Annotated in this window: 44 protein-coding genes, 1 pseudogene and 1 riboswitch; of the genes and pseudogenes, 8 read left to right on the plus strand and 37 right to left on the minus strand. The window is 67.7% G+C overall.

What is annotated here, in order from left to right:
* Window positions 1-76: 76 nt before the first annotated feature.
* From D9C15_RS30655 to D9C15_RS30700, 10 genes are read right to left on the minus strand one after another with little or no spacing between them, the layout of a single operon-like run.
* On the minus strand, window positions 77-934 hold the full coding sequence (locus D9C15_RS30655; RefSeq protein WP_128003300.1) for a 3-hydroxybutyryl-CoA dehydrogenase: 858 nt from the start codon (window positions 932-934) through the stop codon (window positions 77-79).
* Window positions 935-985: 51 nt separating this feature from the next.
* Complete coding sequence (locus tag D9C15_RS30660; RefSeq protein WP_011831869.1) at window positions 986-1,543, minus strand: cob(I)yrinic acid a,c-diamide adenosyltransferase; 558 nt, start codon at window positions 1,541-1,543, stop codon at window positions 986-988.
* 34 nt (window positions 1,544-1,577) lie between these two features.
* The gene (locus D9C15_RS30665; RefSeq protein WP_128003301.1) at window positions 1,578-2,600 is read right to left on the minus strand and encodes a gamma carbonic anhydrase family protein; all 1,023 of its coding nucleotides are present in this window, start codon (window positions 2,598-2,600) and stop codon (window positions 1,578-1,580) included.
* Window positions 2,597-4,357, minus strand: a complete 1,761-nt coding sequence (locus D9C15_RS30670; protein WP_128003302.1) for a 2-hydroxyacyl-CoA lyase — start codon at window positions 4,355-4,357, stop codon at window positions 2,597-2,599. Before D9C15_RS30670 ends, D9C15_RS30665 begins: the two co-directional genes overlap by 4 nt.
* A gap of 25 nt (window positions 4,358-4,382) precedes the next feature.
* Window positions 4,383-4,964, minus strand: coding sequence for a cob(I)yrinic acid a,c-diamide adenosyltransferase (locus tag D9C15_RS30675; RefSeq protein ID WP_011831866.1), 582 nt, complete (start codon window positions 4,962-4,964; stop codon window positions 4,383-4,385).
* Between the two features lie 30 nt (window positions 4,965-4,994).
* Entirely contained in the window at window positions 4,995-5,249 is a 255-nt protein-coding gene (locus tag D9C15_RS30680) for a hypothetical protein (protein ID WP_128003303.1), read from the minus strand.
* 28 nt (window positions 5,250-5,277) lie between these two features.
* Window positions 5,278-6,966 carry a methylmalonyl-CoA mutase family protein gene (locus D9C15_RS30685; protein ID WP_128003304.1) on the minus strand — a complete coding sequence of 563 codons (1,689 nt, stop codon included), beginning with the start codon at window positions 6,964-6,966 and terminating at the stop codon, window positions 5,278-5,280.
* Window positions 6,953-7,912, minus strand: a complete 960-nt coding sequence (meaB, locus tag D9C15_RS30690) for a methylmalonyl Co-A mutase-associated GTPase MeaB (RefSeq protein WP_240668660.1) — start codon at window positions 7,910-7,912, stop codon at window positions 6,953-6,955. Before meaB ends, D9C15_RS30685 begins: the two co-directional genes overlap by 14 nt.
* Window positions 7,913-7,952: 40 nt before the next feature.
* A complete protein-coding gene (locus D9C15_RS30695) occupies window positions 7,953-9,386 on the minus strand; it encodes a phenylacetate--CoA ligase family protein (RefSeq protein ID WP_128003306.1) in 1,434 nt (477 codons plus the stop codon).
* Window positions 9,387-9,407: 21 nt separating this feature from the next.
* Window positions 9,408-9,818 carry a cobalamin B12-binding domain-containing protein gene (locus D9C15_RS30700; protein WP_011831861.1) on the minus strand — a complete coding sequence of 137 codons (411 nt, stop codon included), beginning with the start codon at window positions 9,816-9,818 and terminating at the stop codon, window positions 9,408-9,410.
* Between the two features lie 119 nt (window positions 9,819-9,937).
* Between D9C15_RS30700 and D9C15_RS30705 the strand changes: the two genes are divergently transcribed.
* Window positions 9,938-10,609 (plus strand): GntR family transcriptional regulator, encoded by a 672-nt coding sequence (locus D9C15_RS30705; RefSeq protein ID WP_240668661.1) that lies wholly within the window; start codon window positions 9,938-9,940, stop codon window positions 10,607-10,609.
* 108 nt (window positions 10,610-10,717) lie between these two features.
* Here D9C15_RS30705 and D9C15_RS30710 read toward each other — a convergent pair whose 3' ends face one another.
* The 6 genes from D9C15_RS30710 to D9C15_RS30740 form a co-directional block, all read right to left on the minus strand.
* A complete protein-coding gene (locus D9C15_RS30710; protein WP_240668664.1) occupies window positions 10,718-13,000 on the minus strand; it encodes a helix-turn-helix domain-containing protein in 2,283 nt (760 codons plus the stop codon).
* A gap of 290 nt (window positions 13,001-13,290) precedes the next feature.
* Window positions 13,291-13,863 carry a hypothetical protein gene (locus D9C15_RS30715; protein WP_128003308.1) on the minus strand — a complete coding sequence of 191 codons (573 nt, stop codon included), beginning with the start codon at window positions 13,861-13,863 and terminating at the stop codon, window positions 13,291-13,293.
* A gap of 100 nt (window positions 13,864-13,963) precedes the next feature.
* Window positions 13,964-14,413 carry a PEP-utilizing enzyme gene (locus tag D9C15_RS30720; protein ID WP_128003309.1) on the minus strand — a complete coding sequence of 150 codons (450 nt, stop codon included), beginning with the start codon at window positions 14,411-14,413 and terminating at the stop codon, window positions 13,964-13,966.
* Between the two features lie 21 nt (window positions 14,414-14,434).
* Window positions 14,435-14,896, minus strand: coding sequence for a hypothetical protein (locus D9C15_RS30725; RefSeq protein WP_128003310.1), 462 nt, complete (start codon window positions 14,894-14,896; stop codon window positions 14,435-14,437).
* 36 nt (window positions 14,897-14,932) lie between these two features.
* Window positions 14,933-16,180 carry a hypothetical protein gene (locus D9C15_RS30730; RefSeq protein ID WP_011831855.1) on the minus strand — a complete coding sequence of 416 codons (1,248 nt, stop codon included), beginning with the start codon at window positions 16,178-16,180 and terminating at the stop codon, window positions 14,933-14,935.
* 500 nt (window positions 16,181-16,680) lie between these two features.
* A complete protein-coding gene (locus tag D9C15_RS30740) occupies window positions 16,681-17,805 on the minus strand; it encodes a DUF7064 domain-containing protein (RefSeq protein ID WP_240668662.1) in 1,125 nt (374 codons plus the stop codon).
* Window positions 17,806-17,996: 191 nt separating this feature from the next.
* Between D9C15_RS30740 and D9C15_RS30745 the strand changes: the two genes are divergently transcribed.
* Entirely contained in the window at window positions 17,997-18,473 is a 477-nt protein-coding gene (locus D9C15_RS30745) for a hypothetical protein (protein WP_128003312.1), read from the plus strand.
* On the opposite strand, the gene D9C15_RS30750 is transcribed toward D9C15_RS30745, so the two are convergent.
* The 21 genes and pseudogenes from D9C15_RS30750 to D9C15_RS33785 form a co-directional block, all read right to left on the minus strand.
* The gene (locus D9C15_RS30750) at window positions 18,439-19,155 is read right to left on the minus strand and encodes a hypothetical protein (RefSeq protein ID WP_205854956.1); all 717 of its coding nucleotides are present in this window, start codon (window positions 19,153-19,155) and stop codon (window positions 18,439-18,441) included. The genes D9C15_RS30745 and D9C15_RS30750 overlap by 35 nt on opposite strands.
* The gene (locus D9C15_RS30755) at window positions 19,143-19,898 is read right to left on the minus strand and encodes a 2'-5' RNA ligase family protein (RefSeq protein WP_128003313.1); all 756 of its coding nucleotides are present in this window, start codon (window positions 19,896-19,898) and stop codon (window positions 19,143-19,145) included. Before D9C15_RS30755 ends, D9C15_RS30750 begins: the two co-directional genes overlap by 13 nt.
* On the minus strand, window positions 19,877-20,431 hold the full coding sequence (locus tag D9C15_RS30760; RefSeq protein ID WP_128003314.1) for a histidine phosphatase family protein: 555 nt from the start codon (window positions 20,429-20,431) through the stop codon (window positions 19,877-19,879). The genes D9C15_RS30755 and D9C15_RS30760 overlap by 22 nt, the downstream gene beginning before the upstream one ends.
* The gene (gene cobS, locus D9C15_RS30765; RefSeq protein WP_128003315.1) at window positions 20,428-21,231 is read right to left on the minus strand and encodes an adenosylcobinamide-GDP ribazoletransferase; all 804 of its coding nucleotides are present in this window, start codon (window positions 21,229-21,231) and stop codon (window positions 20,428-20,430) included. Before cobS ends, D9C15_RS30760 begins: the two co-directional genes overlap by 4 nt.
* Window positions 21,228-22,286: a nicotinate-nucleotide--dimethylbenzimidazole phosphoribosyltransferase gene (gene cobT, locus D9C15_RS30770; protein WP_128003316.1), complete on the minus strand. Its 1,059-nt coding sequence runs from the start codon at window positions 22,284-22,286 to the stop codon at window positions 21,228-21,230. The genes cobS and cobT overlap by 4 nt, the downstream gene beginning before the upstream one ends.
* A gap of 3 nt (window positions 22,287-22,289) precedes the next feature.
* Window positions 22,290-23,801 carry a cobyric acid synthase gene (locus D9C15_RS30775; protein ID WP_128003317.1) on the minus strand — a complete coding sequence of 504 codons (1,512 nt, stop codon included), beginning with the start codon at window positions 23,799-23,801 and terminating at the stop codon, window positions 22,290-22,292.
* Window positions 23,798-24,829 (minus strand): aminotransferase class I/II-fold pyridoxal phosphate-dependent enzyme, encoded by a 1,032-nt coding sequence (locus tag D9C15_RS30780; protein ID WP_310734536.1) that lies wholly within the window; start codon window positions 24,827-24,829, stop codon window positions 23,798-23,800. The genes D9C15_RS30775 and D9C15_RS30780 overlap by 4 nt, the downstream gene beginning before the upstream one ends.
* Entirely contained in the window at window positions 24,826-25,728 is a 903-nt protein-coding gene (cbiB, locus tag D9C15_RS30785; RefSeq protein ID WP_128003319.1) for an adenosylcobinamide-phosphate synthase CbiB, read from the minus strand. The genes D9C15_RS30780 and cbiB overlap by 4 nt, the downstream gene beginning before the upstream one ends.
* Entirely contained in the window at window positions 25,728-26,294 is a 567-nt protein-coding gene (gene cobO, locus D9C15_RS30790; RefSeq protein ID WP_128003320.1) for a cob(I)yrinic acid a,c-diamide adenosyltransferase, read from the minus strand. Before cobO ends, cbiB begins: the two co-directional genes overlap by 1 nt.
* A gap of 20 nt (window positions 26,295-26,314) precedes the next feature.
* Window positions 26,315-27,118: an ABC transporter ATP-binding protein gene (locus D9C15_RS30795; protein WP_128003321.1), complete on the minus strand. Its 804-nt coding sequence runs from the start codon at window positions 27,116-27,118 to the stop codon at window positions 26,315-26,317.
* On the minus strand, window positions 27,115-28,176 hold the full coding sequence (locus D9C15_RS30800; protein ID WP_128003322.1) for a FecCD family ABC transporter permease: 1,062 nt from the start codon (window positions 28,174-28,176) through the stop codon (window positions 27,115-27,117). The genes D9C15_RS30795 and D9C15_RS30800 overlap by 4 nt, the downstream gene beginning before the upstream one ends.
* Entirely contained in the window at window positions 28,173-29,033 is an 861-nt protein-coding gene (locus D9C15_RS30805; protein ID WP_240668663.1) for an ABC transporter substrate-binding protein, read from the minus strand. The genes D9C15_RS30800 and D9C15_RS30805 overlap by 4 nt, the downstream gene beginning before the upstream one ends.
* A 92-nt stretch (window positions 29,034-29,125) precedes the next feature.
* A complete protein-coding gene (locus tag D9C15_RS30810; protein ID WP_128003324.1) occupies window positions 29,126-29,707 on the minus strand; it encodes a bifunctional adenosylcobinamide kinase/adenosylcobinamide-phosphate guanylyltransferase in 582 nt (193 codons plus the stop codon).
* Window positions 29,704-31,044, minus strand: coding sequence for a cobyrinic acid a,c-diamide synthase CobB (locus D9C15_RS30815; RefSeq protein ID WP_128003325.1), 1,341 nt, complete (start codon window positions 31,042-31,044; stop codon window positions 29,704-29,706). Before D9C15_RS30815 ends, D9C15_RS30810 begins: the two co-directional genes overlap by 4 nt.
* A gap of 46 nt (window positions 31,045-31,090) precedes the next feature.
* Window positions 31,091-32,482, minus strand: coding sequence for a TonB-dependent receptor domain-containing protein (locus D9C15_RS30820; protein WP_375138832.1), 1,392 nt, complete (start codon window positions 32,480-32,482; stop codon window positions 31,091-31,093).
* Window positions 32,483-32,530: 48 nt separating this feature from the next.
* Window positions 32,531-32,935: pseudogene (locus D9C15_RS34630) on the minus strand (TonB-dependent receptor); the annotation flags it as partial.
* A gap of 70 nt (window positions 32,936-33,005) precedes the next feature.
* A riboswitch (cobalamin riboswitch) is annotated at window positions 33,006-33,271 on the minus strand.
* A 513-nt stretch (window positions 33,272-33,784) separates the two neighbouring features.
* Window positions 33,785-34,093, minus strand: coding sequence for a BMC domain-containing protein (locus D9C15_RS30825; RefSeq protein WP_310734537.1), 309 nt, complete (start codon window positions 34,091-34,093; stop codon window positions 33,785-33,787).
* Window positions 34,090-36,618: a pyruvate, phosphate dikinase gene (locus D9C15_RS30830; RefSeq protein ID WP_128003327.1), complete on the minus strand. Its 2,529-nt coding sequence runs from the start codon at window positions 36,616-36,618 to the stop codon at window positions 34,090-34,092. Before D9C15_RS30830 ends, D9C15_RS30825 begins: the two co-directional genes overlap by 4 nt.
* Window positions 36,615-36,935, minus strand: a complete 321-nt coding sequence (locus tag D9C15_RS30835) for a hypothetical protein (RefSeq protein ID WP_128003328.1) — start codon at window positions 36,933-36,935, stop codon at window positions 36,615-36,617. Before D9C15_RS30835 ends, D9C15_RS30830 begins: the two co-directional genes overlap by 4 nt.
* A 390-nt stretch (window positions 36,936-37,325) precedes the next feature.
* A complete protein-coding gene (locus D9C15_RS30840; RefSeq protein WP_128003329.1) occupies window positions 37,326-38,300 on the minus strand; it encodes an HAD family hydrolase in 975 nt (324 codons plus the stop codon).
* Window positions 38,297-38,605 carry a hypothetical protein gene (locus tag D9C15_RS33785; RefSeq protein ID WP_205854957.1) on the minus strand — a complete coding sequence of 103 codons (309 nt, stop codon included), beginning with the start codon at window positions 38,603-38,605 and terminating at the stop codon, window positions 38,297-38,299. The genes D9C15_RS30840 and D9C15_RS33785 overlap by 4 nt, the downstream gene beginning before the upstream one ends.
* A gap of 200 nt (window positions 38,606-38,805) precedes the next feature.
* Here D9C15_RS33785 and D9C15_RS30850 point away from each other — a divergent pair, with 200 nt between their 5' ends.
* The 6 genes from D9C15_RS30850 to D9C15_RS30875 all read left to right on the plus strand — a co-directional run.
* Window positions 38,806-39,117, plus strand: a complete 312-nt coding sequence (locus tag D9C15_RS30850) for a EutN/CcmL family microcompartment protein (protein ID WP_128003330.1) — start codon at window positions 38,806-38,808, stop codon at window positions 39,115-39,117.
* A gap of 39 nt (window positions 39,118-39,156) precedes the next feature.
* Window positions 39,157-39,474, plus strand: coding sequence for an ethanolamine utilization microcompartment protein EutM (gene eutM, locus D9C15_RS30855; RefSeq protein WP_128003331.1), 318 nt, complete (start codon window positions 39,157-39,159; stop codon window positions 39,472-39,474).
* 175 nt (window positions 39,475-39,649) lie between these two features.
* Window positions 39,650-41,047 (plus strand): aldehyde dehydrogenase family protein, encoded by a 1,398-nt coding sequence (locus D9C15_RS30860; RefSeq protein ID WP_128003332.1) that lies wholly within the window; start codon window positions 39,650-39,652, stop codon window positions 41,045-41,047.
* The gene (eutJ, locus tag D9C15_RS30865; protein WP_128003333.1) at window positions 41,048-41,872 is read left to right on the plus strand and encodes an ethanolamine utilization protein EutJ; all 825 of its coding nucleotides are present in this window, start codon (window positions 41,048-41,050) and stop codon (window positions 41,870-41,872) included.
* Between the two features lie 3 nt (window positions 41,873-41,875).
* A complete protein-coding gene (locus tag D9C15_RS30870) occupies window positions 41,876-42,493 on the plus strand; it encodes a BMC domain-containing protein (RefSeq protein WP_128003334.1) in 618 nt (205 codons plus the stop codon).
* A partial coding sequence (locus D9C15_RS30875; RefSeq protein ID WP_128003335.1) for a malate dehydrogenase occupies window positions 42,493-43,752 on the plus strand: 1,260 nt, incomplete at its 3' end. The genes D9C15_RS30870 and D9C15_RS30875, both read left to right, overlap by 1 nt.

Here is a 43,752-nt window from a genome sequence, read left to right on the forward strand (position 1 = left end):
CTGAAGGCGTTCTGAGGCCCCTGAGCCACAATGAAACCCGGCGTTTTCGAATCGCCGGGATCTCCGCTGTCGTGCGTCAGGAGTAGCTGTAGAACCCTTGCTTGGTCTTCCGGCCGAGGCGGCCGGCGGCGACCATCTCCTTCAGCAGCAGCGCTGGGCGGTACTTGGGATCGTTGAACTCGTCGTAAAGCACGCCCATGATCGACAACAAGGTGTCGAGGCCGATCATGTCGGCCAGTGCTAGCGGACCGATCGGATGGTTGCATCCCAGGCGCATGCCGGCATCAATGCCTTCGGCAGACGCCAGGCCTTCCTGCAGCACGAAGATGGCCTCGTTGATCATCGGGCACAGGATGCGATTGACCACGAAGCCGGGGCTGTTGCGGACCGTGATCGGCACCTTGCCCACCGTCTTGGCAAACGCCATCGTGGCAGCATGGGTTGCGTCCGACGTCTGCACGCCGCGGATGACCTCCAGCAGCAACATCACCGGCACGGGGTTGAAGAAGTGGATGCCAATGAAGCACTCCGGCGCGTCGAGCACAGCGCCCAGCTGGGTGATCGAGATCGACGAGGTGTTCGTCGCAATGATCGCGTCCTTGCCGACGCAGTTGGCGACTTGCCGCAGGATCTTCAGCTTGAGTCCCAGGTTCTCCGTCGCAGCCTCGATCACCATATCGGCGGACTGCAGCGCGCCATAGTCCAGACCGGTACTGATCTTCGCCAGCGCGGCATCGCGGGCGCTGGCCGTCAGCTTCTCTTTCGCCACCATGCGGTCGAGATTGCGGATGATGGTGTCCATGCCGCGCTTCAACGCGGCGTCGTCGACGTCCAACATCGTCACGTTGAGGCCGGCCACCGCGCAGACCTGCGCGATTCCGTTGCCCATGGTGCCGGCGCCGATGACGCCGATGGAGCCTGGAGGGTTTGCCATGCGAAGGAGCCTGTATGGATAGAGGAGAACGTTCGGCGTGCGCGGGCGCACTCAGCGACTTCGGTTCCACTGCTCGTCGACGCCGCCCGCTACCCGGTTCACCAGGCGCGCCAGCACGAACAGCAGATCGGAGAGGCGGTTGAGGAACTGAAGGACAGTCGCATTGACGGGATGCTGTTCGGCCAGCGCGACGACGGAGCGCTCGGCGCGACGACATACCGTGCGCGCCACATGTGCCTGCGCAGCGGCCAGAGAGCCACCGGGCAGGATGAACTCCTCCAGGCGCGGCAGCCTCGCATTGGCTTGACGCAGCCACTCGTCCAGGGCCACGACCCGCTCCGCCTTCAGCAGCGTGTAGCCAGGGATGCTGAGTTCACCGCCCAGGTCGAACAGATCCTGCTGGACGGTGCGCAGCAAGGTCGAGGTCTTCAGGTCCTCGTCGACATTCACGCCGAGGGACAGCAGCATTCCCACGGCGGAGTTGAGTTCGTCGACGTCGCCCATGGCCATCACGCGAGGCGCCGTCTTGCTCAGTCGGCTGCCGTCGCCCAGGCCCGTGGTGCCGTTGTCGCCCGTGCGGGTGACGATGCTCGTGAGTCGCTTGCCCATGCTTTCTCGCTTCCGTGCCGGTCCGTTCCTGCAGTCAGCCTAGTACGCTGGCATGCAACGCTCGCGCATAACTTTCGTAAACGATCGCGATGTTCGAGATCGCCGTCCGCTTGGCCTCGTTCATCTCGCCGATAGGCCGTGCAGGATCGCCGCCCCAAACCCGTCCGCCCGTCAGGTGCTGGCCGGGTTCGGTGACGCTGCCGCCAGCGACGAAGGTGTCGTCGTCGATGCGCGTGCCGGGCGCGATGCGACTGCCGATGCCGACGAGGCAGCGCGCACCGACGTTGCAGCCCACCAACTGCACGTTGTGTCCGATCGTGGTTTGATCCCCCAACGACATCCCCAGGGATCCAGCCCGAAGCACCGAGTTGTCCTGCACGTTGCAGAGTCTGCCGATCGAAATCGGCCCCTCGCGACCATCCAGCCTGCAGCCGAACCACACGCTGGCGCCCTCGGCCAAGTGAACGCTGCCCGAGAGATCGCAGGTGCCGGCGACGAATGAATCGGGCGCAGCTCCGGTCGGAATCGGTTGGCACGTCCAGCGGACGTCGCATGCCTCATTGCGCGCTCGCTGCAGTTCGGCTCGGCTCTGCACTTCATGCAGGCCAAGCGCCCGTAACAGCTTGGCGGGCCGACCCGCGTACAACATGCCAGGCTCCAGCGTGCTTCGCGGATAGACGATGCTCCCAGCCTCGACGACGGCACCGTCACCGACCTTCGCACCGTCAAGGATCACGGATCCCCGCTCGACGACGACATCGTTACCCACGGTGCAGGCATGCACGACCGCATCAGCGCCGATGGACACCCTAGCGCCAACCAAGGTTGGATAGACCTCGTGGGCGATATGGATTGTCGCGCCTCGGCCCATGTGCAAGTCGTCACCGATCCGCACGAAGTGTCCGTCGGCACGGATGACCGCGCCAGCGCCCAGCCATGCGTTGCGACCCAGCGAGACGCGGCCTACGACGGCGTGACCAGGGAGCGCCGCCGCGGGCTGAGAGGCGAACGCGGGGAGCGTACCCTGGTACGCAATCAGGTTGAGCCCAAGAGTCATTTCACGATGCCGATTCGCCCAGTCCCTGCGCGCCACCGACGCTCGGCGTCATCCCAGGCAGCCAACGCCTGCAGGTCCGGCACCCATGCGAGCCCGGACCTCGCATCCGACGACATGGGCTCGCCACTCACCAGCACGTCCAACAGCGCGGGCTGTCCTGACTTGATCGCCGCCATCGCCCGTTCAATCGCGAGCGGCAGTTGCTCCGCACTCTCCACGCGCTCGCCATGCGCGCCGAACGCGCGTGCCATCGCGGCATGGTCGGCGTGCTGCAGCCGCGTGCCAACCACCTTGCCATGCGTGGTCGTCTGGTCGTGCACCTCGATTTGCCAAGCTCCATTGTTCGCCACCACCACGAGCACCGGTACGCCGTGGCGCACGGCAGTATCGATCTCCATGGCGTTGAAACCGAAGGCGCCATCGCCGGTCAGCACGGCGACCGTGCGTTGCGGGCAGGCCAGCGCGGCGCCGATGCCGAAGGACGTTCCCACGCCGATGCAGCCCAAGGGCCCTGGGTCGAGATAGGTGCCGCAACGAATGCCCACGCGCGCGAAGGCCAGGAAGTCACCCCCGTCGGCAACCACCACGGCGTCGTCACCGATCGCGCGCTGCACTTCGGCGAGCAGGCGGTTCGGGTGCATCCGGCCGTCCGACCCATCGCCGGCTGTGGCCATGTCCTTAGCGAGCTTCGCCGATCGTTCCGCATGTCCGGTGCAAAGGCGATCCCGCCAAGCTCGGTCCACCGATGACGCGCGTCCTCGTCCGGCTGCAGTCAGCGCGCGCAGCGCCAGGCGTGGCGAAGCCAGGAGCTCCACCGCTCCGCGTCGGTTGTCCTGTAGTTCCGCGACGTTGTCGGCGATCCGCAACCAGCGCGCCGCACTAAACACGGCGGGAGAGCCGTAGGCCAGTTGGAAGTCGAGCTTGCGGCCGAGGGTGATCACGAGGTCGGCTTCGCCCATGGCCGTGGCGCGCATGGCGTTCACCAGTCCAGGGTGGTCGTCGGCCAGGACGCCCTTGCATTCCCCGGTATCGAGAAACACCGCGCCACTGGCCGCGAGGAACTCCTCGAGTTCGGCTTTCGCCGCGCGCGCCCCTCGGCCACCGATCACGAGCGGCCGCCGTGCGTGCAAGATCAGGTCCGCCGCCTCTGACACAAGGGTTGGATCGGCATGAATCTCGCCGCGCGCAATTGGGCGCGCATGTTCGTCCCCCTGCTCGGCCGGCGAAATATCGACGCGGAGCGTGTCCGTGGGAAAGTCTAGGAACACGGGACCAGGCTCGCCGCCTGAGTCACCGAGGGCCATAGCCCACGCCTGGTTCATGGCGCGTGGCACCTGCGTTGCCTCGTGCACGGTGAGGGCAAAGCGCGTGATGCCCTTGACCATGCCAACGTGGTCGAGATCCTGCAGGGCGCCGCGGCTGAGTTGCGGCCTGGGGGGAACGCCCGAAAGGATCATCACTGGAGCACGCGAGACATGCGCGTTGGCAATACCTGTCATGGCGTTGGTGACGCCTGGTCCGGCCGTCACGAGCGCCACCCCGGGCTTGCCACTGAGTTCGCCATAGGCGTGCGCCATGTAGACCGCAGCGCGCTCGTCGCGCACATCGATGATCCGGATGCCTTCCGCATCCAGCCGCATCCAGATCGGCATGATGTGGCCGCCGCACAGGCCGAAGACGCGATCAACCTCAAGCGCCTTGAGCTTGCGTGCGATCACGGCAGCGGCGCTGTTCACACCAACGGTGGCCGGGCTCATCGCCGCTCCTTTCGAGGTCGAAGTATCAGTCGCTCCGACTTGCCGATCCAGCCTGGACACCGGCGGCCCTGACGATCGCCTCGGCGTCGGCACGTCGATTCACAGTTCGGGCGAGCGCATGCAGAAGATCGGACAGCCGGTTGACATACGGCAGGCGCAACGAATCCGCGCAAGACTCGCGATCCGCCTCCTCGAGACCGACGAGTTCGCGCTCTAGCGTGCGACATGTCGCTCGTGCCTTGAAGCACAGCGCCGCGGCCATCGTTCCGCGCGGCAGGACGATGCCGGCCGCCGGAGGCAAGTCCGCAAGCCACCTGGTCAGCTCCTTGTCGACACGCTGCAGCGCCGCAAGCGTCAAGACGATGCTGCCCGGCGACGAGAGCTCGGAGGACAGCGCCACCAGTTCGTCCTGCGTTTCCGACAGCACCACGCGGAGATCGGAGCCGCACTCCGAAGCGATTGCCATGCCGATCAGGCTGTTCAATTCATCTACGACGCCGATAGCCTGCATGTACGGGCTGTTCTTCTCGACCCGTGTACCGCCGGCCAATGACGTCGTACCGTCGTCGCCACGACGGGGGTCGTGTGATATGCCATCGCTGTTCATGCCACCACTCCTTGCGCCGTGCTCAGCGTCTCAGCCGATCCAGCCTGCGTGACGGAGGACCCGACGCAGCGACTCGCCTGGCAAACGGCCGGCCACCTGACAGCAGTAATCCTCGTAGGGGGCGCACCGCGCCGCGTCAATTCTGTGCAGTGCCAAGTATCGATGCAGCGCCAGCTTGTCGTGTCCCTTTCGCACGCTGTCGGCCAGCAGCCGCTCGGCCGCAGCCGGGTTCGCCTCGCGGCGCACCGCCGACTTCAGTTGGCGCACCTCGGCACGAGACAGCATGCTGGATCCCGACATGGCCGGCCGACGCTCAGAAGACCGGCGTCTCGCGGTAGGTACCCCAGATCCCCTTCAGCTTCTCGACGATGTCCCCCATCGTTGCGCCGGCCTTCACCAGTTCGATGGTCAGCGGCATCAGGTTCTGGGACTCGTCCTTGGCGACAGCCACCAGTTGGTCGAGCATCGCTTGCACCTTGGCCTCGTCGCGCTCGGCGCGAACGCGGCGCGTGCGGGAAATCTGGCGTTCGGCCGTCGTGTTGTCGTACGGGTGGATCTCGATCTTGACGTCCTCTTCGTTCTCGACGAAGCGGTTCACCCCGATCACCGGCTTCTGGCCGGACTGCTTGCGCAGCGCGGTCTCGTAAGCGAAGTCCGCAATCTGCTTCTGGAACCAGCCCTGCTCGATCAGCTTGATGGTGCCACCGCGCTTCTCGACTTCCTCGAGGATCTCGAAGATCTTCTTCTCGTACTCGGTGGTCAGCGCCTCGACGTAGTAGCTGCCACCCAGCGGGTCGATCACGTCGGCGACACCACTCTCCTCGGCAATGATCTGCTGCGTGCGCAGCGCCATCTTCATCGCATCCTCGGTCGGGATCGCGAAGGCTTCGTCGTAGCCGTTGGTGTGCAGCGACTGCGCGCCGCCGAGCACGGCCGACAGCGCCTGCAGCGACGTACGCACGACGTTGACCATGTACTGCGGCTTGGTCAAAGTCGCCGCCGCGGTCTGACAGTGAAAGCGCAGCCGCATCGACTCGGGGTTCTTCGCGCCGAAGCGCTCCTTCATGATCTTCGCGTAGCAGCGACGTAGGGCGCGGAACTTCGCGACCTCCTCGAAGAAGTCACCTTGCGACACGAAGAAGAAGGCGAGGCGCGGCGCGAACTCGTCGACGTGCATGCCGGTCTCCGTCACCTCGTTCACGTAGGTGATCAGGTTGGCCAGCGTGAAGGCCGCCTCCTGCAGCGGCGACGAGCCGGCCTCGCTGATGTGGTAGCCCGAGATGTTGATCGGGTTGTAGCGCTTCAGGTTCTTCGCGCTGTAGGTGATGATGTCGCGCACGATGCGCACCGACGGCGCGATCGGGTAGATGTACTCCTTCTGCGCCATGTACTCCTTCAGGATGTCGGCCTGCACCGTGCCCGACAGCTTGTTCAGGTCGTAGCCGCGCTTCTCGCCGAGCGCCACGTACATCGCGAGCAGGATCCAGGCCGTCGGGTTGATCGTCAGAGACACCGAGATCCTCTCGAGATCGATGTCGGCGAGCAAGGCCTCCATGTCAGCCAGCGTGTCGATCGCGACGCCCTCGCGGCCGACCTCGCCGTCACTCATCGGGTGGTCGGAGTCGTAGCCCATCAGCGTGGGCATGTCGAAGTCGGTGGAGATGCCGGTCTGGCCCTGCGCGATCAGATACTTGAAGCGCTTGTTGGTGTCCTCGCCGGTGCCGAAGCCGGCGATCTGGCGCATCGTCCAGGTGCGGCTGCGGTACATCGTCGGGTAGGGCCCGCGCGTGAACGGGTAGCGCCCCGGAAGACCGATGTCCTCCAGCGGCGTGTCGGCGATGTCGGCAGCGGTGTAGGTGCGCTGGACCGGGAAGTCCCCGATCGTGTGGAACTGCTCCTTGCGCTCGGGCGCCTTCTTCAAGAAGGCGCCGACTTCGTTCGCTTCCCAGTCCTTGCGCTCCGATTGGAGTTGGGACTTTATCTGCGGCTCAAGCCAGGTCATTCGAGTACTCCTTGCGGATCGTTCGGGCGATGAGTTCGCGTGCTGCGGCGTAGGGATCCGACGCACGGTTGCTGAGGCTGTCTGCGAGCGCAGGCGAGAAGGGCTGCGCTCCGGTGGTGAATCGCTCCAGGAGCAGCGTCTCGGCGGTCTTCTGAAGGCGGAATTCGGCTACGCGACGGCGCCGTTCGCGGCCGAGTTCGGTGTCGGCCGTCGCCTGGCGGTGGGCGGCGATGCGACCGAGCAGGTCGTCGACGCCTTCGCCTGTGTACGAACTGACACCCACGACCGGGATCGCCCATGCGCGCTTGGGCCCGACCATGGTGCCGAGCGTCAGCATCTGCTTGAGATCGGTGAGCGTGCGATTCGCGTCGTCGCGGTCGCACTTGCTGACAACATGGATGTCGGCGATTTCCAGGACGCCGGCTTTGATGGCCTGGATCTCGTCTCCAAGGCCTGGCGCCGATACGACGACTGTCGTGTCCGATGCGTGCGCCACCTCCACCTCGTCCTGACCGACTCCGACAGTCTCCAGGATGATGGTGTGATAGCCGGCGACATCCAGCAGGTCCACGGCGTCGAGGGCGGCACGCGCCATGCCCCCCGTCGCGCCGCGCGTGGCCATGCTGCGGATGAATACGCCGGAATCGTTGGCGAGTTCGGTCATTCGGATACGGTCGCCGAGGATCGCACCGCCCGAGTACGGGCTCGACGGATCGATTGCGACGATGCCGACCTTTTCACCACGCTTGCGCAGGGCGGCCGTGAGCTTCGCCACGAGAGTCGACTTGCCACTCCCCGGCACCCCGGTGAGACCGATCACATGCGCCGAGCCGGCGTGCCGATAGACCTCGGCCAATGCTGGCCGCGCCTCGGCCACACCGGCCTCGGCGCGCGAGATCAGGCGGCCAAGCGCCCAGGTATTGCCGGCTCGGAGTTGCTCGAGCAAGGCGGATGAGGGAACGTAAGTCATTCCGGTCCCTGCCTGCTCAGGCGCTCGATTGCAGTTGCTGGTTCAGCGCCCGGAACACTTCGCGGTCGTCGATCACGCGCCGCGCCTTGAAGTCGGTGCGCGCGATCGAGTTCGGCGCGACCAGTTCCACCTTGGCACGGACGCCGAGCACGGTCTGAACCCGGTGCGATGCTTCTGTGCGGAACGTCTCCAGTGCAGCAGCCCCCGCCGCGTGAACGCTCTCGCTGGGTTCGACGCGCAGCAAGAGCTCGTCCATCGCCGACTCGCGCGTGATGACGATCCGGTGCTCACCGCCGTAGCCCGACATCTGGTTCAGTGCTGCGTCGATCTCGCTCGGGTAAATGTTCTCGCCGCGGATGGTGAACATGTCGTCGATGCGGCCAAAGATTCCTTGCGGCAGCCGGGGATAGGTGCGGCCGCAGGGATTCTCGTCGTTCGTCCACAGCGTGAGGTCGCCCGAGAGCAGCCGGATCATCGGCTGGCTGGTGCGCTCCAAGTGGGTGTACACCGGCGTGCCGCGCTGGCCGTAGGGCACGCGCCGCATATTGGCCGGGTCACAGACCTCGGTGTAGATGATGTCCTGCCAGCACAGCATGCCGTCGTTGCTCTGTTCGGTGCCGGCGACGTTCATGAAAGGGGACATCTCGGCCATCGAACCGCAGTCGTAGACCTTGGCGCCATAGGCTTCCTCGATTCGGTCCTTGACGCCAGGCACCGAAGCGCCCGGCTCACCGCTGAAGAACAGGCACTTCAGACCGAAGTCGCGCGGACTCAGCTTCTCCTCGCGCGCTACCTCAGCGAGATGGATCGCGTAGCTTGGCGTGCCGTAGAAGGCGGCCGGCTTCATGGTGTCGAGCCATTGCACCAGGCGGGCACTCATGCCGGGCGCGCCGGCGCCGAAGGGAAAAGCCTTGGCGCGCAACCGCTCTGCGCCAGCCAGCGCACCCCAGCTACCCATATAGAGGCTGAAGACGGCTGCGACGCAGACCAGGTCGCCCGGGCGGATGCCCATGCCCCACATGATCCGCGCATGCGCGTTGGCGATGGCGCGCCAGTCGGCCCGACCGATGCCGAAAGCGGTCGGGCGCCCGGTGGTGCCGCTCGTTCCGTGGACGTGGAAGATCTCGGAATCCGGCACGCACACGTAGTCGCCGAACGGCGGGTGCGCGGCCTGCGATTCACGCAGGTCTGTCTTCTTCACCACCGGTACGCGAGCCTCGAAGTCCTCCAATGACTTCAGCTGACGGGGGTGGAAGCCGGCCTCCTCCCATTTGCGGCGATAGAACGGTGCGTGCTCCCAGGCGTACTGACATACCTGCTGCAGGCGACCGAGGATGGCCTTGTCACGCTCCGGCGCCGGCATCGTCTCGCGTCGCGGAAACCAGTACCGGCTGTCGGCCGGCGGCAAGTAATTTTCATCGTACTCGACGGGAAACTTCCACTCTTCCATCGCATGCCTCCTGCGCTGACTTCAGCGGGCGCCGCGCGCGGCGACCAAGGCGCGGATCGAGTCGATGATGGCCTGCGGCGGCGTGTCCTGCAGGAGCACCTCGCGCACGCCCAGTTTGCGGATGGCCGCGGCGTCTTCGTCCGGCATCACGCCACCGGCGATCACGATCAAGTCGCCGGCGCCTCTCTCTTCCAGGAGCTTGAAGATCTTGGGGAAGACCGTGAGCTGCACGCCGGACAGGAGGCTCACACCCAGCACGTCCACGTCTTCCTGGATGGCGGTGTTGACCACTTCTTCGGGCGTGCGATGAAGGCCGGAGTAGATGACGTCCATGCCGGCGTCGCGCAGCGCGCGAGCGACCACCTTGACGCCTCTGTCATGGCCGTCGAGGCCGACTTTGGCGAGAAGAACGCGGATCGGGATTTGGTCCATGGCGAGCTATTGATTCCGGTGAAGAAGGTTGCAAGTCGCTGAGAATGCATCTATCGTATGCGACATGCGACATGCGACATGCGGTATTTACCCTAGGCCGCAGCGATAATGCAGACACCATGAGCATCGAATCCCTTCAGCGAACCAAGCCGCTCGTCGAACAGGTCTACGAGAAGATCCTGGACGCGATCTGCGAGGGGGTTCTGGCGCCAGGAGACCCGGTGCGGCAGGATGAACTCGCGGAGAAGCTGCAGGTGTCTCGCCAGCCGGTGTTGACTGCGCTGAGTCAGCTCAAAGTGCAAGGCTTCTTGGTAGACCGCGGAAGGCGTGGGCTTCAAGTGGCGCCCGTCGACCGCGCCCGCTTTGACGCGATCTTCGAACTGCGCTCGGCCCTGGAGCCGCTGGCGGCCTCGCTGGCTGCAGTACGCGCGACGAAGGGGCAGGTCGCTGCGGGCGAGGCTATCGTTCAGCTCGGCCGGAAGGTTGCAGCCGCAGGCGACGCGCACGCCGCACTACTGGCGGACGTGGACTTTCACGAGTGGATCTACCAGGCCAGCGGGAATCCGCTCGTGGTTCAGTCAATGCAGGCCCACTGGCAGCACCTGCGGCGGTCCATGGGTGAAGTGTTGCAGCACCCTGAGTTGGCACGCGATGTGTGGAATGAACATGCCGCGGTGCTGGAAGCCATCGCTCGAGGTGACGCCGATGGCGCGGCGCGTGCCATCATTGCCCATGTCACCGCGGCACACGACCGCGTCGGGTGCATGGAGCGGCAAGTCGCGCATAGTTGAACGCGGTGCGGCCGACGGGCTGGCTTCGGGCTGGTGTCGCCATCTTTGTGGCCATCTCGCGGCCCTGCGAAGTCGCCAGCAACGCAACGCCGCGTTCGCCGCGCGTGGTCAGCCGGCCCGCTCGCCTGCTACGCCGGTCGACCGGGTCGCGAAGTCGTGCATCAGCAGCGCTAGATCGACCGACATCCGTTCGCGGTGGCGGCGAAGGTCGACGCCCGTCAACTCCTCGAACTGGGCGAGACGGTAGCGGACGGTCTTCTCGTGGACGAAAAGCTGCAGCGCCGTCAGCTTCAGTGAACAATCGTTGTCCAGATAGGACCGGATCGTCTTCGCCAGGACGCCATGGTGCGCGGAGTCGTACTTGAGCATCGGGCCCAGCATGCGGTCGACGTACTTGCGAAGGTCGTGCCCCTCGGCAATACCGCCACCATTCAATAACAACGTCAGCACGCCCAGATGCTCGTGAATTACCACCGGGCTCTGCGCCGTGCCCAGCTTCCCAACGGCCAGCGCGGCACACTTGGCCTCCTGGTTGGCGTTCGACAGCTGCGACGGCGAATCGAATGGAGCGCTGACGCCCCAGAACGTTCTGACCTTGTCCCTCGCCAGGATCTCCTCGTTCAGCGACTTGAGCTGCCGCGTCACCTGCGCGGCGTCCAGCGCTGGGATGATCGCCACGATCAGATCGCCACGGGAGGACGCCAACTTCAGTCCCGCAGCGCTCAGCGCTCGCTCGATCGCATCTCGCACGTCGCGCTGCTTGCGCTGCACCGTGTCCATGTTCCAACCCTCGCCGCGCGCCGTCTCTGCCAAGCCCTCGATGGTGCAATGGACGACGCGGTGCGGACCCCGCAGGTCGATGTGGAACTCCGCCAAGCGCTCGAGCGCGGATTGCCTGACCGGCGGCGTGCCCTCCAGCAAGTCCCACATCAACGCGCCGAGCGCGGATGCCCGGGCGACACTTGCAGCACGCTGCTCAAGGCAATACAGCGCGCTAGCGACCGCTCCTTGACGGCTTGCGGCTTCTTGCATCTCGGCCGGCTCGCTGTTCGAGTGCATGCATACCCAGCCGACCCGGTCTCCGCCGGCAACGATCGGACGCAGCGAGAGCCAGCCGTCGCGCTCCCGGGACGTCACGCTCGTGTTGTTCGCGTACCCGGGGAACTGCCGCACGGCCTTCTCCACCCGCTCGAGCCAGTCGCCGGGCGAGACCGGCACGGGATAGGCAGCCATCACCCCGAGATCGGTCCCCAGGATCGCGACCTCCGCGGCGGCATGGCGGGCGACGATCCGCGCAATCGCGGTGACGCCGCCGCCGTCCAGCAGGGCGCCGATGACGGCGTCCTGGAGTTGTGCCGACACACGCACGACCTCGTGCTGCTGGCGCAGACTCTCGTTGGTCTGTGTGAGCTGCTGCACTGCGGCCTTCTGGCTTTCGTACAGCCGGGCATTCTGGACCGCGATCGCCGTCAGATTGGCGAGCGCGGCGACGCGCTTCTCGTCCTGATCAGTGAACGGCAGGTCGCGTCGGCGCCAAACCTCGAGAACACCGATCACGCCCTCTCGCGCAAGCAGCGGTGCGCCTACCGCGCAGCGGATTTGCTCGTCGCGAGCGAGCCAGAAGTAGTCGCGGCTGACCTGATCGCTGGCGAGGTAGTCGTCGACCTTGCACGGACGCCCGGTCTCCAAAACGCGCCCTGCAAGCCCTTGTCCGCGCTTCATCCTGAGCCGATCGATGTCCAGTGTGTCGTTGCCGACACAACTGCGCATCACGAGCTCGTCGTCGTCTCGAAGAAACACCCCGCCGATGTCCGCGCCAAGGAGCCGGACTGTCTCTCGCGCGATCGAGAACAACACCTCGTCCAGTTCGGATGCGGACAGAATGCGCCTGGCGACCTGCTGCAGGCTATCGATCTCGTCCATCGCGTCCCTCGTGACGCGATACTGGTTCGCTGCGGTGAGCGCGAGTTCGAAGCCGATCGCAAGACAGCGCAGCACCTGGGCGCGGTCTGCGTCGACGAGCTGGCAATCCGCCAGGACGCCCATCCCCGGCTTCACCGGCACGAAGGTGCCGATACCCGGCAGCACGGAGATGTCGCCCGACGTTGCGACCGACGTCGGAAGAACAGCAATGAGTTCGCCCGGCCCGAACGCATTCTCACTGGCGCAGCGCCAACCTGCGCCCACGCGTTCGATCACGGCCACGCCGCATCCGCCAAGCACGGCGGCGAAGCACGCTGCCGCAACCTCCTTTACTCGTTGATCGCCACCGAGCGCGGCGTCGGCCACCGCCCGCAGGGCGCCGCCGATCTGCAGTGCCGGCGCGGGGCTGGGAGCAGGGTGCGGCCAGGGGGCCGGCAAAGCGTAGCCAACCGTAGCCGAAGGCGGCACGACGGCCAAGTGTCTGCTGCGCTTTGCCCTGTGCATCGACTCTTTCATCCTTCAGCGCACGGAGGGCCGCACGACGATGTCTTCGACCTCTTCGTGCGGGCGGGGACTCGCATGCGCGGCGCGCAGCCCTCCCCCCAAACCGCGCGGCCCCACGTCAACAAGCGGTCTCCTTGCGAAGCACAGTGTACGACCATGCAGCGCCCCCGCCTCGCCCGCTGGACGGAAGCCCAGCGGCGGCCCTGCGGCATCGGCGCGGCGGCGCCATTGCGCAGCATCGGCGGCGCGCACGTTCACGTCGTATCGCGCTTGCGCCCGAGAACCGTGAGGATATCCTCGTGGAATTCGAACCAGACGTTGTGCACCGAGTCCACGGTAGGGTTGCAGACGAAGTCGCGTTCGCCCAAATCGACTTTTTCCATGCTGATTTCCAGACGGCTGACGTAGCCCGCATAGCGGGGGAGCGCTGGCATCAGCAGCGCGATGTCTTTGGCCAGCCGTTCAGCCGCTTGCAGCAGTCGGCGCTCGGCGTTCGAGTCCCCGTCGCTCTCCTGCCATTGCGTTACCGCGGCGATGAAGCGAGTGTTCAGCGCCTCGAAGCCGTGGTACCAGGCGGTCATCGCCGGATCCTTGCGCTGTTCAACGTAGGCCTCGGCGTAGTGCTTCAACACCTCGGCGGCGCCGTCGTCGAGCACCATCACGCCGTCGGCGCCCATGTCCATCACCCAACCCCGCGTCGTCGCGTCCTCGAGACAGCGCGCGACGTCGTCCGCCCCTATGCCCGTCATTTCGACGATCTGCGGTGCAGCGACCATCTTCTTCAAATAGACCGCATTGAGGACGAGGAATTCAGTTTCGGTAAGCATGTTTGTCGCATGGCGGCATCGCGCCGCTCTTGTCGCTCCTTCGAGCGTTGGGGCTCCGGCGGCGGTCCGGCCAGGACCGGACGCCGGCCGGATTCGGCAATTACCCGAGCGTCGACCCGGGCGACTGATCCGCAGGCGCTTGCTGCGCCCCCGCTTTCACTTCCATCTTCGCATAGACGCGGCCCAGCTTGCCGTCGCACTCCATCAGCAGCGGCGTGCCGTCGGGAATGGACTCCGCCCCCTCGAGGGTCAGCGTCATGATGATCGGCACGCGGAAGTTGCGCCCCACGATGCCGAGGTGAGATTCCGGCGTTCCGGCGTAGGTGATGATGCCGGCAGGCTTCTTGTACAGCAGCGGCGCGACGAAGGTCGTCGTGCCGCCGGGCGTGACCACCATCGTCTCTTTGATCTTCTGCGGGTCCTTCATCAACGCGATCATCTGTTTCGGATCTGTCACGTTCAGCGCCACGCCCTTGTGGCGGCCGACCGGAACTACGTTGTAGCCCTGTCCGATGTAGCGGTAACCGTCGATCTCGGTCTCGTTAGCCATGTGAGTGTCTCCTGTGGTGAGTCAGATCTTCATCTTGTCCAGGCCGCTTTCCTCGGGCGAGAGGAAGAGCCACGGAATCGCGGGTTCCTGAGGCGGGTAGAGGAAGACAACTTCCTTCAGGCGCAGCGGGAAGTCGGTCTTGCGCAGAGTCGTCCATTCCCAGTCTTCGTCCCACTTGATCTTCGCCGGCTCCTTGCGCAACTCGTCGATGTCGAGCGCGGCCAGTTCCTCGGCCGTGTACCAGGGCGGGAACTTGCCCTTGTACGCATCCACGTAAGCCAGGAACTCGTCGCCCTTGGACTCGATGCAGACGATCACGCATTGGGCGTAGAAGCCTGCGTTGCAGCGGATGAAGTACTTCGACTCGTTGTTCAGCCAAGTCTCGAACTCGTCGGCCGTCTGGAAGTTCTTGCTCAGGGCCCACTCCTCGTGCGACCAAGCAAACCGCTTCTCGGCGTCCTTCTTCACCTTGATGTCAGCCATGTTCAGCTCCTTTCGATTTGATGAAGCGGCGCTTTCTCAGTTGCTGATCTCGTATCTGCCGAACTTTGTTCCCCGGCAGCGGAACCCCGGAAGCTGCGGCGGAGGCGCTCCCAGGCCGGCCGTGGCCTTGCGCTGGACTTCGCCGGCCTTGCCGTAGCCCTTGATCAGGTACTCCATGCTGCGCAGATCCATGTCCCAGAACCCCATCGAGGCGGCCTCGGCTTCGAGGTCGTGCGCCCGCACGTAGGGCAGCGAGGCAGCGACATAGGTCCAGTTGCCTTCGAGGATCTTGTCGAAATGCGGCTTCATCGCGAGATACGAGTACATCCGCTCGACCGCAGCCTCGATCTTCGCGATGTGCGTCTCCAGTTCGTTCAGCGGGATCCTCGTGGTCGTGCCATTCGGGAAGTCGGCGTCGCGCATATAGACTGCCGCCTCGATCAGTGCCTCTTCCTCGTAGTCGGCCGGATCGCAGAACAGGGTGCCGGTGTTGTAGATCGAGAACATCTTCAGCTTGCCGCTCTGGCGGTCGCGCATGATCTTCTTCTTGTCGTAGGTCAGGACCAACGAGTACGAGAACGGCAGGTCGCCGACGACGTAGGTCCACGGGAACGACTTCTCGTTGACGAAGCAGTCCCGGACCAGCATCAAGCGGTCGCCGAGGTCGTACGGGCCGGTGTCGCCCAGCCCGAGCCGGTTGTCGTAGTGGTCGAGGAAGCCCATCAGCTGGGCCAGCGAGTTGAAGCGGCCCACGGTGGCGCGCAGTTCCGGGTCGCGCAGCGGCTCCACCTTCGTGCCCAGATCTTCGACCACGTCCTGGTCGAGTACCTGCAGCGCATAGCCCACGTCCATGACCGCAGGCTTCTTCTGCCGCATGTAGCCCTCGAAGACGGTGCGCCAGAAACTGTAGATGATGCGCAGGTTGTCGATGTAGTCGTTCGGCCCGATCAGACCGCCGTCGATCAGGAACAGCCGGCCGAACAGCGCGATCCCGCAGCCCCACTGGATGTTGCACGGCGTGATCGTCTTGATCCCGAACTCCCGATGGCCGGAGCTGCAGGTTGCGCGGATGCCCTCCATGCCGACCTTCTCGCCCAGCCACATGTACAGCCATGGGTGCTGCAAGAACGTGGTCTGGAACGACAGCATTTCGTATTCCGCGCGCGGAATCAGCGGGTTCACGCCCTCTGTGCCCCGGCGGGCCAACAGGTCGGCCACGTACCAGGAGTTGTGCTTGGCCCACTTGACGGTTTCTTCGAGGGGCATCAGTTCTAGGCACTTCATCTTCGTGTCTCCTTGAGGAAGGAACTTCGGTTTTTTGCTGGCCACGTTAGGCGGCGTAGCCACGCGACCACGGGCTTAACTTCAGGGCCGGCGCTACGGCGAGTGGTCGCGCGGGCGGCGCGTGGCGACGCGCTCGGCGCCGGACCGCCCACCACGCTGCTGCGCCTTCACGCCGGCCTCCGGGTCACGCGGCGCGGCGCCCAAATCACCTGTGCGTCCGCGGCCGTGCGCCGCGGATGTCCCCGCCCGGCGCGTCCTCGCGGTAGGCCGTGCTGCAGTCGCCCGAAAACGCGTTTGAAAAGCAGGGCGCGATGCCGACGAACAGCGCCGCGTCAGCGACTCGAGGAAACTCTCCTCGAAGATGGCAGAGGATGCAAGGCGAGTGTGGGCGCCCGGACCGTGCTTGCTGTTCGTCTGCGCGAACAGCTTCCACGATGCGGCGCGCGTGTTCACCAGGGTGTCATCTGTGTCGAAGAAGATGGCGGGCGGCACGCGAAGCCTCAAAGCGGTTTGGACGCGCGCAACGTGGCCGGGGCGCTGTTGAGCGTATTGAGGACCGGCAACTCGATGAAGTCCATCACCTCGCCCCAGCCGCGCTGCGTGCCGCAGGTCCACTCGCTGAGCGTGTTGAAGCCGATGCTGTTGGGCACGTAGACCCAAGGCATCGTGGTCACGGCGCGCCCATTCAGCTCCCACACGCGATTGGTGCTGTCGGTCAGTCGCAGGGCGATGCTCTCGGGATAGCGCTCCTGCTTGCGCAGCGTCTGGCCGGTGCCGGCCTTCAGCCCGAAGACCTTGCCGCGCTCGAGCACATAGCCGTGCGCGAGCCACAGTTCGCGCCCGTTGTCCTGTGCCGGATCGAAACCGAGGATGGCGTGGATCGCCAAGTCCTTCGAGAAGTGAGCGTGCAGCCAGCTCATCGCGGGCGCGCCGCGCTCGGGGCGCGGGCCCCAGCTGTGGTCCATCGTCGAAACGCAATCGATCGGCACCGTGCGCCCGCGCACCGTGACGCTGCCCTTGAAGGCGCCGGTCTGATCGAAGTGCCCGTTGTAGGCGGTGCCCCAGGCGAACTTACCCTCCTGAGACGCCGACGCGCACATCGGGTCCATCGCCGGATCGTGGATGTCGAAGGCCGGCATCAGCGCTTCGTAGCGAACGTCGATGCGGGTGCCGTGGCCGTCGTCGTAGTCGATCTGCCACTGCCGGTTGGGCGCAAGGCAGCGCACGTGCAGGCCGCTGCTGAGCGCGTAGTCGCGCAGGTTGCGCGGCTGCGGGATCGGCACGGCCGAGCGCATGTCGCAGAAGTCAGCCTCCCAGTGCGTCACCGTGCGGCGCGAGTTCATGCAGACTGAAGTCGTGACCGTGCCGAGATTGGTGCGGAACAGGGCATATACCCCGACATTGAGGTGCTCCTCGGCGTTGTAGAAGCCGAAGTAGTTGGTCTCTGCCCAGGTCGGATGCGCCGGATCGGGCGGGTGAAAGTCAGCGTCGTCGTCCCGAATCATGCTTTGTCTCCTTGAGCCGGTCTGGGCCGGCGGTCTGGAAGGACTGTAGAGAGGGTGCGCGCCGTGAGCTATGGCCATGACGGACAATTCCGAGGAGCGCGCACTGTCCGATCCGGCCAATGGGGTCGCCGGCGCTCGGGGATACCCTGACGGCACAGAAGAACGTAGGAGGACGGGGAAGAACCGTTGAGGCTCGCGCTATTGCGTGGCTGGGCGGTGGCGTCGGTCAAGGCCCAGGGTCTCGCTGCACACGAGCTACTGCTCCTCGAGGACGTGCCAGCTTCGCACCCGACGTCGGACCCGGCGCCGGCGTGAGCGAACTGGTGCCGAAGCCAGCGCTCGTCGGGCCCACCTACGCTCTCGTGTGCATGAGCCTGACGGGTGTCCGCGGCGGCGGTCGGTCGGCGCTGGCTGAGTTCGTGCACGTGCCGTTGGCCGACACCACACTCGCCGGACTGCCCAACGGCTGCTCGCCGGACGCGGCGCGGTTGATCGACGACTGCCTCGCCGCCGGCTGGGTGGCGACGGAGTGCGGCGGCGCGCAGCCGAACGACAAAGTCGCCATCGTCGGCAATGGCGCGGTCGCGCAGCTCGCCGCGCTGTCCGCGCAGGCGGTGGGCGCCGACGTCGTCGCCGTGGTCGAACCGCTGCTGACGCGTCGGCTCAAGCCATCGAGTCAATCGTACGTGCGCCGTTCATTCAAGCGGATTGTCCCGCGGCTATCGTCTCCTGCTTGCCGTCCAGTCGGCGCGGTTACGACGCCTTCAGCAAGCGCCTTATCCCTATAGCAGCGAGCGATCCAGTCCCGCTGTGCCGGACCTGGCTTTTGTCGTACCGGTGCTCGACGCCTACAGGGCAGGCCTGTCGGGCCGGGCAGGCGTACGCACAGGGCGAGGCTTCCAAGAGCCGCTGGCGGTGGCAGGCGTTCATGTCCATGGTCCCGGCGTCGAGCGCAGAGGCCGGGCACGCCCCGATGCACGGCTTGGCGGTGCAATCGACGCATGGATGCCCGTGGTCTTCGACGGGCGAGGCCGGAAGTTCCGAGTCCACGATGATCGCCGCGCGGTACGCAAACCAGCTGCCCCACCTGGCATTGATGCCCACCATGAACGGGGATGGATGGTGCCAACCCGCGAGTGTCCCGAGGCGCTGGAGACCGATGTGCCGGTCGGCTGGTAGTCCCTTGGGGTAGACAAAGCGAATCCGCGCTTGGGGCAGCGCAAGGGCTGCCCATTGCTCGACCACGCCTATCGAGTACGAGTCGATCGGATGCACCGGGTCCGTTGCATGCTTCTGTACGCGCTCCCACAGGAGGCGCCCAGCGTGTCCGATGAGGATGAGTTGGCGTTCGTGCTCGCCAAGTCCCAGCGGCGCAAGCAGGTCCGGCGGGAGCCGTGCGAGATCGAAGATGTGCTGCCGGTTCAGCCCGGCCTCGTCCAGCATGGACTTGAAGGGAATCATGATGAACATGCCTGCTCGAGTTGATCTATTCCCTGTCCGAACATTCGTCGCAGCCGCTTGCCGTCGACGACATGCGCCTTCCGAGGTTCGAGATCGAATCGAATCAGGGTGCGCATGGGACCGGCAATCCGGGCGCTCTCGTAGCACATCCAGTCGACCGAACGGACTCGCAGGGCAAGCGGGGATGGGCAGGGAGTCGAACGCAGGCGCGCCTCGATCTCGGCCAACGGCCACGCGCCGGCATAGAGGCCGGCGGTGACGTGCGGCACATAGTGTGTCCGGTCCCAGGTCGGCGCGGCCCGTTCCCAGAGGGATCGAATGCGGGTCAGGCTGCCCGCAGCATCCTCGACCGAGAGGCATGCGGCGGACGTGAACGTGAACGGCTCGCCGACGTGCACGTCGAACGCGACGATGTCCGACTGGACAAGAGCGCCGATCTGCACCTTGAGTTCGTCGACCGCGAAGTCGTCGTTCCGGCGTGCCGTCGTCGTGGGGAAGCCGCACACGTGCACAGTGATGTGCGGCTGCCGCTCGTAGCCGCGCAGCAGGTGACCGTCGAGGGCGGTTCGAACATGTCTGAGGCGCACGTCCAGGGCTGGATCCTCCAGCGCGAGGGCCCATACCGCGAAATGGGGCCGGCCCAGGTGCCACTCGGAGAAGTCTCTTTGTTGGCTCGCGATCGTGCAGTCGCGCCCCGGTGCCGTGACGACCGGCTGCGGGTCGGCCCGAATCAGCGCGCGATCCGCTGCCATTCGAGGTCGACCTGTTGTCCGTGGGGCGGCGGAGCCCGCCACTGCTCGCTGGTCGGCTGGGCACTGCCTTGATCGCGCAGCCACAGCGCGGCGCAGAGCCAGCCGCCGTGCGTGACCAGTAGCCGTGCCTCGCCGGGATCGAAGGACCGCACTCTCCGCAGCACCGATGAGACGGACTCGCCGCCGCCCGGGGCATGGTCCACGAAGTCGGCGCACCAGGTGTCGATCGCCTTCGGCGCAACGGCCGTCCAGGGTTGTCCGTCCCACTCGCCGAAGTTCGCTTCGACGAGCGCGGGGTCGATCCAGTGTCGCCAGCCCCAGCGCAACAGCCAGCGCCCCACCGCGCGGCAGCGTTCCAACGGCGAAGTGACGACGATGCAGGGCAGGCCGTGGCGGCGGGCGAAGGCGCGGATCCGGTGTGCCTGCCGCTTCGCACGCCGGGCATCGACGCGCAGGTCCGTCCGCCCGATGCACCGTCCTTCCGCCCCGATCGCTGCGGGATGTCGCCAGGCGTGCAACTGCACCCCGCTCATCCCGTCCCCGACGCCGCGAATACCATCAGGATGGCCATCTCGCCAATCTGCTCGGAAGCCCCCAGGGTGTCGCCCGTGTAGCCGCCCAGGCGCCGTCGAAGCCAGCGGCGCAGCGTGAAGACCATGCCAACCAGCATCAGCAGCGAGGCACCCGCCGCGATCGGCGATGCTTGTGTCCGGGCCGCGAACGCCAGCGCGAGCAGGCCGATGGCAACAGCCCATGCCCCGTCGATGCCAGGCACATCGCGCGCCACGCTGCCTGCCTTGGCCTGCGGTGCGTCACCCTCGTCGCTGCGCGCGTAGGGCAAAACCACCATCAGCGCCACCGCAGCGCTGCGGCCGCTCGCGTGGGCGGCGATCAGGGCGGCGGCGGCCGCCGCCGGATCGCGTGCCATCAGCTCGGCTAGCAAATGCGTACGCACCAGCAGCGACAGCACCAAGGACACCGCACCGTAGGTGCCAATGCGCGAATCCGTCATGATCGCCAGCGCCTTCTCGCGCGAAGCGGCGCCCAGCAGCGCGTCGAAGGTGTCGGCCAAGCCATCCTCGTGGAAGGCCGCGGTGAGCCACACGGTACCGGCAAGCGCCAGCGCAGCCGCCACGGTCGGCGGCCAGAACCGGTTCGCGGCCAGTGCGATGCAGGCGCCGAATGCCCCGATCAGCACGCCCACGAGCGGAAAGTGCCGAACGGCCCGGCGCATCTGTGCGGGGTCGAAGCCGACCCAGACGGGCACCGGCACGCGGGTCAGGAACTGCAGCGCCAGCATGAAGAGCCTCAGCTCTCGCACCAGCATCGTCATGGCGTGCGCTGGCTGACCCCGGCCGAGGCGAAGCTGGCCATCTCGGCCAGCACGCGGCAGGCGGAGTCGAGCAGAGGCCACGCCAGCGCGGCGCCCGAGCCTTCGCCGAGTCGCAGGTCCAGGTCCAGCAGCGGCTGCACACCCAGGTGCTGCAGCCAGTGCGTGTGCCCGGTCTCCTGCGAGCGGTGCGCGAAGACGCAGTGGGCGAGCACGGCGGGCTGCAGCGCGGCCGCCACCGCCACGGCGGCTGTCGTGATGAAGCCGTCGACCACGATCACGCGCCCGCTCGCCGCGGCCTGCTGCACCGCGCCGACCATGGTGGCGATCTCCAGGCCACCGAGAGCGGCCAGGGCCTGCAGCGGCCGCGTCGCCTGGGCGTTGGCCTCCAGTGCCTCGGCCAGGACTGCGCGCTTGGCGGCGAGGCCCGTATCGTCGAGACCCGTGCCACGGCCGGTGCACACCTGCAGCGGCGCGCCGGTCAGGCGGGCCATCAACAAGGCAGCCGCCGAGGTGTTGCCAATGCCCATCTCGCCCAGCAGCAGCACGTTGCCGGGCAGCGCCGCGACGAGGCGGCGGCCCTGCAAGATGGCGGTGCGGCATTGCGCCTCGCTCATCGCCGGGCCGCGGCTCGCATCGGCAGTGCCTCGCTCGACGCCGGCCACCTTCAGCCGCGCCAGCATCGGGTGAGCCTCGAACTCGGCGGCGACGCCGCAGTCGGCCACTGTCAGGGCCAAGCCGTGCTGACGCGCCAGGACCGACACGGCCGCGCCGCCGGTCAGGAAGTTCAACACCATCTGCCGCGTCACCTCGGCCGGATAGGCCGAGACGCCACGCGCGGCGATGCCGTGGTCGGCGGCGAACACCACCAGCTGCGGCGCGAGCAAGGCGGGCTGGTCGGTGCCGAGCGCGACCGCGAGCTGAACGGCTAACGATTCGAGGCAGCCCAGTGCGCCCAGCGGCTTGGTCTTGGCATCGAGCGCCGCCTGGACACGCTGACGCCGGGCAGCATGCTCAAGAGTGGGCAGCGGCAGGGCGGTGTCGAACTCGGAATCCATGGGTCAACAGTGAAAAAGTTTGCGCAGCGTGGCTGCGCCAAGGTGGGTATCGATGAAATCCGCCAGGCCGTCGAAAGTGGCGTCCAGCGTGCGCACCTGCTGGCCGAAGAGGGCGCGCAGCACCGCAGCGTCCTCGAACAGCCCGTGGGTGGCGATGCCGAGCACGTTGTGCCGGTCCGGTTGCCCCGGGTCCGCGGCGGCCGACCAGCCGATCGGCAGGCCCTTGGCATCGTGCAGCGCCGGCGTGGCCGCGGAGGCGGCACCTGCGATGGACTGCATGCGTCCGCAGCGGATCTCGTAGGCGGCCCAGCGCCGGGACGACAGCGCCTGCCACGGGCGGGCCAGATGCGCGAACTGCACCGGTGCGGCCCGCAGCCGCTTGGGCGCGGCATAGCGCGTGGCCAGCGGCAGCAGGCCCAGGCCCGGCAGCGGGCCATGGGCCTCTCCGTCCACGCCGTCGGGGTCGTCGAGCAAGGCACCCAGCGCCTGCAGGCCGCCGCAGATGCCCAGCACCGGCCGCCCGGCGCGGGCGTGTCGCACGATGGCGGCGTCCAGGCCCTGCGCCTTCAGCCAGGCGAGGTCACCGCTAATCTGCTTGGAGCCGGGCAGCACGATCCAATCGGCACCGTCCAGTTCGCCCGCGCTGCGCACCCAGCGCACCGATGCCACGGCGGCCAGCGGCTGGAATTCGTCGAGGTTGCTCAGCTGCGGCCAGGCGACGATGGCCACGCGCAGGCCACCGGCCGGGCCCGACGCCGCGCCGTAAAGCCCGTCCTCCTCCGGCAGCCCGTGGTCGCGGTTCATCGGCAGCACGCCCAGCACTGGCACGCCGGTCAGCGCCTGCAGGCGATCGGGCCCGGGTGCCAGCAGTGCCGCATCGCCGCGGAACTTGTTGAGCACGAACCCGGCAAGACTGGTGCGCAGGTCGTCAGGCAGCAGCGCCCAGGTGCCGTGCAGGTGGGCGAAGGCGCCGCCTCGGTCGATGTCCACCACCAGCAGTGCCTGCAGAGTGGTGATCTCGCGCGCCCAGCGCGCCGTGCCGAGGTTGACGTAGTCCTGCGGCGCGAGGTTGATCTCCGCCGGCGAGCCGGCCCCCTCGATCACCAGAACCTCGTGCCGCGCGGCCAGGCGATCGAAGCTCTCGCGCGCGGCCCGTGCCAGCCGGGCGCTGCGTTCGCGCCAGGGCATGCGCGACAGCGCAGCGTCGACCCGGCCCTGCACCACCACCTGGCTGGCCGTGTCGCGCTCGGGCTTGAGCAGCACGGGGTTCATGTCCACCAGCGGCACCACGCGCGCGGCCAGCGCCTGGAAAAACTGGGCCGAGCCGATCTCGCCCACGCCATTGTCCGCTCCGTGCGCCGCCAGCGGCACGACGCGGGCGTTATTGCTCATGTTCTGGGCCTTGAACGGTGCCACATCCAAGCCCTCGCGCGCGGCCCAGCGGCACAGCGCGGTCGCGAGCAGGCTCTTGCCGGCGCCGCTGCTCGCACCCCAGACCATCAGGGCGGTCTTCATCGCAGACTCCCGTCGAGTAGGTCGAGTGCGTGCATCAACGCGTCCTGGGCTGAGGTTGGTTGCGTCGAGATTCGCCACCAGCCCGGCAGGCCGAACGACGTCGCGTCGCGTACCGCGACGTGGTGACTGCGCAGCAGAGATGGTGCCACGGGGCGCGGTGGGCGCACGACAACGTACGGCGTCACGCTGGGCCGCACCTCGAAGCCGCGTGCCGACAGGCGCCGCAGCAGGTCCGCCTTCCAGGCCGCCAGGCGGGTGCGTGATTCGGCCACCCAGCCGTGCACGTCGGGCGTGGCCCAGGCCAGCAGCATGGCCTCGGCGTGGGCCGACAGCGGCCATGAAGGCGCCGCAGCCTCCAGCGAGCCTCGGCAGGCCAGCACGTCGTAGCCGGCGCCACCGCGATCTCGTGGCGCGACCGCGTAAGCGCCGCGCACGCCGGTCAGGCCCAGCGCCTTGTTGGGGCTGTGCAGCACGAAGACCGCATCGCGCGCGGATGCTGTCCACGCCGACGCTCCCTGAAGCCGTAGCGGCGCGTACACCGCGTCGAGCACGGCGGGGCAGCAATAGGAGTCGTCACGGGCGACAGCGCCGTCCTGGCCCAGCGGACTCGTCGGATCGGCATGCCAGCGCAGCGTGCACTGCGACGGCGTGCCCGGGACCTCGACATCGTGGGGGACAAAGGGGCGGCCCCACGCCGCGGCGGCCGCCGCGTAGTCGCCATACGCGAAGCGTGGAACCCGCACGGCACCGGGCCAAAGCCGAGCGGTGACCGCGGTGACACGCTGGATGAATTCGCTCGCACTGGCGGCGGGCAGGATCCGCGAAGGCTCGACGTCGTGCAGTGCCCCCAGCGCCTGCCGGACTGCCGTGGCGGCCGGGTCGGGATAGCGCGTCGCGTCGGCTGCCTGCACGGCTGCGAGGGCGGCCGGGCACGGTCCCGCCGCGTTGGCGCAGGTGGAGAAGTCCCAGCGCGCGGCGCCGTGTGCGTCGGCACCGCCGTGGACTCGGGCGGCCGTACCGGGGCTCACCACACGTTCACCTTGAGCACGACCAGCAGCAGCGCAGCCGCGATCGCCCCGCGTGCCGCCCCCTCGCCGACCGTCAAGGCATTCGTCAGTGCTGCAGCATCCGGCGCCAGGGCCTGCGCATTCAAGGCATAGGCGTCCTGTTTGCCGAGCCGGACCCCGATGCGAAACGCCATCGCCGCCATCGGCCAGCCGCCGTTGGGCGACGGCGTCAGCGCAGCCTCGCGCGTGAGACGAGCCACGCCCACGCTCGGCCGCCACAGCAGCAACGCCGCCAGGCGCGCCGGCACACAGCCCAGCACGTCGTCGGCCCGCGCCGCCCATTTGCCGGCCCATTCCCAGGGGCCACGATAGCCCCACATCGCATCGAGCGTATTGGCGGCGCGCCAGGTCCAGGCACCGGGCAGGCCGGCGACCAGGAACCAGAACAGCGGCGCGACCAGCGAATCGTTGAAGTTCTCGGCCAGCGATTCGATGGCCGTCTCGCGTACTGCAGCCGCGTCGAGCTGGGTGACGTCGCGGCTGCACAGCCGGGCTACGCGGGCTTGGCCTTGTTCAAGCCCCTGCCCGAGCGCCACTTCGACGGCGCGCACCTCGTCGCTCAGCATCCGCCACGCGAATGTCGGCTTCAGTGCCGCGGCGAGCAGCGGGATCGCGATCCATGCCGGCGCTGCCCCGGCGGCCTGCTCCACGGCGAAGGCCGCTCCTGCGACAGCGGCGACGAGGCTGCACCACAACACCGCACCGGCCGCGAAGGCGGCAGGTGCAGCCCAGGAGTGCACACGACGACCCAGAGGCGCGGCGATGCGGCCGAACCAGGCCACCGGGTGCCAGGCCGAGCGAGGCTCGCCGAAGCGACTGTCGATCAACCAAGCCAGGGCGAGCGCGGCGGCGGCGACCATCAGTCCTCAATGCCCCGCTGCGCCGGCACGCCCTGCTGGTGGTGGTGCTTGACCAGCGTCATCTCGGTGACGGTGTCGGCCAGATCGATCAGCTCCTGCGGCGCATCGCGGCCGGTGAGCACCACATGCACATGGGCCGGCCGCTCGCGCAGGCAGGCCAGCACGGGCTCCAGCGTCTGCCAGCCGTAGCGCAGCGGGTAGGTGATCTCGTCGAGCACGACGAGGAAGTGCTCGCCGGCACGGATGGTCTCCTCGGCGCGTGCCCAGCCGTCGCGGGCGAGCTGGGCGCTGTGTTCGAGGTCACGGCTCTTCCAGCTGAAGCCGTCGCCCAGACCCTCGATCGGGATGCCGAGCTGCTCGAACATGCGGTGCTCGCCAAAGCGGGCCGAGGGCACCTTCATGAACTGGTAGATTTTCACCGGCATACCGCGGCCGTGCGCCCGCAGCGCCAGGCCGAAGGCGGCCGTGCTCTTGCCCTTGCCGTGGCCGGTGTGCACGAGGATCAGGCCGCGGCGTTCGCCTTCGGCCTTCGGACTGGGTGCGGTGGGTGGCTTGACGATGTCCATGGGCGGGTGATCCGGGCGACTCAGGTGGCGTCCAAGGCCAGAGCGACACGCGGGCGGCCCTGGGCGTCGGACTCGATGCGGATGGCGCCGCCGAAGACGCGCACCAGCGCGGCCTGCACGGCCGGATCAGTGGGCGGGCCGTCGGCCTGCAGCGTGCCCGCATCCAGCACCAGCAGGCGATCGGCCTGCAGTGCGATGGGCAGGTCGTGCAGCACGCTCAGTACCGCGCGCGGCGCCGAGCGGTCGTGTGTCAGACGCCTGAACAGGCGGGCCAGAGCCAACTGGTGTGGCGCATCGAGGTGGGTGGTCGGCTCGTCGAGCAGCAGCATCGGCGCCTCGGTGGCCAGTACCCTCGCCAGCAGCACACGCTGGCGTTCTCCGCCGGAGAGTTCGTGCAGCCGCCGGTGCTGCCACGGCAAGCTCTCGGTCAAGGTCATCGCGCGGTCGACAGCCTTGCGGTCGGCCGCGACCGGCGTGCCCAGCAGACCGAGACGGGCGATGCGGCCGAGCTCGATGGTCTCGCGCACAGTCAGCTCGCCGGTGACCTCGCCCTGCTGCGCGAGCCAGGCCAGCACGCGGGCGCGCTCGGCGGGCGCGGTCCGGTGCATGTCGAGCGGCGGGGCCGCCGCGCCCGGGTTCAGGAAGACCTGCCCCGCCGCCAAGGGCTGTAGTCCTGCGAGGGCCCGCAACAGCGTCGACTTGCCGGCACCGTTCGGGCCGACGAGTGCGGTCCAGCCGGCACCGATCCCAAGACTCACGGCATGCAGCACGTCGCGGCGGCCCAGTCGGACGTTCACACCCAGCGCCAGCAGGGTCGGATTCATGCGCTCGTCCTTTGTTTGAGCAGCCAGACAAGGTAACTGCCGCCCAGCACGGCGGTAACCACCCCGACGGGCAGTTCTTCCGGGGCGATCAGAGCGCGCGAAATGACGTCGGCCCACAGCAGGATTGCGGCGCCCATGCCGGCGCTGGCCACCAGCAGCCAGGCGTGCGTGCCCGGTGCGCGGCGCCGCACGAGATGTGGGGCGACCAGCCCGACGAAGGCGACCAGCCCGGCCTGCGAGACAGCCAGCGCCGTGCCGAGGCTGAGCGTCAGCACCAGGGCCAGCCGCACTTTCCCGAGGTTCAGGCCGAGACTGGTGGCGCTGTCCTCGCCGAGCGTCAGCGCATCCAACGCGCGGGCATGCCGCTGTGCCAGCACCACCAGCAGCGTCAGGCCGGCGAGCATCAGCGCCAGCGCGTCCCAGCCGAGAAAGCCGGTGCTGCCGAGCATGAAGGCCTGCTTGCCGCGCAGCGCGTCCGGCGAGACGACCGTGATGAGGTCGCTGACGGCTCCCAGCAGCACGCCGATCACCACGCCGGCCAGCAGCAGCCGCAGGGTGTGGACGGCGCCGCTTGCCAGCGTCAACGTGAGCGACACCCCCGCCAGCGCGCCGACGAACGCGGCGGTGACAATCCCTACGCGCTCGATCCAGGCCACGGTGGCTAGGCTGATGGTGGCGCCGCCAAGTGCGGCAGCCGCCAGCACCAGCACCACCCCCAGCCCCGCGCCCGCCGCGCTGCCGAGAAGGTAGGGGTCGGCCAGCGGGTTGCGGAAGACGCCTTGCGCGATCGCGCCGGACAGGCCCAGCAGCGCACCCACCAGCGCGGCACCCAGCGTCCGGGGTGCGCGGATCTGTCCGAGCAGGAGCGCGGCGTCGTTGCCGTTGAGGTCCGCCCAGAAGTCCCTGGGCGCGAAGCCCGTCGAGCCGGTGGCCAGGCCGCAGGCGAGGCCCACGACGATGGCCAGTGCGATCCCGGCCGCGAGCCGGCGGCGTGCCTCTGCGTCGCCCATCGCTGCGTCGAACGCCGGCCGGTTCGTTGAGACAAAGGACATGCTCATCGGGTCGCCGTCGTCCCGAGCCGCGCCAGGCAGTCCGCCAGCAGACCGGCGGCTTCACCCATCCGCGGTCCGGGCCGAATCAGCATCTCGTACTGAGGCGTCTCGAAGCCGCACAAGCGCCGCTCACGCACGGCAGCCAGGGCATTCCAGCCGGGGCGCGCCATCAAGGCCGACTGCTCGCGTTGCACGCCCATGATGAGGTCGGGCTTGGCGCGCACAACGTACTCGGGGTTCAGCTTCGGGAAGGGACCGAGGTCCGGCGGCGCGATGTTCGCCAGCCCCAACCGCGCCAGGGTCTCGCCGATGAACGAGGTAGTGCCGGCGGCATAGGGGCCGCCGCCGATCTCGAAGTAGACGCGCTGCCCGCGCAGCGAGGCCGGCACACGGCTCGCTTCGGCATCGATCTCGCGGGCCAGGCGTGCCCACACCCGGGAACCTTCGTCGGGGTTGCCCAGCAGGCGCGCAATCAGGTCGAGCGTGCGGTGCACGTCGGCATGGCTTTCCGACTTCAGGCGCACGACGGAGAAGCCGAGCGCTTCGAGCCGCTCCATTGCGCGCGACGAGGCGGAGGCCAGGATGAGATCGGGCTTGAGCGCCGCGATGGCCTCGATGTGCGCATCGTCCAACCCGCCCAGGTGCGGCAGCTTCGCGACCTCGGCCGGCCAGTTCGAGTACCGGTCCACGCCCACCAGTCGCGACCCGGCGCCGAGCACCCAGGCGGTCTCGGTGAGCGACGGCAGCATGGTCACGATGCGCTGCGGCGGCGCGCTCAGGCGGTGCTCGGTGCCGCGGTCGTCTCGAATCTGGATCGGCTGCGCCGCTACCCATGACGGAGCCAGCGTCAGGTAGAGCCACACCAGCAGCCATCGCAGCAGGCGCGACGCCGCGCGTGGCTGCGGCCTCTTCCCGATGGACCGTGTGGAGGACCGAATGGGCGGTTCAGTGCGGATCAAGGTTCGTCCTTCACGCTCAGTTCACAGCCGGCCACCATCAAGGTCACGCGGCCGCAGAGCCCGGCCACGGCCTGGTGAAGCAGACCCAGCGTGTCGATGAATTCGCGCGCCTCGCGCGACGTCGGCAGCACCCCCAGGCCGATCTCGTTGGACACCAGCACGATGGGCGAGGCGCTCTCGCGCAGGGCCGACAGCAAGGCCGCCCGCTCCTGGTGCCAGAGCGCGGCTGATGCGACCCGTCCGGGCGGCGGCATCAGGATCTGGGTCAGCCAAAGCGTCAAGCAGTCGACCACGATGAGGAGTTGCGGGTCCGACAGACCCTGCAGGGTGCCGCCGAGGGCATCCGCCGCTTCGACGGTCTGCAGTTGCGGGACGCGGGCCGCACGGTCCGCGCGATGCCGCGCGATGCGCCGGTCCATCTCCGCATCGCCGGTGACTTTGCCGGGCAGCGCCGTGGCCACCAGCGCCGCGCGCCGGTTGCCGCCTTCGCCCAGCCATCTGGCGGCACGGCTTTCCGCGGTGCGCGACTTGCCGCTCTTGGCGCCGCCCAGGATCAGTTCGTGTCGTGCCTGCGTCATGGCCGGAACGGCGAGGGCGTGTCGAACAGACGGGCGGCCGCGGCAGGTGACGAGGCGAACCACGGGTGGAACCAGCTCGCGCGCAGGCTGCCAAGCTCGTAGACCGCCTCGCCGTCGCCGGCGGCTGCGGACCGGCGCTGCGGCGTGGTGAAAGAGGCAGGCTCGAGCTTCGTCTCGAAGCGGGACCAGTGGAAGCTGTGCCCGCGCAGTGGCATTGCCTCTCCCGCGAGCGGCATCTCATGCGGACCCAAGGCCGCGAGGCGCCGCCCCAGCACGGCGGTGCCCGGCAGCAAGCCCCAGAGGGCATGTGGTCGGCCCGCGGAGTCGACCAGGCGCTCGGCCAGTACCATCAGGCCACCGCACTCGGCCCACAGCGGCTTGCCCGACTGCACATGCGCCGCAATCTGCGCGCGCAACCCGGAGAGTTCGGCCAGCCGCGCCGCGTGCAACTCGGGATAGCCGCCGGGCAGCCACAGCGCGTCGCAGGGCGGCAAGGGGTCGCCGGCCAGCGGGGAGAAGAACACAGGCCGCGCACCGAGTGCGCGCAGGACCTCGAGGTTGGCCGCGTAGATGAATGCGAAGGCTGCGTCGCGCGCCACGGCGATGCGCCGCCCGGCCAGGGGCCGCGGGCGAGGCGCCGGTCGCGGGGCCCGCGGTGGTTGCCACCGAGGCCATGCGGCGAGGTCGCGCCCCAGGGGCTGGCCCGCAACGGCATTCGCGGCGGCATCGAGCCTGGCCAGCGTGTCCGCTGCTTCGGCGGGCATCGTCAGACCCAGGTGGCGCTCGGGCAGGGCGATGGTGTCACTGCGCGCCAGGTGGCCCAGCCACGGGCCGCCGTCATCGGGCCGCGAAGGGTCCAGCGCTTCGCGCAACATGTCGGCGTGCCGGGGGCTGCCAACCCGGTTGGCGAAGACCCCCGCCCACGGCAGGGCAGGCTGCCAGTGGCGCAGACCATGCGCCACGGCGGCGAAGGTACCGGCCATCGCACCGGCGTCGATCACCGCCGCCACCGGGATGCCGAAGCGCTGCGCCAGGTCCGCGGCGCTGGGCTCGCCATCGAAGAGGCCCATGACGCCTTCGACGATGATGAGGTCGGCCTCGCTGGCGGCAGCGGCCAAGCGCTGCGCGCAGTCGTCGGCGCCGTTGATCCACAGGTCCAGGGCGTCGACCGGGCTGCCGCTTGCCGCTTCCAACCACATCGGATCGAGGAAGTCGGGACCGCACTTAAAGCAGCGCACGCGCCGGCCCCGCCGCGCGTGCAGTCGCGCCATTGCCGCCGCCACCGTGGTCTTGCCCTGGCCGGAGGCTGGGGCGGCGATCAGCAGGGCGGCGACCATGGCAACAGCTCACAAGGTGGTCAGGCGGGGGGGCGGGCGCGACGGATCAGAGCGACCAACGCAGCGAGACCTGGCCGTTGCGGCCGGCGGTCGCGTAGTTGCGCGCCAGTTCGTAGGACTTGTCGCCGAGGTTGTCGATGCGCCCGTCCAGCGACAGCCCCTTCATCAGCTGCTTGCTGACGTAGAAGTTCAAGAGGCCGTAGCCGCCGAGCACTTGAGTGTTGGCGGTGTTTTCGTAGCGCAGCCCCGCAGCCTGCACTTCCGCGCCCACCGTCCAGCCTGCCAGCACCGTTTCTGCGCCGAAGCTCGCCAGCCGATTGGCGCGGCGCCTCAGCACCTTGTCGGTGTCGAGGTCGCGCGGGTCATGCCAGTCCAGCGAACCGCGCAACACGACGCCACCCAGTGCGGTGCGCCCGGCGAGCGTCACGCCTTCCAACTGTGCGCGCCCGACGTTTTCGTAGCAGCCGAAGGTGCTCACGCAAGCGCCCGGCGACCCGAAGGCAATCAGGTTGGTGACCTTGTTGCGCCACGCCGTCAGGCTCGCTTCGCTGCCCGCGGCAGCCCAACGCAAGCCCAGTTCGACATTGCGACCGGACTCGGGCACGAGGCTGGCCACGCCGTACTCGCTGAAGCGCTGGTACAGGGTCGGCGCGCGGAAGGAGGTGGCGGCCGCGGCCGTCACGCGCCAGTCGGGCAGGAACTTCCAGCCCCAGGCGAGGCTGCCGGTGCTCTTGCCGCCGAACTCGCTGTCGTCGTCGCGGCGCACATGGGCCTGCAGGCCGTGGTCGCCGAAGTCGCTACGCCAGCCCAGTCCGATGGCGTCCTGGTGGCGCTTGCCACCGAAGGCCGCACCGAAGGCGGTGGCCGGGTTGAAGAGCTTGTCCTCACGACGCTCCAGCGTGCCGGTGAATACGTTGCCGCCGACCTTCTGCTCGTGCAGCAAGGTGTAGTCGTTCAGCGTGGTCTCGGTGCGATAGAAACTCGGCTTGGTCTCGTAGGTGCTGCGGGTCTGACCGACTTGCAGGCGGGTCGTCGCATCAGCGTTCCAGCGGCCTTGCCAGGCGGCATTGCCTGTGCGCAGCGTGTGGTGATTGTGGTCGTCGGTGGTGGCCGAGCCGTCGTAACCCGACTCCAGGTTACTGGCCAGCAACGAGGCATCGACACGGTGTTCGTTGTTGATCTGATAGCCGACGCGCCCCTGTACCGAACTTCGCTCCCAGCCGTCCTTGTCAGGGTTGTGCCCGATGGCGCCGGTCTTCGTCGCGTCGAAGCCGTCGCTGCGGCCGCGGGCCGTCGACAGCGAGTAGTTCAGTGCATCGGCCGAGCCGCTGATGCCGGCCTGGCCTTGCACCGTGTTGTACGAGCCGACGGTCAGCGAGGCCGTCGGGCGGGCCGGCCCCTGGCCGCGCTTGGTGAAGAGCTGGACCACGCCCGCCACAGCGTCCGAGCCATAGATGGCCGCGGCCGGTCCGCGCAGGATCTCGATGCGTTCGATCTGGTCCAGCGGGATCTGCTCCCACACGGCGCCGCCGGTGGATTGCGAGTCCACGCGGACGCCGTCGATGTAGACGGCCGTGTGGCGCGTTTCGCTGCCGCGGATGAACACGCTCGTCGAGGTGCCGGGGCCGCCGTTGCGCGTGATCTCGATGCCGGGCTGCCGCGCCAGCAGATCAGCCAATCCGGTAACGCCTGCGCGCTCGATCTCGTCGCGGTCGATGACGGTGAGGTCAGCCAGCACCGTGGGCAGCGGCTGCGGCGTTCGGTTGGCGGTGATGACCACCCGTTCTAGCGCGGTCGGCGGTGCCGACTGAGCCATGGCAACGGGGGAAAGGGCAAAGGGAACAAGAGCGGCAGCGACACGCTGCGCGCAGCCGAAGGGCGAGGAAGTCATGACGGAGACACGGACCAATCGCGCTCGGCCGCTTCCCCGCAGCCATGCGCCTTACAGCGAACCGCCTGAGCCGTTCGCCACCTCGTTGGCCGGTATCCGGGCTGGCGGAGACTACCCGTGACGCCTTCCCAGTCGTCATCGCCTGATTCTTTGACCGGCGACGCATCCCAGTGGCCTGTTGTCACGAGCCGGCAAGCCAAGCTGGCCTTGCCGTCCGCTTACCGTTGCGGGGGCAGCTCAGGTTAGGTGTCGGTCTGTTCGACCTCGACCTCCCTGATTCCCGTTGAACTGTCTTAGCAGAGCGCCTCGACGAGCACCAACCGCTGGGATGATACAGCGCAGCCTCAACTCTGCAAAGCCACACCGATGCTCATCGACAATGAGTGCCGGCTTGTCCGTTCGGCGGGCAGCAGAGCGAGTGTGGAGCGCGTCGACGGAGTCGGGTATGGCGGCGTTCAACAGGGTGCGCTCGGCGTTCCATTCGACGGCCTTCGGCAGCGAGTCCGCCGCCAATCAGCGTGCATGGAGATGGTCCATCAGCTGATCGGGCGCCGGCCTGTCGACGGATGCAATTTCCGGCGAGCTGCTCACGAACGGGATGACATGCTCGCCCTGCAAGTAACGTCCTTCCTCGGCGACCTTGTCGGCGAGGGCCAGTTCGAATCACGCCATGCAGTCCCATGCGATCCCGCAGGACCGCGACGCACAGGGCGTCAGCGCGTGCGGTGCGTCGCTCCAGGAATCACTCCTTCGCGCACGCGTCGGCTGTCGGCTGTGGGCTGCACGCCGAGGTCGCGGAAGTCGAAACGCCCTTTGCGCGGCGAGTCCGACGCACTGCGCATGCCTGCGTCAGCGAACGGGCGGACGCTCGAGGATGTCTTCCACGTCGTCGTGCGGCCGTGGAATGACGTGCGCTGAGCGCACCTTGCCGACCCCCTTGGCCGCCGCTTCGCCCGCATCGACAGCGGCCTTGACGGCACCGACCTCCCCGCGCACGATGACCGTGATGATGCCGCCTCCGGGTTGTTGCATCGTCAGCAGCCGCACGTTCGCTGACTTGACCATCGCGTCGGCGGCCAGCGTCGCCGCCGTCTTCCCCTGCGTCTCGACAAAGCCGAGGGCGCTACCTCTCAGTTGACTAAGTTCACTCATGTTCATGACTCCTCGACCGCCAGTTGCCCGAGCGCCAGGCGTGCCGAGGGCAGCGCCGCGGTGGGCAGCGAAAACAAGCGAATACCGCTGCGGTACAGATCTTCGATCAAGCCGAGCGCCGCGCCGTCACCGCATTCAACGCCGATGCGCACCTCCGGCCGGCGCGCTGCCGCCGCCGCGACTCCCGCGAACAACTCGGCGAGCTTGCTGCCCAGGGTCGTCCGCGGGTTGTGCGTCAAGTACCCGTCGGCGACATAGGTTTCGAAGACGTCGTCGGCGAAGGACAGCGCGCTCGGATAGCCGTAGTACGTCCTGATGATCTCGCGCAGGTCGACCCAGACTGCGCTGGCGCCTTCGGCGATGCCGCCCGCCTCCGCAATGCCGGCGGGGCTCTGCAGCACCACGCCGACCTGATTCAGTCCGAGGCCCGCTGCGGCGCGCCGGAAGGCCTGCAGTTCGGAGGTGGCCGTGATGCCGGGCACCAGCGGCGTGGTCTGCGCATGACCGGTCTCGCGCGCCGCATCCGCAATGCCGCGAAGCAGCGCCACGTACAGGCCCTTGAGACCCAGCGGCAGAAACAGCCGCGGCGCAAGCGATGCCCAACTGCCGATCATGCGCTGCGCGCGAGGCGAACCCAGGTTGGGCAGCCGCAGGTCGATCGGCGTGCCGGCCGACTCGAGCATCAGCCGCTGGCAAGCTTGGTAGGCAAGACAGGCGAGCCGATCCTGCGTCGACTTCCGGTCGGGTTGCTGCCCGAGGTCGTTGATCGCATCGATAAAGTCGCCCAGCGTCTCGTCGCTGATCATCAGCTCCGTCAGCGCCACGACGCCGAAGCCGCGAGGCGACTGTCGCAGTGCGGTCTGCGCATCCGCGGCGCCGACACTGCCTGCCCAGAACGACGCTTGGGTGCGATCGTCTGCCCAGACGAGCAAGCGGTCTATCTGTTCGGCCGCCTGCGAAGCCGGCTCCAGTGGAAGCAGGCCGCTGTACACCTTGCCCGTGGCGCCGTCAACGGAAAGCGGAGCACCTTCCTCCAGGCGCTCATCGCCGACGGTGAAGCTGCGCGCCGCGAGGTCGACCTCCATGGCATCACAGCCGACCACACACGGAACGTCGAGCGCACGGGAAACCACCGCGGCGTGACTGAGCGCGCCGCCCTTGGCCGTGACGATGGCCCGCGAGGCCAACATCCCGCGGATGTCTTGCGGACTGGTTGTGGGGCGCACCAGGATTACTCGCTCGCCCGAGGCCGCCACTGTTGCCGCACGGTCCGCATCCAGCACGGCAATGCCGTAGGCGTGTCCGGGACTGGCCCCGATCCCTTCAAGCAGCGGACGGGTTCGTACCAGCACATCGGGTTCGAAAGCGGGTCGCAGCAGCTTCTTGAGCTGCTCGACGCTGACCCGCTTCAACGCCGCGGCACGGCCCAGCATGCCTTCGTCGACCAGCTCGGTGGCAATCCGGACGGCCGCTGCCGCTGTCCGCTTGGCAGGGCGGACCTGCAGGAAATAGAGGCGGTCGCCTTCGACGGTGAACTCGATGTCCACCGCGTCGCCGTACATCTCCTCGAGGCGATGCCCGTGGTCGGCCAATTCGCGGTGATGGGCCTCGGACAGCCCGCCGGGTGCCCCGAGCGGCGACGGCGTGGCAGAGCCGGACACCAGGTCCTCGCCCTGGCGGCCGGCGAGAAACTCGCCGTACAACTCGCGCGCACCGGTGTTCGGGTTGCGGGTGAAGGCGACTCCGGAGCCCGAGCGGCTGTCCAGGTTGCCGAAGACCATCGCTTGCACGGTTACTGCGGTCCCCAGTTCGTCGGAGATCTTGTGGTGCGCGCGATAGGCGCGCGCGCGCCGGCTGTCCCAGGACTCGAACACGGCGGCGATTGCCCGACGCAGTTGCCAGGCCGGATCGGCGCTGACCTCGTTGACGCCTTGCGCAACGATCGCGCCGAGAACGGCGGTCTCCAGCCGGAGGAAGTTCTCCTCGGAGGGCTCACGGCGCGTCTGGTCCAACAGCGATACAACCGCGTGCTCGATCACCTCGGCCTCCAGGTCCAGCACGATCTCGGCGAACATGCGCCAGAAGCGCACCCAGGTGTCGACGGCAAAGTCGGCGTTGCCGGTCTCCTGCGCCAGGCGCTGCGCGCCACGACAGGTGATGCCCAGGTTCAGTACCGTGTCCATCATGCCAGGCATGCTGACCTGCGACCCCGACCGCACGGATACGAGCAGCGGCAACGCGCTCAGACCGCCGAACGAGCGGCTGGTGTGACCCTCGAGCACGCGCATCGCACGATCGACCTGGGGCATCAGGTTCTCTGGCAGATCGCCGGAATCGCGGAAGGCGCGGTAGGCGTCCGTGCCGATGACGAAAGCCGGCGGAACGGGAATACCAGCGGCGGCCATGCGTGCCAGTCCCGCGGCCTTGCCACCGAACTTCGCCGTGTCCATGCCGTCGATCTCCTGGATCAGGTGGACAAGGCTGGGAACGTCGACGGCTGGGGCCGACGTGGCGGAGCACTGCGCTTTCATATTGTGCTCTCCTGGCGCGGGCACATTCCAGAGCCACTCTCGGTGGCACGCATCACGGCCACGTCGTAGATGTCCCAGGCAAGGTGGCATTGGAGGTCGTTCGGCTCGGGGATCGTGAACGGGTCGCACAGCACATTCGCCCTGCTGACCTTCATGAGGGTCTCGCCCTGCGTGCGCGCCTTCATCATGCGGTGGCCGAGGACTCCATCCCGGACGTGCGGCACGTCCCCGAAGATGCCGATGTAGGTCTGGTCCTGCAAGCGAAGCCCGTCGTCGGCGGGCTGGTTGCGGTTGTGTTTCTGTTTCTGATAGTCCATGTGTTGTCTCCGATCGTTGTTGTTAGTCCACCAGCACCACCTGCCCCAGCTCGGCTGCCCTCGCCAGCTGAACTGCCCGCGCTTGTCGTCAGCGCCGTCTTTCTCATCATTCGAAGCGCGAATCGCTGTCCTTCAGGTACGCCATAATCGCGCAGGAGATCTAGAACTCGCGCGAGCGGATGCCGAGGTGCGACTCTGGGGCGCCCGACAACGTGATTGCACCCCTACACCCATCCTCAGCGCCGGAGCGAAGAAGATCGTCCGGATTCTTCGAGATCTCGAAGCTGTTGAAGCCTTCCGAAATGACTTCACGGTATCTCCCTGGTCTTGGGGCAGGGAGGGTGTTCGCTCGAGGAGCCCTCGACATCTAGGCGATCTGTTGTGTGCCGCTCAGTGGTCTCCTTCCTTTAGGATTCGTCGCAGCGAAGACATCAGCTCGGTGGGTGTGGCCGAGCCGGACACGGCCGATGCCGTGCCGGCGCCGTATGCCGCAGGGGCCGTCGCGGCGGCGATCTGCACGCGGGTGTGAAGCTGGCGTTCGCGGCGACGGCGCGCCACCTCTCCCAAAGGGTCGCCCGTGATTGGCGTGGCCGCAGCGCGGATGGCCGGCGCCGGTGCTGGAGGCAATCCGCAGCTGTCGGCCGACCCGCTCGAGCAGCCGCAACTCGCCGCAGGCGCATCGGCGTCGCGCAGCCAGGCGACCAGTTCCTGCGGCCACAGCGCCACCCGCTCGGCGCCTGCATCGAGCAACTGGCGTTCGCTGTGCATGCCCCAGGTTACGCCGATCGCGCGGATGCCGGCTTCGCGGGCCTCCCGGACGTCTCCGACGGTGTCGGTGACCAACACGACATCCTGCGCCTGCAGCGACGCCTGGCTGCCTTCGCCATCGTTATAGGCTGGCGAGCAGGTGCGTTGCACCGCGTAGCGATGGTCGCCGAGGAAACGGCGGATCGAAACCGACTTGCGCGGCTCCACGTCACCTGAGAAGACGTGCGAGAAGCAGTTGGCCAGATCGGCACCGACCAGAATGCGACGGATCGCCTCGATGCCGTTCGTCGAGATGACGGCCAGCGTGCTGTGAGGCGCCAGCGCGCGCACCACGTCGACCATGCCCGGGATCAGTGCCGGGTGGTAGCGCGTGCGCAGCAGTTCCATGAAGTGTGCCTTGACAGCCGCGGCGCGCTGCGGATCGGGGCAGAGCTTGGCCAGGGACTCGAAGAAGTTGCCTTCGAAGGCCCGGAAGAAGGCCTCGCGCGAGTCGATCCCGAGTGCGAACGCGAGATTCGTCTCAGAGAACAACTGCCATGACGCGGCTCGCGTGTCGACGAGCGTGCCATCGAGGTCGAACAGGATCGCGCGGGTCACGGCGTACCTCGGCTCCTTTCGGTTCGTGGGACGCGCCCGCGAATCGCCACGCTTCTGTGATCCGCGCTCCGCGATGCCGGTCCCGACGCCGCGCTCGCTGCTGGACAGTCCGCTTCCCAGGGCGCGACGGCGCGGCCCGAATTCATGCAGATCGTGGAGCTGACGACGCCGGGGTTCGGCCGGAAGAGCGCATACACGCCCACGTTCAGCTTCTGCTCGGCGCTGACGAAGCCGAATGAGTTCGTCTCAGCCGAAGTCGGGTCCGAGTCGGTGACGTGGAATTCCGCGTCCTGATCCTTGATCACGTCTTGTCTCCGTTTGGTCCCTGCGCACGCGGGCTCGTGCTTGCGAACTCTGTGGCAACTCTAGGGGCGGCGAACGGCGGCCACCATGGCCGGCATGGATAACGGATTCCGCCTTTGATTTTCCACGGTGGCTAATGACGCCGCACTGCGCGACAGCTACCGTTCAGTCCATTCCTAGAACAGATACGGAGACAGGTACGATGCAGCTGGCTCGCGTGCGCGGCAACGTTGTCGCATCGATCAAGGCCGCCGGTCTGGCATCGCACAAGCTTCTCTTGCTCGAGCCCGTGCGGGCCTCGGCACCGCAGGGCGCCGCCGATGGCGTCGAAACGTCTTCCACCTACGTCGCGATTGACCTGGCCGGCGCCGGCGTTGGAGAGATCGTGCTCGTGACGCTGGGCAGCGCCGCGCGCGTCGATTCGGACGGGCACAACGCTCCCACCGACGCCGCCGTCATCGCGATTGTCGACTCAGTTCAGTTCGACGGCGAAACCACTTTCCAGAAGCGCTAGGCCGCTGGCGCATTTTCAACCCCTGAAGGAGATGCTGAAATGGCAACGAACCCCACCACGACCGGCGTGGTCAACGAGGGCCCGCGCGGCGCGCTCGGGCTGATCGAGACCAAGGGCCTGGTCGGCGCGATCGAGGCCGCCGACGCGATGGTCAAGGCGGCCAACGTGCGGCTGGTCGGGCGCGAGCAGATCGGTGGCGGCCTTGTCACCGTGATGGTGCGCGGCGACGTCGGCGCGGTGAAGGCCGCGACCGATGCCGGCGCGGCCGCTGCCGGGAAGATTGGCGAGATCGTCTCGGTGCACGTGATCCCGCGCCCGCACGAAGACGTTGAAGGCATCCTGCCCAAGCCGCGCTGATGCGCTTGCGCAATGGCGACAAGCGTTCGCGAAAGGGCGCGCGACTGCCTGCGCACCCTGTGGGCGATACGGCACTGCCACGACCACAAGTTCAAGGCGATCGTCCGCGGCCTGATCCGCGAAGACGTCGCCCGGCTTCGCGGGTTGCAGCAGCCGACGAGCAGCAGGTGACGATGTGACCGACTTCAACTTCCTAGATCCAGAACTCGTGGCGATCGGCGAGGCGCGCACCAAGGCGCAGCTCGCCCGCCAAGCCTTCGAGGCCTTCCAGGGTGTCACCCAGGAGCAGGCCGACCGAATCGTCGATGCCATGGGCCATGCTGCCGAGGTGGCCGCGGCGGAACTGGCGCGCCTGGCGGTCGATGAGACCGGCTACGGGGTGTACGAGCACAAGATCCTCAAGAACCTCTTTAACGCCAAGTTCTGCGCGCATGCGATGAAGAAAATGCGCACTTTGGGCGTGCTGTGGACCGACGAGGTGGCACGCGTGACGGCGATCGGCGCGCCGATGGGCGTGATCGCCGCGATCATCCCGGTGACCAATCCCACCTCGACGACGATCTTCAAGTGCCTGGCGGCGGTCAAGGCGGGCAACGCGATCGTCTGCGCGCCGCATCCGCGGGCGGCGAAGTGCTGCGTGCGGACCGTGGAGATCATGGCCGAGGCGGCCGAGCGCGCCGGCGCGCCGATCGGCCTGCTGCAGTGCCTGTCGGGCGGCCAGCTGCCCGCCACGCGCGAGTTAATGGCGCACCGCGACACCGCGCTCGTTATGGCGACCGGCGGGGCTGCGATGGTCCGGGCCGCCTACTCCTCGGGCAAGCCGACGCTGGCCGTCGGCGCCGGCAACGTCCCGGTCTACATCCATCGTTCGGTGGCGGACGTGTCGGAAGCGGCGCTGATGGTCATCACGTCGAAGTCGTTCGACAACGGCACCGCCTGCGTTGCGGAGCAGTCGGTGGTGCTCGATGAGCCGATCGCCGACGCCGCCATCCAGGCCTTCGAGCAGCACGGCACCGTGTTCCTCGACGCCGAGCAGCAGCGCCGGCTTACCGAGTTGTTGTTTATTGGACGCGGGGCGCTCAATCCGGAGGCCGTCGGTCAGACCGCGATCACGCTTGCCCGGCGCATCGGCATGAACGTGCCACCCGGGACGAAGGTGCTCGGCGCCGCGCTGGACGACGTGGGCCCCCAGACACCGCTGTCGGCCGAGATCCTCGGACCCGTGCTGTCGTTCTATCGGACACGCGATCTTGGCGCAGCGCATCAGCGCTGCCGCGAGGTGTTGGCCTTTGGCGGCGAGGGTCACACGCTCGGTCTGCACGGCCAGGACGCCGAGATGGTCGCACGCATGTCGGAACTGCCGGCCTCGCGCGTCGTCGTCAACACGCCGAGCCTGCTCGGCGGAATGGGGTTCAGCGCCGGGACCGACCCGTCGTTCATGCTGGGCACGGGCACCTGGAGCGGCTCGATCGTGTCGGACAACGTGACACCGATGCACCTCATCAACATCAAGCGCGTCGCCCACCAGAACCGCCCCTGGCGCGACATCTACTTGCCGACGATGGGGCTGTAGATGCTCAGTCGAACCCGGGCCGACACTGGATTGGCGCATGCGCAGCGCTTCCTGGACAGCGCTGCCGTGCGGCTGCGCGAGCCATCGAAGCCGAAGGGGCCGCTGCGTTTTGGGGTCGACCTCGGCACGGCGACTATCGTGATCGCTGCCGTGGACGCGCAGGGCGAGCCCGTCTACTGGGATTTCGTCCGCGCCCAGGTCGTCCGCGACGGAGTCGTGGTCGACTTTCATGGCGCAGTACAGGCGGTACGGCAGTTGAAGGCCAGCAGTGAATCGGCACTCGGCACGCAGATCGAAGCAGCGGCGACCGCGCATCCGCCGACGGTGCCGGTGAGCGACTGCCGTGCCTGTGCCTTCGTGCTTCAGCAGGCGGGGATCGATTGCCGCATCCTCGTCGACGAAGTCACTGCGGCGAACGCCATTCTGCAAGTCAAAGACGGTGCGGTGGTGGACGTCGGTGGCGGCTCGACCGGTGTCGGCGTCTTCCGTGGCGGCGAACTCGCCACCCTGAGCGACTTCGCCGGTGGTGGCCATCACCTCGATCTGATCCTCGCCGGCGCACTGAAGCTTCCTGTCGAGGTCGCCGAGGTGCACAAGCGCGAGCACGGTGCAGAAGTCATGCAACTGCTGCGTCCGGGCATCGAGCGCGTCGCCGAGTCCGTCCGGCGCCAATGCGCCGGACAGGACCCCGGTACCGTCTACCTGGCAGGCGGCGCCCTGCAGATCCCCGGCGCCGATGCCGTTATCGCGCGATATCTAGGCTGGAAGGTCCAGGGCTATGAACACGCCGAGCTGATCACTCCCTTTGGAATTGCACTGAGCTGAGCCATGGACAACTTTCAACTGCGCACCTACGCCTTCGTCGACCGCATGCAGCCGCAGGCGGCGGCGCATGTCGCCGCCACCTGTCAGGGCGACGTCCCCGTGGCCGGCATGTCCGAGCTCTACATCGAGGTGGCGCCTGGGAACGAGATATTCCGGTGTGCCGACATTGCTCTGAAGGCGGCTGACGTAAGGCCGGCGCTGCAGGTCGTCGAGCGGGAATTCGGTCTGCTGGAGATCCACTCTCGAACGCAGGCCGAAGTGCTGGCCGCCGGTCAAGCGGTGCTTGAGCACCTGAAGCTCACCGAGGCGGACCGAGTCAAACCGAAGGTCGCGTCGTCGATGTTCGTGACGAACGTCAATCCGTATCAGGCGCAACTCATCAACAAGTGGCGAAAGGGCAACCTGCTCATTCCCGGACAAAGCCTGTACGTGCTCGAGGTGTCGCCGGCCGCCTATGTCTCGTTGGCTGCCAACGAAGCCGAAAAGGCGGCCGACATCACGATTGTCGAAGTGCGTGCGCTCGGCCGGTTCGGGCGATTGTTCATTTCCGGCACCGAAAGCGACGTGCAGGCAGCCGCTGCCGCGGCCATCTCGTGCATCGAGCAACTGGAGGGTAAGTGATGGCCCGCATGCTGACTGCCGCCGACATCGAAGCCGCAGGTGGCAAGCTGATCCTCGCCGCAGGCGATCGCCTAACGCCGCTGGCCCGCGATCGGGCCCGGGAACTCGGCGTCGTCATCGAGGCCGCAGGTTCGTCATCTGGTGCAGCGGCGCCGTCTGCTGCGCCGACGTCGACTTCGGCTCCAGTCGTGAAGTCCCCCGCTGCCTCGCCAGCCCCTGCACCCGTGTCCGCCGCACGCCCCGCGACTCCGGCTCCGACGGCCATCGCCACGGGTTCTCGGCCGCTGGTGCTGCCGCCGTCGGGTGCCCTGTATCGCCGCAACGCGTTGAGACCGAGCGCGCAATCTTCCGGAGCGGCCGATCAACGGCCTAAGGCGGGCGTGGTCGGCGCCGGCCACGTAGGTGCCATGACGGCCCTGCGGCTGGCCGAAAGTGATCTTTTCTCGGAGGTGGCGCTTGTCGACGTGGTGCCGGGGCTGGCGGCCGGGCTTGCGCTGGACATGTGGCATGGCGCCGGCCTGTACGGCTTCTCCACGCTGCTGTCGGGCAGCGATGACCTCGTGGCACTGGCGGGGGCCGAGTACATCGTTATCACCGCCGGCAAGCCCCGCCAGCCGGGCATGAGCCGGACCGACCTGACCGCAGTCAACGCCGAAATCATGAGGTCAGTGTGCCGCGGCATCCGCACGCACGCGCCGAACGCGACGCTCGTAATCGTCAGCAACCCTCTCGAGGAGATGACGCACCTGGCCGCGCAGCAGACCGGCTTCCCGGATGAGCGCGTGCTCGGCATGGCGGGTGTGCTGGACTCGGCTAGATTCTGTGCGCTCGTGGGCTTGACCGGCAAGGCGCGACCGCAGGAGGTCCGTGCAGTCGCGCTGGGCAGTCACGGTCCCGAGATGGTGATCCCGCTCAGCCAGGCCTTCGTCGGCGACCGACCGATCGAGTCGATGTTCGACACCGAGACGCTCAAGGCCCTGGTCGAGCGGGCACGGGAGTCGGGTGGCGAGGTAGTCAAGTTGCTGCAAAAAGGCAGTGCGTACTTCTCGCCCGCCGAATCGGCCGTGACGATGGTGCGCGCGATGGTGCGCGACAGCGGCGAGGTCATCGCCGCGTGCGTGCGCTCGCGCGGCGCCTATGGGGCGGTGGACACGCGTGTCGGGCTGCCGGTGCGGCTGCACCGTCGCGGCCTCAAGGAGATCGTTCCGCTGACGCTGCGGCCGGCAGAACAGCAGGCGCTGCAGGAGGCTGCCGAGCGC

This window comes from Piscinibacter defluvii (genome assembly GCF_004011805.1).
In the GTDB taxonomy this organism is placed as follows: Bacteria; Pseudomonadota; Gammaproteobacteria; order Burkholderiales; family Burkholderiaceae_C; genus Piscinibacter; species Piscinibacter defluvii.

What these genes read in the sequence shown, in the direction of transcription:
- D9C15_RS30810 (WP_128003324.1), bottom strand. Translation starts at nt 29,707, where the DNA reads ATGACGCAGGCACGACACGAACTGATCCTGGGCGGCGCCAAGAGCGGC.
- D9C15_RS30730 (WP_011831855.1), bottom strand. Translation starts at nt 16,180, where the DNA reads ATGAAGTGCCTAGAACTGATGCCCCTCGAAGAAACCGTCAAGTGGGCC.
- D9C15_RS30720 (WP_128003309.1), bottom strand. Translation starts at nt 14,413, where the DNA reads ATGGCTAACGAGACCGAGATCGACGGTTACCGCTACATCGGACAGGGC.
- D9C15_RS30660 (WP_011831869.1), bottom strand. Translation starts at nt 1,543, where the DNA reads ATGGGCAAGCGACTCACGAGCATCGTCACCCGCACGGGCGACAACGGC.
- D9C15_RS30830 (WP_128003327.1), bottom strand. Translation starts at nt 36,618, where the DNA reads ATGAAAGCGCAGTGCTCCGCCACGTCGGCCCCAGCCGTCGACGTTCCC.
- D9C15_RS30655 (WP_128003300.1), bottom strand. Translation starts at nt 934, where the DNA reads ATGGCAAACCCTCCAGGCTCCATCGGCGTCATCGGCGCCGGCACCATG.
- D9C15_RS30850 (WP_128003330.1), top strand. Translation starts at nt 38,806, where the DNA reads ATGCAGCTGGCTCGCGTGCGCGGCAACGTTGTCGCATCGATCAAGGCC.
- D9C15_RS30725 (WP_128003310.1), bottom strand. Translation starts at nt 14,896, where the DNA reads ATGGCTGACATCAAGGTGAAGAAGGACGCCGAGAAGCGGTTTGCTTGG.
- D9C15_RS30685 (WP_128003304.1), bottom strand. Translation starts at nt 6,966, where the DNA reads ATGACCTGGCTTGAGCCGCAGATAAAGTCCCAACTCCAATCGGAGCGC.
- D9C15_RS30670 (WP_128003302.1), bottom strand. Translation starts at nt 4,357, where the DNA reads ATGAGCCCGGCCACCGTTGGTGTGAACAGCGCCGCTGCCGTGATCGCA.
- D9C15_RS30695 (WP_128003306.1), bottom strand. Translation starts at nt 9,386, where the DNA reads ATGGAAGAGTGGAAGTTTCCCGTCGAGTACGATGAAAATTACTTGCCG.
- D9C15_RS30715 (WP_128003308.1), bottom strand. Translation starts at nt 13,863, where the DNA reads ATGCTTACCGAAACTGAATTCCTCGTCCTCAATGCGGTCTATTTGAAG.
- cobS (WP_128003315.1), bottom strand. Translation starts at nt 21,231, where the DNA reads ATGACGATGCTGGTGCGAGAGCTGAGGCTCTTCATGCTGGCGCTGCAG.
- D9C15_RS30700 (WP_011831861.1), bottom strand. Translation starts at nt 9,818, where the DNA reads ATGGACCAAATCCCGATCCGCGTTCTTCTCGCCAAAGTCGGCCTCGAC.
- D9C15_RS30825 (WP_310734537.1), bottom strand. Translation starts at nt 34,093, where the DNA reads ATGAACATGAGTGAACTTAGTCAACTGAGAGGTAGCGCCCTCGGCTTT.
- D9C15_RS30665 (WP_128003301.1), bottom strand. Translation starts at nt 2,600, where the DNA reads ATGACTCTTGGGCTCAACCTGATTGCGTACCAGGGTACGCTCCCCGCG.
- cobT (WP_128003316.1), bottom strand. Translation starts at nt 22,286, where the DNA reads ATGGATTCCGAGTTCGACACCGCCCTGCCGCTGCCCACTCTTGAGCAT.
- D9C15_RS30755 (WP_128003313.1), bottom strand. Translation starts at nt 19,898, where the DNA reads ATGGCAGCGGATCGCGCGCTGATTCGGGCCGACCCGCAGCCGGTCGTC.
- D9C15_RS30870 (WP_128003334.1), top strand. Translation starts at nt 41,876, where the DNA reads ATGGACAACTTTCAACTGCGCACCTACGCCTTCGTCGACCGCATGCAG.
- eutM (WP_128003331.1), top strand. Translation starts at nt 39,157, where the DNA reads ATGGCAACGAACCCCACCACGACCGGCGTGGTCAACGAGGGCCCGCGC.
- D9C15_RS30680 (WP_128003303.1), bottom strand. Translation starts at nt 5,249, where the DNA reads ATGCTGTCTCGTGCCGAGGTGCGCCAACTGAAGTCGGCGGTGCGCCGC.
- D9C15_RS30675 (WP_011831866.1), bottom strand. Translation starts at nt 4,964, where the DNA reads ATGAACAGCGATGGCATATCACACGACCCCCGTCGTGGCGACGACGGT.
- D9C15_RS30705 (WP_240668661.1), top strand. Translation starts at nt 9,938, where the DNA reads ATGAGCATCGAATCCCTTCAGCGAACCAAGCCGCTCGTCGAACAGGTC.
- D9C15_RS30835 (WP_128003328.1), bottom strand. Translation starts at nt 36,935, where the DNA reads ATGGACTATCAGAAACAGAAACACAACCGCAACCAGCCCGCCGACGAC.
- D9C15_RS30815 (WP_128003325.1), bottom strand. Translation starts at nt 31,044, where the DNA reads ATGGTCGCCGCCCTGCTGATCGCCGCCCCAGCCTCCGGCCAGGGCAAG.
- D9C15_RS30800 (WP_128003322.1), bottom strand. Translation starts at nt 28,176, where the DNA reads ATGAGCATGTCCTTTGTCTCAACGAACCGGCCGGCGTTCGACGCAGCG.
- eutJ (WP_128003333.1), top strand. Translation starts at nt 41,048, where the DNA reads ATGCTCAGTCGAACCCGGGCCGACACTGGATTGGCGCATGCGCAGCGC.
- D9C15_RS30750 (WP_205854956.1), bottom strand. Translation starts at nt 19,155, where the DNA reads ATGTTCATCATGATTCCCTTCAAGTCCATGCTGGACGAGGCCGGGCTG.
- D9C15_RS30760 (WP_128003314.1), bottom strand. Translation starts at nt 20,431, where the DNA reads ATGAGCGGGGTGCAGTTGCACGCCTGGCGACATCCCGCAGCGATCGGG.
- cbiB (WP_128003319.1), bottom strand. Translation starts at nt 25,728, where the DNA reads ATGGTCGCCGCCGCCGCGCTCGCCCTGGCTTGGTTGATCGACAGTCGC.
- D9C15_RS30775 (WP_128003317.1), bottom strand. Translation starts at nt 23,801, where the DNA reads ATGAAGACCGCCCTGATGGTCTGGGGTGCGAGCAGCGGCGCCGGCAAG.
- D9C15_RS30795 (WP_128003321.1), bottom strand. Translation starts at nt 27,118, where the DNA reads ATGAATCCGACCCTGCTGGCGCTGGGTGTGAACGTCCGACTGGGCCGC.
- cobO (WP_128003320.1), bottom strand. Translation starts at nt 26,294, where the DNA reads ATGGACATCGTCAAGCCACCCACCGCACCCAGTCCGAAGGCCGAAGGC.